Below are 57,671 nucleotides of genomic sequence, written 5' to 3'. Positions count from 1 at the left end.
CCGGTCATTTCCACCGGGTAAAAGAGGTCCGAATGGTAGCTGGAACAGGGAATGGATGGTCATCCCACCCGCGTTAATAGCTGCCACACCGGTTGGCGCCGCTACGGCCAGTTTCTTTTTTGAGCTGAGTTTTAAATTTTGCAGAAAAGTGGTTTTACCGGTGCCCGCCTTACCTGTAAGGAAAACAACCGTATTGGTTAATTCCAGGTAATCGGCGGCCAGTTGCATCGCGGGGTTAAGTTCAGTCATTCGTTTACAATAATAACATTAGCTTCTGATATATTAAATCATAGATGGTAAAGTTAATACTAAAAATATTAGTATTTTATTTATCTTTGAAAAAATTAGAACCGTTAAAAATGATCACGCACAGCTATCTGACCAGGGAGGCTAAAGCTTTTGTAAAGCGTATCAATGGCCCCGACGAAATTATACGGGTAGTGCCAGACCAGCCGCCCGGCAAAGTAGCCCAATGCTACCAGCTGTATACTGCTTTTGAAGAAAGGCCCGACAATCTGGGTCGCATTTTATTTGATAAGCAGGGGTATTGGATATATGACGGCGACTTGTTAACCGTTGAGGAGCAGGAACAACTGGCCAATTTTATCATCAATTATATAGAAAGGTTATGAAAAAAACGATTAACTATAAATTGACTCTGGCAGAAAAGCAATTACTTAAAGCTAAAAAGATAAGCCAAAAGCTATTGCAGGATTATGCGCCTGATGAGATTGCCACCTTGTTGGAAGCTTCGCCTCAACGCGCCAGGGAATTAAGTGCGCTTGCAGAATTTCAAAGCATACCCTCGCTGGGTATTAACTTTGCCGAAGAGCTCATCAGCCAGGGATATTATGCACTGGAGCAACTCAAAGGGAGATCGGCTGTAGAACTTTTTGATGCCTTTGAACAGCATTGCGGTACCTGGGCCGATCCTTGTGTGGAAGATTCTTATCGTTTGCTGGTGCATTATATCGAAAACCGCGACGGCAGTAAACGCTGGTGGGATTTTACCGCTGAACGAAAAGCTTACCGCGAAAAACATGGATTCCCCGCAAACCGCCCGCAGAAACCCTGGTACCAGGGTGGAAAGAATATATGATAAATTTACTACATCTGGATTAAGCTTATTGGTGGTTACTCAGTGCTTTTATGAAGGCAATCAGGTCCTTTTTTTCTTTTGAGGTAAGCTGTAAATGATCCGGAGAGAGTGTTTGGTTTGGGATCTTTAAACCCATGCCCGCACCGCCGCCCTGGTCATAAAAATCAATTACATCCTCAAGCGTTTTGTAGGTACCGTTGTGCATGTATGGCGCGGTTTCGGTTGTGTTGCGAACCGTAGTAACCTTAAAGGCGTACCGGTTAAATTCCATTGGCTGTATGTTGAACAGCCCACGGTCAGGGTCGATGATTTTGCTTGTTTTGGTTTTGGGCACGCCGATAACCTCAGCATCCATCTGCATATATCTTGGTGGGAGGGTACCGTTAAATAAGGGCAGGTAATGACAGGTAGAACAGCGGGCTTTCCCCATAAACAGGTTAAATCCATTGATCTCCGTTTGATCAAGCATTTTTTGATTGCCCCGCATATATTCATCAAAACGGCTGTTCAACGCCGTGAGGCTGCGGATATAACTGGCCAGCGCGTTCATAATTTCAGCGGTATCAATAGCAGTTCTGCTTTTAGCCGGGAAAGCATTGGTAAATAAATCGCGATAGGTTTTATCCCGCCAAATATTTTGACTTAAAAGCTGGATGTCGCCGTGCATTTCATCGCGGTTATTGATCACATCCTTCACCTGGGTTTCAAGTGAGGCAGCACGCAGATCATAAAACTGTGCTGGCTGTAGCGCGGCGTTGATAAGCGTTGGTGTGTTCCTTAAAATTGTTTTTTTGCCGCTGATATCCAGGTTTTTGGCCAGCCCATCCGTAAAAGCTTTATCCGGCTGGTGGCAGGAGGCGCAGCTGCGGGTCATGGTACCCGAGAGCCGGGTATCAAAGAACAGCTTTTTGCCTAACGCGATTTTTTGTTCAGTTGCCGAGTCTTCAGGCGCATTGATATAGGCGTTGCGATTAAAAGCATTGCTGTTAAATAAGGTTGCCGCATCCTGGTTCAGCAGGCGGTTATAGCGGATATCTGGCAGCTTTAGTTGTTGATGTAAAGAAGTAAGTTCCCGAGTCAAAGGATTTGCATAAGCGGTAAGAAATGCTGCCCGGTCAAAACGATCAAAAGTCACCGGGTTGGTAAGATAGCGGATTGCCCGTGTAAAACATCCCTGCAAATGGCTATCATCTTCCTGCACATAATGCAGGGTGACTTCTTGGGCACTGTTCAGGGCAGCGGCCGATTCCTTAAAACATTGCCGGGCAAAGGGATCATCAAAATCATTCAACCCTAATGCTTCCACCCGGAAAACTTCCAGCTTTATAGCATCCATAATCTGCCAGTCCTGCAAATGAGCATGTATAAAGTAGTGCCGGTACTCATCGGCATTAACCATAAGCTTGGCCAGCAATATAGTTAGCTGCTTTTGGCTGGAAACGCTGGGTCGCGTGAACAGTAACTGCTCTATTAGCTGCAAACCTTCGGGTAGAATAATTTGGCCGTTGAGCTCTGTTTCGGGCATGGGTGGTCCATTAACCTGCCTTGAGGTTAAGGGGGAAAAATATTCTGCCGCCCATTCCAACCGTTTATAGGCCAGGCGTGCTTCCCTTAAACGCTGTTGCCGGGCAAGACTATTGCCGGGCCTGACTACTGTAGTTTGCAGCCGGCGTACTGTTGTTAAAAAGCTATCAGCCTGTGTGAACAGCTTTTTGCGGATAAGCTCAGCTGTAGTATCCGGAGGGTTATGAAAAGCCAGCAGGCCGCATCCCATAATGAATAGCAGGCCTGCTGTGATAACTTTAAAAGTTGAACGCATGACTTAACGGATCGGCATGCTGATCGCGGCTGGTAAGCGGCTTTAGTCCCCATCGTTTTTCAATAAAAGCCAGAACACTCACTGTTTCATAAGGCGTATGATCTACATAGCCCTTTTTGGCAAAAGGCGAAATGATCAATGCCGGGATGCGGGAGCCAGGGCCCCATCTGTCGATCACCGGAGGAGCCACGTGATCCCAGAATCCGCCATTCTCATCGTAAGTTAAAATGATCACCGTGTTTTTGGCATTGGGCCCATTAAGTACCGCGTTGATCAATTCTACCGCGTGGCTTTCACCACCCTTAACAGTTGATTCGCCTGGGTGCTCATTTTCCAACCCGATTGGTTTTACAAAGGATACCGCCGGTAGGGTACCTTTTTTAGCTGCTGCTATAAATTCGGTTTCATCCCTCAAATGTTTTTTTCTTGCCGCTGTGCCTACCGCGTACCGGGTAAAATAGGCAAAGGGCTGGTGGTGGTAAGTGAATGTAGGATCGGGTTTTCCGGCTACGGCATTATCCCATCCCCCGGAATACCAGGCCCAGGAAATACCTTTGTCTGATAATCGGTCGCCAATAGTAGGCCCGTTCTGGTTGGGTACCAAATATGCCGGGTTAGATCCTTTGGGATGAAGATTTACCGAATTGGCCGTGTTAACCGCATAGCCATCGGGCGTCACTATGCCATCCTTAATCAGTTTACCTGATTTATCCAACTGGGCCGTAATATCCTCCGGAGCATGTGTAAATACCGGCGAAGCAGCCGCGATAAGCCACTGATGATTGAGGAAAGATCCGCCGAAGGCACTGTGGAAGAAATGATCGCAAAGCGTATATTTTTTTGCCAGATCATATAGCGGCAGATCTGCTGTGTTATAATAGCCCATCGTAAGACCTTTGGTATTATTATACTGCGCAAACTTATCCATTTTACCGCCATTGATCTGCATTTGTTCGTGGTAAAAAGCATGGGTTACATCGGGGGTAACCTGGTCTGAGGCTACATACTGATCGATATTAAAATAAGTATTGGGCAGGTTTGTAGGGAAAGCGCTGCTGCGTGGTATAGGCGGTAGTACCGGATAAGGCTTGTTATCTGCATCTAATTGAATGATGTTTTCCTGTTTAGCCTCTGCTAAACCATCTGCCCCCTTAAATTGTCCGTATAGGTTGTCAAAACTATGGTTCTCCATATAAATAACAACCACATGCTGCACCTTTTTAATACCTGGTGCTTCAGGATGACGATAAGCCGAAACGCCGAAGAAGGTGACAACTGCCAAAGCCGCCGGGATAAATAGGTATTTGTTATTTGGGAATATCTTTTTCATGATTTGTAAATAATGTATTGATTTTAAAGTTTTTGTGCTTTTAAAGGGATGCGTTTATTGATGTAATCCATGGCCTGCTGGAAAGTAGTGATCCATGTTTCTTTTTGTTGTGTTTGAAGGTATCGCATCAGTTGCCGGTGGGCTTCAGCCGAGATGGTGATATAATCGCCGCCTACGCCATGGATCATCAGGATACCTAATCCGCCGCCTCGTTGTACCTTTTTTACAAAAGCGATCAATTGCGCGCCGCTTTCGCCGCCTTCCAAGCCATATGACGGAACCCGGAAAGGATCCAATCGTTTAAAGTCGGTAATAAAGGCTGTGGAATCGCCTCCGGCCCGGGCATATTTAACCAAAGTATACTTTCTCAAAGAATCTACATAGTCCTTTCCGCCCAAAGTAGTTTCGGCACAGGGGTAGGCGAATGTCCTTTTGGTTTTCCCGTCCACGGCATATAAAAAGCGGTCCATAACCTCAATTTCGCGGATGATCTGGTATGCAGTATAATGATCTGATGGCACCGGATTATCGTCGGTGCCTGCGCATGGATGAAAAACCGTATGATTACCCAGTTCAAAACCATTTTTGCTTAAGTTTCGCCATTGGGGTATCGATAAGCTGTCAATATCACTGGTGAGAAAAAATGTGGCTGTTAAACCTGCTGTTTTGAGTTGCGGTACAGCAAATTTTAATTGCGAAGGCAGGGCATCATCATAAGTGAGAATTATAGCCGACTTTTTACCGCCGGGCCATTTGATCTGTTCCTGTGCCCGTACCATGAGGCTTCCGGTCAACAAAAAAATAAAGAAAATAATTTTCATATAGTACAGAAAGTTAAAATAGTTTAACAACGATAGCATAAAAGCAATACAGGCTCAATAATGCTCATTGTTTAGGCTCTTCGCGCTTACCCGACCAGTTAATTTACCTGGCGAATAAACGAATACTGGCTAAGTTAAATTTTAGTGATCATTCAGATCCGCAGACAGGATAAAAGACCATATCGCTGATTTCCATACCGGTTGCCTAATATGACGGATGTTAAGCCGGTGAAGATCACCAGGTAAAAGCCGGAAACTGGCAGTGCGTTTTTTACTTGAAAAAAAGATAAGGGATTTACAGGAATCCGGAAGCTGAACTTTTTGTGGTGGGTTTCCGCTGCAGCAATTTCCCTGTATTCATAATGCTCTTCCTTTTTCTTGATAAGGCGCTGAAGCAAACTGGTTTTAACAGGGTTTTTATCCTTAATGCTGTGCCCGGTTAGGTGGTAGACCAGGTAGGGCCGGATCAGGAGCATGAGCACCGATAGACTGAAGAATATGATATTTATCGATTTTCTGCTCATTTAAATAGCTATCGTCAAGGAGTACAATATTAAGGTATGTTGCTGAAAAAACAAATTGTATTGATATAACAATGAGAATTGGCAGCGTATCTGCAGGTAGCTAAAAGTAGCGGAGGTTAATTTAATAATGTATACTATGTATATAGATTTAATAGATTTTTATATATTTACAGATATGTTTGTTCTTACCATTTGATTTTATAATTCGGAGAAGAATAAGATAGCTGAACTGGTAAGTTACGCGCTGTATAACTGTTCTTGCTAAATTATATAATTTATTTAACGTATTTTTTGACTTTAAATTAAATTACATATAATTTTTATTGTGATAATGGATAAATTTTTCATTTATATATGATTTTAGTATAAAAATTACTAATTTATGCATTGATTTTTAATGAATTTTTATTTTGATATAAAAATTGTGATTTATATTTAATCATACTGGTTTAATTTTAGTCTTAAACTTGGTATGGCGTAATATTTTGTATGATATGTTACCATAATTTAATCATAACACATCTTTTTAATACTATCATCTATGATGCCTTGTCTTTTACAATCCCCGCAATCTTCTGCTATCTGCCACAGCTATACCTCCTATAAAAAAATAGCTCATCGCCGGTGTTGTTATATCTAACTCCACGGATACGTTTCTAAAGATCTTTAATTCACTTATTATCAATCCCATAAATCCCTATACTATGAGGTAATTAATTAGCCAGATTCAAATCTGATCAGATCAGCCTTGTTTCAATTCCCGAAACATTTTAACTATTAACTATTAACGACAATTAACGATGAACAAAAGAATACTATACTTAGTATGGGTTATGGCATTGGTATGCACCCAAGCGTACGCGCAAACCCGTAAGATCACCGGTACGGTTAAGGATGCCGGCGATGGCTCCGCGCTACCGGGCGTTTCAGTTTCCATAAAAGGTACTTCCATCGGTACCCAAACTGATGGAAACGGTAATTTTAGCATTAACGTTCCTGCTGGGAAACAAATCCTCACCCTTAATTCTATAGGTTACACTTCACAAACGGTTGCCATAACTTCAAATAAGCTTAACGTGGCTTTAGTGGCAACAGCCAGTCAGCTTTCTGAAGTGGTCATATCAGGCTATTCCAAAATAAGCAAGAAGGATTATACAGGCTCTGCCGTTAAAGTTACTGCTGCACAAATTGCCGATAAACCGGTTCAAAGTTTTGATCAGGCTTTGGCGGGGCAGGCAGCGGGGGTAAATATTATACAGCCAAACGGTGTATTAAACAATCCGCCGGTTTTCAGGATCAGGGGTTTTAACTCTATATCTTTAAGTTCCTATCCTTTAATCATTATTGATAACGTACCTGTTTTTACCAGCACCAATACGGTGGCCAATAGTGCCTCCAGCAACCCGCTGGGTGATATTAATCCTAATGATATCGAATCGGTTTTTGTTCTGAAAGATGCTTCGGCCACAGCTATTTATGGATCAAGGGCCGCTAACGGTGTGGTGGTTATCACAACAAAAAAAGGAAAATTAGGCAAAACACAGGTTAATTATGATGGTTGGGTGGGTATAAACAAGGCCTTTAACCTGCCTAAATTACTTAATGCCGATCAATACGTTGAATTGAAGAACGAAGCCCGCGCCAATGCCGGCTTGGCTCCGGGCTTCGCTATTCAAAAAGATGCTGATGGCAACGAAATTAATACGGATTGGTATAAGGTTGTTTATCAAACAGGCTTATCGCACAATCATAACCTTAATTTTTCTGGGGCTACAGAAAAAACCTCTTATTTCGTATCTACAGGCTACAGCAACCAGGAGAGTTTTATCAAAACCAATTCGTTTGAACGGAAGATATTCAGGGGCAACCTAGATCATCATTTGTCGAAATCCATTACTATAGGAACCAATTTTAGCTATAGTAACTCCTTAGGTAAAGGCCCAAACAGCGGTTCATTACCCGGACAGGCTTATAATACTGGTGGATTGGCCCGTTTGCCTTTGGTGCTAAACCCAAATGTGGCTCCGCGCAACCCGGATGGCTCTTATAACATCACCAGCACAGGAACCCTGGGCTTGGGTGCCAATACCATTGCTAATAATTACCCCAACGCGCTGGTATTGCTTGATCTGGATAAGTATACCTCGGGTAATACCAACGTAATTGGCGATTTATATGGTGAATGGGAATTAGTAAAGGGCCTGAAATTTAGAACCCAGTACAGCATTAACAAACTTAATATTGCCAATACCACTTTTCAAAACCCGATAGCTGGTGACGGCCAAAGTTCAAACGGCTTGGCGTTAAATACCTTCCAGGAGTATAATCGCAGAGATTTGACCAATAAGCTGGAGTACATTGTGGATTTAGGAAAAAATAACATTGATACTTATATAGGTTATGAAGAGTATCATACCACCAACGTAGGTACCGGTACACAGCGAACAAATTTAGCCGATTCATATTTTAATAATTTTCAAGGAAATTTTTTGAATGTATTGAGCGACGCCACCACGGGGAATTTTCAATCTGAAAATGGCTTTAGGTCTTATTTTGCAAATCTTAATTATAGCTATGACAAAAAATATCTGTTAAGCGGAAGTTTCAGACGTGATGGTTTTTCCGGATTATCGGCCAATAACAAGTATGGTAATTTTGGCGGAGGTTCTGTTGGTTGGAATATAGCCGAAGAGGACTTTTTTAAACAATCGCGCCTGGGCAGCATCTTCGAGGACCTTAAACTTAAAGGCAGTTATGGTGTAGTAGGCAACGTTGGCGTGGGCGATTTTGCATCTTTATCCTTATATAACTCGGGCTTGTACGGCAGCGCCGGAACGGTTTATTTTAACCAGGCAGGTAACTCTAATCTGAAATGGGAAACCAGTAAAAAAACAGATATAGGTATCAGCTTTGGCTTGTTTAAAGGACGCATACAGGCAGAGCTTGATTATTATAACAACAGTATCAATAACCTGATCCTGAATGCACCGCAATCGCCGTCGCGGGGTATACCTGGTAATACTATTGCAGCCAACGTAGGCTCGATGTACAATCGTGGGTTTGAATTGAATTTCACCTCCAGAAACATAGTCAAAAACAACTTCAGCTGGACTACGAACTTTAACATCAGCACACTTAGCAATAAAGTTACCGCTTTGGCGCAGGGCAATTCAGATATCTATGGCGTAACCTCGGGCCTGGAAACAGCGAGCGTTACCCGTGTGGGCTATACACTGGGTTCAATTTTTGTGGTGCCGGTTGATGGGGTAAACCCAGCTAATGGTCAGCGCATCTTCATTAACCGATTTGGTCAGAAAGTGCAGTATAACCAGGTGGGTACGCCATCAAAATGGACCTATCTTGATGGTACAGTAGCCCCGGCCATTGATGGTACGCTGGATGGCCGCATAGCAGGAAGAGCCATCCCAACCTATTATGGCGGTTTAAACAACACTTTTACTTATAAGAGTTTTGATTTAAACATTGGTATTACCTTTTCGGGAGGTAATAAAATATACAACGGAACACAGGCCACCCTCCGCGACCAGCGGTTCTGGAACAATGAAACCGGTATTTTAAGACGCTGGACTACACCTGGCCAGGTTACCGATATTCCTAAAGTGGTGTATGGTGATAACTACTCTAACGGATCGGCCATACCAAACTCTTCCAATGTGCAGAACGGATCCTACGCAAAACTTAAAAACGTTGCCCTGGGATATAAGCTACCCACAAGGTTGGTTAACCGCGCTGGCATTTCTTCTTTGAGGGTATACGTACAGGCTACCAATCTGGCGGTGGTTACTGGTTACAAAGGTTCTGATCCCGAAGTATCATCCAACGGTAACTCAAACCTGGCACCCGGTATCGACCGCAATACAGTGCCTTCCAGCAGGATATTTACATTCGGTTTAAATGTGGGATTTTAATTTTTACGATCATGATAACAATAAAGAAATATAAATATACCGTCAATGCCGCAGTACTGGCATTGACCATGGTGATGGGCAATTCCTGCAAAAAGGATCTATTAACGCCATCGCCAACCACAAGTATCATTGATTCTAAAGCATTTGATACACCGGCCAGGATTTTAAGCCAGGTGAACGGCTTATATTCGGGTGTTAAAAGCGGGCAGTTTTACGGAGGCCGCTATGTGATCTATAACGAGATAAGAGGGGAGGAGTTTATCGTAAATAAACCCAATGGCGTTACCGGTTTAGATACATGGAATCAAAATGTAAACTCCAATACCAACGAGGTGGTTAATCTCTGGAGTGCAGGCTACACAGCTATTAACCGGGTTAATGTTTTCCTGGTAGGGCTTAATGCTAACCTGTCAAAAGTTGATGCGGCAACTGCTAACCAATATATTGGCGAGGCCGAGTTTTTAAGAGCACTATCTTATTTTGCGTTAGTGCAAACCTATGCTAAGCCTTACGTTTTTGACGGAGGGGCAAGTCCTGGTTTGCCGCTGCGCCTGTTGGCAGAAACAGATTTGACCGGTGCAGGGAAAAATGATCTGGCCAGGAGTACAGTTGCACAAGTATACACGCAAATATTAAAAGACCTGGACGATGCGGAAACCAAACTGCCAGCAACTCAAGCGACTGCTACCGGTGCAACACGGGCGTTTAAAAATACGGCCATAGCTTTAAAAGCAAGGGTGTATTTGGCACAAGCAAATTATGCTAAAGTGCTCACAGAAACCGCTAAACTGATCAGCACGACCGCTCCATATCAATCTCCAACTGGTGGCAGCAAATTGGAAAGTAGCATCGTAACTGTTTTTAATGGCTCATATACAGGGGCTGAGGGTTTATTGTTTTTGCCATTTAGCACCAGCGATGCCCCAGGTACGCAAAATCAACTGGCCTATTACTTTACTTCGAGCCCAGGTAACGGCGAGTATTACTTAAACACAGCCGGTATATATGCCAATGTCGCATTAAGTGGAGCTGCCTCTACCGACGCACGCAAAGGATTTATTACCAAAGTGGGCACGGTTAATTACCTGACCAAATACAAAACGCCGTCTCCCTTTACAGATTATGTACCTGTATTAAGATATAGCGAGGTGTTATTGAATGCGGCAGAGGCTTATGCCAGGACAGGCGATCTGGCCAACGCAAGCGCTCTATTGAATGCAGTAAGGCATCGCTCTGATCCTGCTTTTACTTTCGATCCGGCGGATATCGGTTCACAGGCCAATTTGATCAGTACGATACTGACCGAACGTAGGATAGAGCTGTTAGGAGAGGGTTTCAGACTTACCGATCTGTTCCGTACCGGGCAGGCGCTTCCTGCCAAATCGGGGCCGCAGGGTAGTTCACCTGCCGTTGCCGTAACGGCATCTAATTACATCTGGCCCATATCTGGCGTAGAACTTCAGACCAACAAACTGATGCAGCCTAATCCTTAATAAAAGGAAGAACCAACAAAAAACGGCCGGTCATTTGATCGGCCGTTTTTTGTTGGTCGGTATTTGACCGCAGTGTAATTGAATGAGGGCTATGGCGTAACCACAACGTTATAGTAGTTGTTTTGTCGGGTTGAAATTTTACTTTTATTATAAATGAGGATATATTTAAAAAAACAATTTAAACTATTTTACAACAGGTACGGAAGACTATTGACAGCATCGATATCCTGCAATTGAAAAGCGGAAGCGAAGACGCCTTATTGCTTAGCTATCTTATATAATTTACCTGCGTCGGTCGCGGCGTAAATGGCACCATCCTTACCGGTAGCCATGCAGCGCCAGCGCTCATTTTTATCAGCCAGTAAACGTTCTTCACCTACAACTTTGTTGTCTTTAATTACCAGGCGAATGATGTGTTGTCCGCTCAGTCCGCCTACAAATAAGTTGTTTTTCCACTCAGCAATATTGCCGGTATAAAACATCATGCAGCCGGGCGAAATAACCGGGTCCCAGTAATAAACTGGTTGTATGGTGCCCTTTTTTTGCTGAATGCCATCATATACTTTTTGTCCGCTATATTCTATACCATAAGTAACGTACGGCCATCCATAATTACCACCTGGTTTAATCAGGTTGATCTCGTCGCCACCGCGAGGGCCAAACTCAGCCTCCCAAAGGTTGCCGGTAACAGGGTTTATAGAAAAGCCATCAGGATTACGAAAACCCAGAGCATATATTTCGGGTTTAGCGCCGGCTTTACCAATAAATGGGTTATCGGCAACGGGTTTACCGTCTTTAGTAATGTGGATGACCTTACCGGTAGTTGCGCTTAGGTCTTGGGCTTTCACACGTATATCATCAGCCATTCGGTCGCCGGTACTTACAAAAATATTTCCTTTTTTATCAAATAAAAGACGAGAGCCAAACTGACCGGCCCCCTTGTAACGTGGGGTGGCTTCAAATATCACACGGACGTTTTCGAGTTTGGTTTCATCAGCCGATAATTTACCCTTGGCTACTGCCAGCGTGGCTCCGTCGCCGGGCTGGGCATAGGTCCAGTAAATCATCCGGTTTTTGATAAAATCCGGATCGATGTTTACATCCAGTAAACCGCCCTGACCAGCAAATTGTACCTCGGGGAAACCGGTAATGGTTTTATCAATTTTACCGTCGGTTTTTACTATTTGCATAGTTCCGGGTTTACTGCTGATCAGCAGGCGGCCGTCGGGTAAAACATGAATACCCCATGGACCTTTCAACTCGGTGCTGATCACTGTGGCCGTATAGGGAGTTTTAGTTTTAACGCTTCCAATGCGCGTTTGTCCGGCAAAGGCCGGTTTATAATTGCTATTGGCTTTGTTTTTTTCTACTGGCTCACCGGTTTGCCCCATACAGGCTGTAGTTAGTGATAAAAGACTGGCGCCTAAGACTAACGATGTATAAAATTTTGAAAACATAACTATCGAGTGGGTTAATGTCAGGTAAGCTACAATATTATTAGCTATATGTTTAATTACAACATGTTTTTTACATTGATAAGTCCGATCAAGTGCCATTTTTCTATTAGTAGGAATTTTATATGTTTGTGTAGCCCCTTTGTTCCAGGTAAACCATTATAGATTCTTATAGTAAGATTTATTTAAACAATAAGGTATTTTAATTTAAATTGCAATCGATTGTAGCACATTTTAGCATAACATCAATCAATCAAATGTTAAACGGTAAATCACTTTTCTTATTTGGCTGTACTGTAGGGCTTGCTTTGGCAGCCAACGCCCAAATCTATAAAAATCCGAAAGCGCCGGTAGCGCAACGCGTAACTGATCTTTTAAAGCGGATGACACTTGAAGAGAAAGTGGGCCAGATGTGTATGTCGTCATTATCTGAAGCGAAAAACAGCAAAATAGCTTTTGGCGTTTTGGAAAGCCCTTTTACCAATGTGAGGGATGTAGCCTTAAAATCGGCGGCGGCAAAAAAATATAGCCGCGAGCAAACCCGCCTGGGTATTCCGCCAATACAAATTGGTGAATGTTTACACGGGCAATTGGCGGCAGGGGCAACTACCTTTCCTCAGGCTATAGCACAAGGTAGCACCTGGAATCCGGCCCTCATTGAGCAAATGGGGCAGGCTATCTCCCGTGAAGCCTCTACTTCCGGAGTTGATGAAGCGCTGTCTCCATTGTTTGATCTCATCCGGGATGCCCGTTACGGCAGGGTAGAGGAGTGTTTTGCTGAAGATCCTTACTTGGTTGGTCAGCTTGGCTCGGCATTCGTAAGGGGTATGCAAGGCGATCCGAAAGATACCCGCAATAGTTTTGCTTTTGATAAGATCATGTGTACGGGCAAGCATTTTGCCGCGTATAGTAAACCCATAGCCGGTATTAACCTTGCACCCGCCGAAATTGGCGAACGCGAATTGCGCTCCATGTTTTTGGCACCTTTCAGGGATGTGGTACAGGACGCAAATATCGCGGCTATTATGCCTTCGTATAATGAAATTGACGGTATCCCTGCACACAGCAACGAGTTTTTGTTGAAACAGGTGTTAAGAAAAGAGTGGGGTTTTAAAGGTTATGTTTTCTCTGATTACGGCGGCCTTAGCCAATTATATGATTTTCATAAAATAGCCAAAGACGCGACAGAAGCTGCTTTGTTGGGCATGAAGGCGGGGGTCGACCTGGAGGCAGCGCGTCCTGATGTATACCCTCATCTGATTGAATTGGTTAAAGCCGGCAAGATCAAAGAATCGCAAATTGATACAGCTGTGGCCCGTATTCTCACCCTTAAATTTAAAGCAGGTTTATTTGAAAAGCCACTGGCCGATACCGCGCTTATTAAAGATAGGGTACATACGCCCGACCATATTAGATTGTCGCAGCAAATAGCCGAAGAGTCTATAGTATTATTGAAAAATGATAATAACCTGTTGCCCCTGAATATCAGCAAACTGAAATCAATAGCAGTTATTGGCCCTAATGCCAATAAAGTTCAATACGGCGATTATAGTTTCACCCGCGATAATCTATCCGGTGTTAATGTATTGGAAGGTATTAAACAATTTGCGGGTAATAGTATTAAGGTAAATTATGCCAAAGGTTGTGAACTCACTGGTTTAGATAAGAGTGGTTTTGACGAAGCAGTGAAAACCGCCCAGGAAAGCGACGCAGTAGTAGTAGTTTTGGGTACAACCAGCGTTGTATTTCAAGGGGTTGGTTGGAATGGACAAGCACCAGGCAATGAGCCAAAAGATCCTTTTACCTGCGGCGAGGGATATGATGTTACGGATATTAGTCCGCAAGGTGTTCAGCGCGAACTGTTGCAGGCTGTATATAAAACCGGTAAACCGGTTATACTGGTATTGGAAAATGGCCGCCCATGGAGCATTAGCTGGGAAAAGGAAAACGTTCCGGCTATTTTGGAGGCCTGGTATCCCGGCGAAAGAGGGGGCACCGCTCTTGCCAATATTTTGTTTGGCAAAGTAAATCCATCTGGCAGGCTTAACATGAGTATCCCACAATCTACTGGACATATTCCGGTATTTTACAATTATGTAGCTTCATCCAGAGGGAATAATCGTGAACCTGGAACTGTTGAAAAACCAGGACGTGATTATGTGTTTTCATCGACAGACCCCTTGTTTGCCTTCGGTTTTGGGTTAAGTTATACTTCATTTGATTATAGCAACCTTAAGGTATCAAAGGCCAGGTTCGGCAAAAATGAGCAGGTAACTATTTCTGTCGATGTAAAAAATACAGGTAATCTGGCTGGTAAGGAGGTGGTGCAATTATACCTGGGCAACAAGGTTAATTCAGTGAGCACACCGGTGATGTCATTGAAACGTTTCAGCAAAGTAGCTATCGAACCGGGAGAAGTAAAAACGGTTAGTTTTACTATTAGTGCTAAGGATATCGCTATCTGGAACCATCAAATGAAACAAGTTACCGAACCCGGGTCATTTGATGTAATGATTGCTAAAGCCGCTAACAACATAGTGCTTAAAAAGCAATTGGAATACAAGGACTGATAAGATCCGGGATAACACTACATGAGCTTTCAAGCTACCTGAGTTGGCCAATGTATACCGCTATATGATCACAGAAATGCCGGTGTTTTTGCATCGGCATTTTTTGGATATGTTTCTCTGTTTGGGGATTGATGGAAAAATCTCATAATTGCCTGGTTTATGTCTTTTAATTCAACGCTTGTTTTTAATGATTTTATCTGTTTTTTGATGAAAAAACTAAACAAGTAGTTAATTATAACCTTCATTTAATGCTATGAAAGTATGAGGAGGGCTTTTTAACCAAATTTTACTGCAAATATCTAATTGTGAAAATTTGACAATCACTTTGTAATAATCACTTAATTATTAATTAAAGAGTATTTTTATTGCGAATATCAAACCTGTTCAGGCATGTTAAAATGATTAATTCGTAATTCTAAAGAGACGGCTTGTGTAAATGGTACACTATTATTACTTTAGCTCCAAACCAATATTGTCTATACAGAAAAAGATAATTATTACCTAAGATTATATATAAAGAATATTGTAAATTTAATGATGATTAACACAAAGGTTTGAGGTATTCTATTGTTATCTATTCGTTTAGATAGCATCATGTACCTGTTTTATCGGATTATTGCCGCAAGGCTTATCTCACAATCAATCCGCTAAATCGTCAAATTTTTATAAGTAATTGATCATATTTAAAAATGTCAGTGTATTGATATCGTTTCTGGTTATTGCCGCAAGGCTTATCTCACAATCAACCAGGGATAGATAGATTAACCACCATTGCCTACACAATAGTTGGTGTTTCATATTTTCGGTCGTTACCGGGTTACTGCCTACACGTTAGCCTTGTAATATTGTTATTGGTTATTGCTTTTAAAAGCATGTTAACCGGCAATGTCTCTACCATTGCTTTAAAGCCGAAAGAAATAATAATTAAAATATGCCAGCAGTGTCTCTACCATTGCTTTTGTAGGCTCTGATTTTCAGTGCTTTAAATGAGTTCTTAATCCAATATATTAACTAAATTAATTAAAATCATGCTTAAAAGTTTACTTCTCAAAGGGAGATTTATGGGGGTGCTATTATGTTTCCTCGTATCCTCATTAGTGGCTACGGCTCAAACAAAGTACAAGGGCAAGGTTATCGGCAGCGATGACAAACTACCCGTAGTTGGTGCCTCTGTGCGAGTCAAAGGAACCTCGACAGGTGCCGTAACAGATGTGAATGGTGATTTTACGCTTTCGCTTAAAGCGGGCGATGTTATCTCCATTTCATATATCGGTTACCAAACTACCGATATTACAGTTGGCGCCAATACAAATCTGAATATTACACTTAAAGCGGGTAACAACTCCTTAAATGAGGTTGTTGTTACGGGGTATGGCTCACAGCGTAAAAAGGACCTCGTTGGTGCAGTTGCTGTAGTGAGTGTTGCCGCCTTAAACCGGCAGCCAACAGGATCTGTAGAAAACCAACTACAAGGTCAGGCAGCGGGTGTTACCGTTGTGGCATCCGGACAGCCGGGTGAAACTCCAGCAGTAAAAATACGCGGTGTTAATACCTTTGGTAATAACCAACCATTATACATTGTTGATGGAGTGCCTACTACCAACGTAAATGACTTTAACCCGAATGACATTGAAACCATGCAGGTTTTAAAGGATGCAAGCTCTGCTTCTATTTACGGTGCGCGTGCTTCAAACGGTGTAATTATCATTACTACCAGAAAAGGTAAAGGCAAAACCAACATTTCTTATGATGCATACTATGGTACCCAGCAGCCAAAGGGCGGTAACGTTTATGACTTGCTGAACCCTACCGAAATGATGAGTCTGAGAACATTGGCTATTCAAAATACCGCCAAGCTAAAGGGCATTCCTGTGGACTTGAGCAGTAACCTGTATGGTCCTAATGGCAACGTACTGCCCGATTATATCAACGCAGGTGGAGCCGGTCCGTTCGGTATTCATGATGGCGATCCGGCTGTTGATCCGGCAAAATATAGCGTTAAACCGTTTTATACATCTGGAGATCCGTCTGGTTTTTACCGCATAACTAAGGCTAACAAAGCAGGTACCGATTGGTATCACCAAATCTTTAGTTCGGCACCGATCCAGAGCCATAACCTGAACGTTAATGGATCTACAGATAAGGCTGCATACTTGTTCTCTATGAACTATTTTAACCAACAAGGGACCTTGCTAAATACTTATCTTAAACGTTATACAATAAGGGCAAATACCAGTTATAATCTTACTGATCATATCCGTGTAGGCGAAAACATTTCTTACGCGATATCAGAGAATCCGCAGATCAATCAAAATGACGAGGGTTCCTCTATCGGTATGTCATTCCGCGAGCAACCTATCATCCCGGTATATGATATTAAGGGTAACTACGCCGGATCAAACACAGCCAACTTAGGTAATGCGCGTAACCCACGTGCTATTGCCGATCGTACCAAAAACAATTATGGTATTACCAACCGTTTATTTGGTAACGTGTTTGCCGAGGTTGACTTCCTGAAACACTTTACTATTCGTACGCAATTTGGTGGTGAATACTATTCAAACTATAACCACTCATTCACTTATCCGGAATATGAAAACTCTGAAAATAATACAACAAATTCGTATTCAGAGAACTCTTATAACGGTTATAGCTACACCTGGACCAACACTTTAACCTATCATCAGGTTATTGGTAAGCACGATATCAAGTTACTGGTAGGTAATGAGGCGGTAAAAAATCGTTACCAGGCCTTAGGCGCAACCAATACCGGTTATTTTGTGTTTGATCCAAACTATACCTCCATATCCAGCGGTACAGGTTCTCCAACTGCCTATAGCTTTTTACAAAGAGATAGATTATACTCGCCGCTTATAGCCCGCCTGGATTATACCTTTAATGATAAATATCTATTAAATGCCACTATCCGTCGTGATGGTTCAACCCGGTTTTTAAACCAGGTGTATGGCTGGTTCCCTGCAGTAAGCGCTGGCTGGCGTATTTCACAGGAAGATTTTATGAAAGGCGTAAGCTGGATTAATGACTTAAAAATCAGGGCCGGTTATGGTGTAATGGGTAACCAGAACAACGTTAACCCGTCTAATGCATTCACTACCTTTGCCGGTAACAGAACCAACTCTTATTATGATATTGGCGGTACTTCAACCAGCACAGTTTCTGGTTTTACACAAAACAGTATTGGTAACCCGGATGCAAAATGGGAATCAGACAAAAACTTTAACGTAGGTTTTGATGGTACCTTCTTTAATCAGAAGTTAGAGATATCTGCTGATTACTATAAAAAATCGATTAGCGGCTTGTTATTCAACCCAAGCTTACCTGGTACGCAAGGTACTGCCCGTACTCCATATGCCAACGTAGGTGCTATGGATAACACCGGTGTTGACGTGGCTATTACTACTCATCAAAGCTTTTCATCAGATTTTAAGATGAACGCAACTTTGAGCTTTACCACATATCATAACGAAATCAAAAAAGTTACTTTAGGGCAAAATTACTTTGATCTAAACAGTGGCCGTTTCAATGGTAGCTCTATTATCAGAAACCAGGTAGGTGGCCCTGTTGGTGGTTTCTTCGGTTATAAAGTAGCTGGTTTTTGGAATTCACAGGCAGAAATTGATGCTGCAAACCAAAAAGCCGGTGGCACATATCAAAATGATGCTGCTGTTGGCCGGTTCAAATATGCCGACGTTAATGGCGATGGTAAGGTTGATGCCAGTGATCGTACTTTGTTGGGTAACCCTAACCCTAAATTCACAGGTGGTTTAAATCTTGATTTTTCATATAAACAATTTGACTTGAACATGTTCTGGTATGGTTCTTACGGCAACAAAATATGGAATGATACCAAATGGTGGACAGATTTTTACACCAATTTCCTGGGCGTAAAAAGCAAAACCGCGCTGTATGATTCATGGACACCAACACACACCAATGCTAAAGCGCCAATACAGGAGATCGACGGCTCATTCAGTACCAGTACTGTGCCTAACTCTTATTACGTAGAGAACGGTTCATACCTGCGTTTGCGTAACGTGCAAATAGGTTATACCATTGATCCACAGATATTAAAAAGCATAGGAATCCAAAAGCTAAGAGTTTACGTATCTGGAGCTAACCTGATCACCATAACCAAATACAGTGGTGTTGATCCAGAAATTGTGGGCGGTGGTTCAGGTAATCAATCGGTTGATGTTAACAATGGAGTTATTAATAATGCCGGAACCAACAGCAGCACTAACTTTGGTGTAGATCGTGGTAACTACTCACCGGTACGTACTTACTTATTAGGTTTACAGGTTAAGTTTTAATTATTAAACATAAAAGAAAATGAAAAATATTCAACGTTTATCGGTTTATGCTTTAATAGCCGCCGGTATCATACAAGGTTCATGTAAAAAGTCATACTTGCAGCAACCGGTGCTGGGTGCATTGCCATCTGCGGCCATCAATACCGCTGCGGGTGTGGATGGGTTGCTGATTGGTGCTTATTCGGCATTAGATGGTCAACAAGGTACAAACGCAGCTTTTGGCGGCGGCGGACCGTGGGAAGCTGCAGCTGATAATTGGATTTACGGTGCAGTAGCTGGTGGTGACGCCCACAAAGGCAGTTCAGGTACCGACCAACCAGCGATCAACTCTATAGCACGCTTCACTGTTGATGCGAGCAACGGATTTTTGAACAGTAAATGGAGGGCCGATTATGAAGGTATCACGCGCTGTAATAATGTGATAAAGGCAAGTGCAGCAGCTACGGATATGACTGCTGCGGCTAAAACCCAGGCCGTAGCACAGGCCAGGTTTTTACGCGGACATTATTATTTTGATCTGAAAAAGATGTTTAACAATGTACCTTATGTTGATGAATCCACCACAAACTTTGTGCAGCCAAATACAGCAGATATATGGCCAAAAATTGAAGATGATTTTAAGTTTGCCTACGCCAATTTGCCCGAAACGCAAGCGCAAGTTGGTCGCGTAAATAAATGGGCTGCTGCGGCTTACTTAGCTAAAGCCTATTTATATGAAAAAAAGTATACCGATGCTGATGGCTTATTTACTACGGTAATAACAACCGGTAAAAACTCCGCCGGTGTGGCATATGATCTTACAGCCAATTACTTTGACAATTTTAACGCGGCAACCAAAAATAATAAGGAAACTGTATTTGCGGTACAGCAAGCTGCCAATGATGGTACTAATACCATTAGCGAGGCTAATAACGGTGATATGCTGAATTATCCATACAATAGTCCATTCGGTTGCTGCGGTTTCTTCCAGCCAACACTGGATTTGGCTAATTCATTCCGCACAGATGCTGGTGGTTTGCCTTATTTGGATGATTATAATTCGCATCCTGTTGCCAACGATCAAGGCATCGCATCTACTGCAGCATTCACATTGGATGCCGGTAATCTTGATCCTCGTTTGGATTGGACGGTTGGTCGTCGTGGAATTCCATTTTTAGACTGGGGTAATCACCCAGGTCAAGGCTGGATTCGTGAGCAAAGCTCTGCTGGCCCTTACTCAGCCAAAAAGAATGTCTACTTCCAGGCTACTAAAGGTACCTATGGCGATGCTCATTCTTGGGCTCCGGGTAACGCCAACCAGATTAATATTATCCGCTTTGCCGATGTGTTACTGATGGCAGCTGAAGTAAAGGCCCAGTTAGGTAGCGGCGATTTGGGTGAGGCTTATGTGAACCGGGTAAGGACAAGAGCATCCAATCCTGCAGGCTTTGTTTATACTTATAAAAATCCGGCCAGTCCAATGGGAGGATATACCACTACTCCTGCTGCAAATTATATAATTAAAGCATACCCAGCAGGCTATTTCTCAGGCAAGACTCTGGCATTAAAGGCTATTTATTTCGAACGCAAATTGGAATTAGCAATGGAAGGCCACCGTTTCTTTGATATTTCCCGTTGGGGCATTGCTCAGCAAGCATTGGCAACATACTTTAACTTTGATGGTAAAGTAATAACAGACGTATCGGGAGCCAGCTTCACACCTAATAAAAATGAGTATTATCCAATCCCTCAGGCTCAGATCGATCTGGAATCTAACGGAACTACCTCTGCTTTAAAACAAAATCAGGGTTATTGATAAATATCATTTCATCTTTAGTAATTAATAAAAGGGACAGCATTGCTGTCCCTTTTATTAATTACTAAATTATACCTTTAAGTTCATCAACATTCCGTACTCAATGGCATTCAGAAAATATCACATTATCCTTACTCCTATTGTTTTATTTGCCGTTGTTGTTTGTTCGTTAACTTTAGGTTGCAATAATGATCAGCCGGTAGCTGTTGTTGCCCTCGATGGTAAAGGGCTATCAAAAAAATATTGCCAAAGTTGTCACCAATATCCTGATGCTGGTCTGCTTGATCAGGAAACTTGGGGCAAACATGTATTGCCTGCCATGGCCAGGCGCTTAGGTATAGGTGTTTATGCTGATGATCAGTATGTGAATGACCCTTCCGCAAAATCGACACTGGGTTATGAAGACTGGCTGAAAATTGTTAATTATTATAAAACAGCAGCACCCAAATCGCTGAAGCCCGCCAAACCAACGGTTGCGCCTGTTAAAGATATGGGCGTTTTTTCGCTACTCAAACCGTCATCAGGCAAAACTATCGCCACAACTTGCCTGGTTGCTTTTGACTCTATAAGTCACCATATTTTTACCAGCGATGGATTAACCCGAAGCATTAACCAATGGTCGCCGGGGTTAAAATTATTGTCATCCCAAAAGTATAGCTCACCTGTAGTTGACGTCAGTTTTAACAATGATGATTCAGGGGTAGAACAAGGCATGTTCACATTTATTGGTTCTATGGATGCTATTGATGTGTCGAATGGTTTTGTAATGAATTTACCAGTTAAGGATCAAGTTCAGAATAGTAATAAACCATTGGTTGATAAGCTACCCCGTCCGGTAAAAGCGCGTCAGGCAGATATTAATAAAGACGGCCTTGCAGATCTCGTTGTTTGCGGATTCGGTCACAATGCCGGGGGATTGTATTGGTATAAACAACTACCAGGAAAGCAATATGAAAAACATATCATCAGCGCTTTGCCCGGAGCGGAATATGTAGAGGTGGGCGACTATGATCATGACGGATGGCCGGATATCATGTGTTTGTTTGCCCAAGGAGAAGAGGGAGTTTGGCTTTTTTTAAATAATCACAAAGGTGGGTTTACTACGCGTAATTTATTGCGGTTTCCACCGGTTTATGGCTCCAGCAGTTTCCAGTTGGTTGATTTTAATCATGATGGACGGCCCGATATTTTATATACCAGCGGGGATAATAGCGACTATTCCAGAATATTAAAACCTTATCACGGCGTTTACATTTTTATTAACCAGGGCAATTTTAAATATAAGCAGGCCTATTTTTATCCGGTTAACGGAGCTACTAAAGCCATTGCTGCTGATTTTAATGGCGATGGGAAATTAGATATTGCCCTCATCGCTTTTTTTTCTGACTTAAAAAACAATCCAGAGGAAGGGTTTATTTATTTTGAGCAAGATAGCCCACTGCATTTTATCCCTCATAATTTACCCATAGCTAAACACGGCAGGTGGATATGCATGGACGTTGCCGATTATAATGCTGACGGAAAGCCGGATATTATACTTGGTAATTATTCTTTTGGTTTTATTAATCAACCCGATCTGAAACCTGACTGGGATGATTATACATCTTTTGTTGTGCTTAAAAACATCAGGCATTAAAACTAAAACCGTGCATTAAACATAAGTACTTAAACTGCTTGAGAATTGAGGAAAAGTATTTTTATTTTATGTATTTGCGAATATTACTGCATAGTTGTGTGGTGTATTTTGTTATGTAATTAATATTTATAATATTAATTACATATAATTGTGTGTTGTTTGATGATTGCGTGGGGATATAGTTTGAAGTAAAGCTTATGACTAATATGGCTTAGAATCATGAAAATACAGAACATGTATTTAAAATAATAACTCTATGCAATAGTAAAGATCTTAGATTGTAGAGATCTGAGTTTAGTTGATCGATGTTTGTAGGAACATTGAATGGCGCTCTGGGGTGAGATACAGAGCGCTTTTTGTTGCTTAGTTGTTTGTTAAAATATGTCTTTTACTCAGTAAATATAACATAAAGTATTATTCCAAAACAATCGCCACCCGGCGTAACAATACGGCTTAACCACTAAAACAACTTGATGATGGCTAATATGATTATAGCAGTATTTTTCAGTATAGATCTGAGAAATTTCAAAGCTGTTGTAATTTGATTCTCTACCGTACGTTTTGAGATACCCAGCTGCTGAGCAATCTCATCATTTGTTAAATTACCCCTCCTGCTCAAAAGAAAAATTTCGCGACAACGTTTAGGCAAATTATTCAACGAGATTTCTACAGATTTCTCTAACTCTAAATAAGTTATATTTTCGTCAACACAATCAGTAACATTGTTTACTGTGGAAACATGATCGTAGTTTTCAATATATAATATGGCAGTGGATCTTTTTACTTTTAACTTTTTGTATACATGATACCGTGCAGCAGATGTAAGATAATTTTTTAAACAGCTTATTTTAAACTCATTCCTTTTTTGCCATATGTTTAAAAAGATATCCTGTACTATTTCCGAACAAGTTTCTCTATCCCTTAAATATGAAAATGCAGTACTGTAAATAACGCTCCAATAACGCTCAAAAAGTGTTTCAAACGCTTTGGGGTTATCGCGTGTTACTTCCTCCCACAATTCAGAATCGGAGCAATTGTTTAAATGCATAATTGGTAAAATAAAAGTAGGGAATTAATTCAATAATAAATTGTACGTATTACAATTAATATTGACATTTTACCACTCCAGAAAAAATATTTTTTATTTTATGTGTGTCCGGTGCCAAAAAAGTCTCTATACCCCAATAACCGGATAAACTTTTTTATGAGCCCGCAAGAATTTATTGAACTTTATGAGAAATATCAGTCTGGCAATTGTACTCCGGAAGAGATAAATCAACTTGGAGCATATCGTGATAATTTTGAATTGAAGGATTTGCCATGGACTGAGGCGATGGGAAATAAAGAGGCAATTAAACTTGATATATTATACAAGCTCAATCATCAAATTAATGCGCCAAAAAAAGGGTTTAAAAAATATTGGATAGCCGTAGCCGCCAGTTTGATTTTTGCCTTAGGTTTAATATGGCTTGTTAGTTACAAAGTCCATAATGCATCAATTGAATTGGTCCAAAATTCATCAGCGGATGCGAAAAGACCAGTGATGCCAGGAAATAACAAAGCTACCTTAACACTCGCCGATGGCTCCAATATTGATCTCACCGATTCCAGGAAAGGATTATTATCAAAGCAAGGAAGTGTTGTTATAGGCAAATCCGGAGAAGGGAAAATTGTTTATAACGCCAAAGAAGGTGAAGCGCGGAGCACGGCAGCTCTATTTAATATGATCAGTACACCCCGTGGAGGGCAATATCAGGTTGTTTTATCCGATGGTACCAAAGTATGGCTCAACGCTGCCTCTTCTATAAAATTCCCAACCGTTTTTACTGGTCATGAAAGAAAAGTAGAATTAACAGGCGAAGCCTACTTTGAAGTGGCAAAAAATAAAGATAGGCCCTTTAAAATCGCCGTTGAGCAAATGAGTATCGAAGTATTGGGAACACATTTTAATGTCGACGCATATAAAGACGAAGGAGTTATTAAAACTACCCTTTTAGAGGGGGCTGTAAAGTTAGTAACCGGCAATCATCAGGCATACCTGAAGCCCGGACAGCAAGCTACACTAAATCAGCAGCAATCATTTAATATCGGTTCTGTGAATACAGAGGAAGCCGTAGCGTGGAAAAACGGATATTTCATATTTAACAATGAAAACATTCAGAGTATCATGAAAAAGATTTCGCGATGGTACGATGTTGAAGTTGTGTATAACGGTAAAGTTGATGAACGGGATTTTGGTGGAACAGTGTCTCGTTTCGATAGTGTTGCCGAGGTGCTAAAATCATTAGAATTAACCGGTACAGTTCACTTTAAAATAGAAGGGAGGAAGATTATCGTAATGCCATAAACTTACTTATTACTACTATAAATAAGTTACCATAAAACCAGGAGCGATTGCAGCGCCCCCGGTTAAATAGGCTTGCTTTTTAAGCAGCTAAAAGGGTAACAATCAATTGCTTCTACAACCAATTTAATTAAACCTTTTTTCAAATGTATAAAGATAATATTGCATTTCCATGCAGGAGGGTCTCCTGTATGCCATTTAAAATTTTTAGGGTGATGAAACTTGTGTTAATTTTATTAATTACCACTATTATTCAGGCCAATGCCAGCTCTTATGCCCAAACTGTAAACCTGAATTTGAAAAATGCTTCCCTGAAAGAAGTTATTGAGGAATTAAGACAGCAAACGGGTTATCATTTTTTGTATAAGATCGAGGTATTGGATGAAACAAAGAGGGTTAGCCTTTCGGCGAATAATGAACCATTTTTACAGGCACTTGAAAAATGTTTTGCCAATCAGCCTGTAACTTATACCATTAATCACAATACTGTTGTTCTACGAAGAAAGGCTTTAGTAACCGATGAAGTGCAGACAGTAAAAGTAACAGGTACGGTTACGGATGAGAAGGGCTTACCATTGCCGGGCGTTAGTGTTAAAGTAAAGGGTACCAATAACGGTATAGTTACAGATGGTAACGGTAAATACTCCATTACTGTTAATGATAATAAGGCTGTATTGGAGTTTACTTTTTTAGGATTCACCAAACAGGAAGTTAGCATTAATGGTCGTACCGAAATAAACGTAAAGTTACAGGAAGCCCAAACCGCTTTAAATGAGGTTGTGGTGATCGGGTACGGAACGGTTAGACGGTCTGATCTTACCGGTGCCACAGCTTCGGTTAAAGGTTCAGATATCAAGGCTCAGGGTGTAAGTGACGTTACAAGGTCATTACAGGGTAAAATGCCCGGCGTTACCATAGAAGCATCTGGTGGTGATCCTGGTGCCGGAACACGAATTATGATCCGGGGGGTTGGTACATTAGGAAACGGAGCCCCGTTATATATTGTTGATGGTGTACCAACAGCAAGTATCAACTACCTGAACCAGGTTGATATTGAATCAATTGATGTATTGAAAGACGCTTCTGCCGCGGCCATATACGGTTCAAGGGCTGCAAATGGTGTGGTATTGGTTACCACTAAAGCGGGTAAGAATGGCGCTCCTGTGGTACAATTTACCGCGAATTATGGTCAGCAAAAAATAGCGCATGGAATTGATGTTTTGAATGCCCAGGAGTGGGCCACTGTGAGTAACATGGCGCATGATAACGCTGGTTTGCCCAGACTTGATATTGCCAAAAATCCAAGTCAGTTGGGTGTTGGTACCAATTGGCAGGATGCTATATACCGAACAGCCCCGGTTCAACAGTATAATATGCTGGTAAGTGGTGGAAGCGAATCAACCAAATACAGTGTATCAGGTGGATATAATGATCAGCAGGGTATTGTGGATGTAACCGGTTATAAGCGTTATAATTTACGCGTTAAAACAGAAACAACCAAAGGGCGATTGAAGTTTGGCGAAACGGTATTGCTATCAAGAGAAAAATTCATCACCATGCCCGGTGGCTGGGGTGGTCAGGGTGGTAACCCGGTAGGATCAGCAGCAAAAATGATCCCTGTTTTTAATATTTATGATCCAACTGCTGTAGGTGGTTACGCCGGGGCTTATGGCCCGGTGGTTAACGTGGCCAATCCGGTTGCCCAGCTAAATCTGGAAAATATTAACCGGGAGTTTACTAATATCATAACTAATGCTTATGCCCAGGTAAACCTTTTACCTGGTTTAAACTATAAATTAAATCTGGGATATACCAATGGCTTTAACAGCAATTATGATTACTCTAAAAGATATGTAGTGGGCACCCTGTTTTCACATCCAACTAATGATATTAGTTTGAGCAAAGATCAGACAGTAATGACTTTGTTAGAAAATACCCTGAACTATGATAAGCATATTGGCAAACACAGTATACAGGCATTGGCCGGTTACGCTTATCAAAGCACTAAATATAATTACACCGCAGCAGGTAGAACAGATTTGCCTGATGGTATTGACCAGATAGATGCCGGAGCCGGTATATCAACCACCGGTGGCAACAAAACTGAAAGTAACCTGGTATCGATATTCGGACGTGCTATTTATTCGTATGATAACCGTTATCTTTTGACCGCCAGTTTCAGGCATGATGGCTCATCGAGATTTGGAAGCGCTCACCGGTACGGTGATTATCCTTCTATTGCATTGGGGTGGAATATTTCAAATGAAAGCTTTTTTGGATCTTTAAAAAATACATTTTCAACTTTAAAATTAAGGACCAGTTATGGTGTGCTGGGTAACCAGGAAATTGGGGATTATCAGTACAGTGCGGCTATCTCGTCAAATATAAACTATGTTGTTGGTGCCGATCAACAAAAATGGTTCGGGGCCATTCAAACAGCATTTGCTTCTCCCAACATTAAATGGGAAAGTACCAAAACTTCAAACATTGGTTTAGATATAGGTTTTTTACAGGACAGACTGAATATAACTGCTGATTATTTTATTAAAAAAACCACCGATCTCCTTTTAAACGTTCCCATACCAGGCTCTGCTGGATCAATTTCAAATCCGGTAGTAAATGCCGGAGATCTGCGTAATAAAGGTATTGAGGTTGGTGTTAATTTTAATGATCATATAGGCAAATTAAACTATGGCGTTTATGGTACAATAAGCGCGGTGAAAAATAAGGTAATAGCACTTGGTACGGGTACACAGCAAATTTTTGGTGGCCAGCCTACCCACCACGGTGCTTCAAGTACTTTAACCGAAGCTGGCGGCTCAATAGGCTCTTTTTACCTGATAAAGGATATCGGCGTATTTAATTCACAAGCCGAAATTGATAGTTATACCAAAAATGGCAAGCCGATTCAGCCTAACGCTGCCCCTGGTGATGTTAAATTCCAGGACACCAATGGCGACGGACAGATCAATGATAATGATAAAGTTAACGCAGGCAGCCCATTCCCTAATTTTGAATATGGCTTTGGCATAAATGCATCCATGTATGGTTTTGATATCAATATGTTTTTCCAGGGTTCTCAGGGCAATAAGATATATAATGGCTTAAGGCAGGATTTGGAAAGTACCAACCTCGATTTTAATTATGCCAAATCAATGCTTAACGCCTGGACACCTACTAATCATTCTAATATTCCCAGAGCGGTTACCAGCGATCCGAATTTTAATAACCGCACATCAACCCGCTTTCTGGAAGATGGCTCTTATTTAAGAATGAAAACTTTGCAAATTGGATACACCTTAAATAGTGCATTGGTAAAAAAAATGAGGATAACTTCTTTACGTGTTTATGCAAGTGCTGATAATCTTTTTACAATAACAAACTATACTGGTTTTAACCCCGATTTGGGTAGAGCAACGAGTGCTCAACTGAGTATTCTTGATCGGGGTGTTGATTTTGGGCATGTGGCTTATCCGCTGGCCAGAACCATCTCTCTGGGTGTTCAACTATCATTGTAATCAATAAGCGCTATAAAAATTAAAATTATGAAAAATTTAATAATCATATTTTGTATAGCTGTTATAGTTTGCAGCTGTAAGAAAAGTACATTAGAACTTCAAAACCCCAATAAAATAACCACCGAAACTTTCTGGAAAACCGAAGCCGATGTGCAAAGCGCATTCGCGGCTACCTATGGGCTGTTAAGGGATGTAAATGGTGGTTTTTATGGAGTAAGGGGTATTGAGCTTGCTAATGGTCGTGGTGACGACTTTTTTATCCGTAACGATGTGGCCGATCTGTACAAACTATCAACATTTACCAACACACCAGACAATGGCCCTGCCAATGATCTGTGGAACATATCATACCGGGCTATTTTTAGGGCAAATCAAATATTAGCTAACATTGATAAAGTGCCTTTGGATGCTAACGCGAAAAAAGCCTATATAGCCGAAGCTAAATTTCTGCGAGGCATAAATTATTTTATCCTGGCCATTAACTTTGGAGATGTGCCATTGATATTGACCGTCCCGGCTACAACAGAGAACTATTTTACAGCCAAATCTCCCGAAGCCGCTATTTGGCAGCAGGTGATTGCTGATTTTACTGCAGCTGGGGCCGATCTGCCCGCATCCTATTCTTCGCAATGGGTAGGCAGGGCAACCAAAGGCGCGGCCCTGGCTTACCTGGGTAAAGCTTATGTATACACCAAAGCCTGGGCTAATGCGGAAACTGCTTTGAAGCAGGTAACAGGTTTATCATATCAGTTGATGCCTAACTATGGTGATAACTTTATCGCCTCGAAAAAGAACAATCAGGAATCGGTGTTTGAGATCCAACTGGCTGATGTTGGCGGCACTAACCCATGGGCCGGCGAAAATGCACAGCAATCATTAGGAGTTACTACTGCACAGGAGTTTGCGCCATCAGAAGTAAGCGGATGGTTTGAAGTGAGCCCTACTGACAAGCTTTTTAATGAGTTTAAAAAAGAAAAAACTACAAGTAATGATTTCGATCCAAGGATGTACGCTACACTGGTTTGGGATTATCCTGGTTGTACTTTTTATAACAAGCCTTTTAGTAGTTTCACGCTGGTGTTCGGCTATCACTCCATGTTCAAAAAGTATCAGAATTATACCCAAAATAATGAGCTAACAGGAGCAAGCGGCGCTTCGGATTATACCTCAAGTAACAATGAGCGGGCTTTCCGTTACGCCGATGTGCTGTTGTTACTTGCAGAGTCTTTAACTATGCAGGGAAAAGTGCAGGATGCTTATCCTTACATGAAACAGATCAGGGATAGGGCACAACTCGCCGCTTTACCGGGGGGGTATAGCCAGGATCAGATGATGACCGAAATAGTGCACCAGCGGATGATTGAATTTGCGAGAGAGAACCAACGCTTTTATGATCTGAAACGCTGGGGAAAACTATCGCAGGAAATCTCCAATAGCGATAAAGTAGGGAAGCAATTTTACGTAGCTGGTAAATATGATTATTTCCCGATCCCTCAAAACGAGATCAATAGTAATCCATTAATGAAACAAAACTCCAATTGGTAAAAATCAATTGGTTATAACCTAAATTGCCTTTTCACCTTTTTGATCTGGTTGCTTCCATAAAACAGAAGTAACCAGATCATTCTGTTAAATTATAAATACCAATTATAAACAGATGAGAAAACTAATCTTGCTTTTGTTAATTGCCTTTTTACAATTAACGCTTATAAACGTTGTTAAAGGCCAGTCTAAAAAAAAATCTGTAGTAATAGATTACAAAATAGATCTTGCCGGTAAGTGGGCTTTCCAGATCGATTCACTCGATCAGGGAATAACGCAAAAATGGTATGCAAATAGTCTGGCTGGTAATATCACGCTTCCGGGCTCCATGACTACAAATGGATTGGGGAGTGATATCACCATAAATACTCCATGGACTGGGAGTATTGAGGATTCTACCTGGTTTCAGAGCCCAGCGTATGCGCAATATCGCAAGCCAGGTAATATCAAAGTGCCATTCTGGCTTCAGCCCGCTAAATATTATAAAGGTGCCGCATGGTATCAAAAAACAGTAACTATCCCTACAACGTGGTCTAAAAAGCATGTTGAACTATATATTGAAAGAAGCCATTGGGAAACAACTGTTTGGGTTGATGATAAGCAAATTGGCATGCAAAACAGCCTGTCCACTGCTCAGGTTTTTGATCTTTCTAATGAATTATCTCCCGGTAATCATCAAATAACCATTCGTGTAGATAACAGGGTAAAGGAGTTTAATGTAGGTCAAAATTCGCATAGTATTTCTGATCATACACAAACCAACTGGAATGGGATGATTGGGCAATTATTTCTGAAAGCCAAGCCTTTAGTATACATTGATGATATACAGCTATATCCGGATATTAAAAACAAGCTGGTTAAGGCACATGTACAGATCATTAATCATACCGGGAAAACAGTTAGCACCACCATTAATTTGTTGGCTACATGCGCAAAAGCGCCTGCACTAAGGCCAATGGCAAAAGCAATAGCTGTTACAAAGGATACTGTTGTTATAGAAATAACTTACCCAATGGGCGAAAAGCCACTATTATGGAGCGAATTTACCCCCGATGTTTATAAAATGCAGGTTCAGCTGGTTACTGCCCCGAATGAAAAAGATGAAAGATCGGTTACATTTGGCATGAGGAGTTTTTCAAGCAGGGGCACACAATTTACCATTAATGGTAAGCCTACATTTCTGCGTGGAACTTTAGAATGCGCGGCTTATCCTAAAACCGGTTTCCCGCCAACAGATCTGCAATCATGGGTGCGAATTTTAACCGTTTGCAAATCTTATGGACTAAATCATTTGCGTTTTCATTCCTGGTGTCCGCCAGATGCTGCTTTTGAAGCCGCCGACCGGTTAGGTTTTTATTTTCAAATTGAGTGCGCATCCTGGGCAAATCAGGGCGCTTCAATTGGAGATGGAAACCCTTTGGATCAATATATCTATGATGAAAGTAACCGGATAGTAAAGGTTTACGGCAACCATCCATCTTTTTGTATGATGAACTATGGTAACGAACCAAATGGTAAAAACCTGGTTAAATACCTGACTGATTTTGTAAGTTATTGGAAACAGAAAGATCCCCGTCGTTTGTATTCTACAGGTTCGGGTTGGCCTATCATCAATAGTAGTGATTATAACAGTACACCCGATCCCCGAATCCAGGGATGGGGGCAAGGGCTTAAAAGCATTATCAACGGTCAAGCACCACGGGCAGATTATGACTGGACCGGTATTATTAAAAATTGGCAACACCCAACCGTAAGCCACGAAATTGGGCAATGGTGCGTTTATCCTGATTTTAAGGAGATAAGCCAATATGATGGTGTATTGAAAGCAAGGAATTTTGAGATATTCCATGATCAGCTAAAAAAGAATGGTTTAGAAAATCTGGCCGAAGATTTCCTTTTCGCGTCTGGAAAATTGCAGGTTTTATGCTATAAGGCGGATATTGAAGCTGCGTTACGTACGCCTGGTTTTGGCGGTTTTCAACTACTGGGATTAAATGATTTCCCAGGGCAGGGAACTGCTTTGGTTGGTGTGCTTAATCCATTTTGGAGAGATAAAGGATATATCACCGGAAAAGAATATAGCCAGTTTTGCAATGCTGTTGTACCATTGGCCCGTTTGCCTAAAATGATCTACCTTAATAATGAAACATTTACGGTACCCGTGGAAGTTGCGCAGTTTGGCCAAAGAGTATTAAACCATGTAACCCCCCAATGGAGTATAAAGAATGATGCCGGTAATGTATTATTTAAAGGAGGGCTTGCCACAACAATCATACCTTTAGGAAATAATATAAAGCTGGGTGTAATTAAGCAAACACTAAATTCCATAACTAAACCAAGTAAACTTACACTTACCGTATCTGTTGCCGGCTATGAAAACTCCTGGGAGATATTTGTCTATCCACCGGTACTGTCTAAAGTTAACCAAAATATCATGGTTGTAAATACTATTGACAACAAGGTGGTTGAAACTCTAAATAAAGGCGGCAACGTATTGTTGACGTTAAAAAAAGGAGCCCTTAAAGGGAGTAAGGGGGGGAATATAGCCATTGGTTTTTCAAGCATATTCTGGAATACCGCTTGGACTCATAGTCAGCCTCCGGTTACTTTAGGCATTTTATGCGATCCTAAACACCCTGCATTAAAAGAGTTCCCAACGCAGCGTTACAGTAATTGGCAATGGTGGGATGCTATGTCTCACTCCAGCGCAATTCGCCTGGACTCAGTGGCAACAGGCTTACAGCCTATTGTTAGGGTTATTGATGACTGGGTGACCGCGCAGTCGCTTGGATTGGTGTTTGAATGTCGCGCAGGTAACGGGAAACTGATCATATCAGGTATCGACTTGTTATCGGATGCGGATAAACGGCCGGAAGCAAAACAGTTACTGTACAGTTTAAAAAGTTATATGGACTCTGCAGATTTTAATCCCAAACAAACGGTCGATCTGGGGAAAATTATCGACTTATACCGATAAGTAAAATGTACATAATTGGATAAATCGGTTTGATCTTATAAAATCTCCTTTAATTATTGATGAAATAAAAGGGCCTAAACTATGTTGTTTAGGCCCTTTTTTACCTTGCAGCCGGTTATAACACGAGCATAAATAATTATCACGATATTAAAGTCACTTCTATCATTAAGCTAACGTTAATACACAGGAATCGCCTTTTTACAGCTATACTTTCAAAAATGCAGATCTCCTTTGATTTGAAGCTTACCATGTTAAATAAATTACTAAAATGTATTAATTTTTGTATAGTATTTGTAAACTTAATGTTTAGTATTTATATTTGAAATCGACAGCGCCAATTCTAATTACAAACTATATGTATGAAAAGACGGGACCTAATTAAACAAATCGGCTTGGTTAGCGGAGCAGCAGTATTAAGTAACACAGTTACCGCATCGCCAATAAATTATGAGCAAAAGAAAAAAAGGGTTTTAAAGATAGCGCACATTACCGATGTGCACATCAGGCCCGAGTATAATGCAGTAGCCCGTTTCAAGAAGTGCTTGGAAATGATCAAAAAAGATAAGGTTGACCTGATATTGAATGGTGGTGATTCTATATACGCGGCAGATTATGATAATATTAAAAAAGAGAGGGTAATTGAATTATGGAACTGTTGGAAGGATAGTATTGAATTAGTAAAAGATATCCCGATGTACAGTGTGCTTGGCAATCATGATATGTGGTGGCAGGGGAAAGGTGATGAACTTTTTGGTAAACCCGGTGTGATAAAAATGCTGGGTTTAAAAAATAACTATTACAGTTTTGATAAAAATGGATGGCACTTTATTATGCTGGATAGCAATCATCCAAAAAGTCCGGGTATGCTGGATGAAGATCAATGGAATTGGTTTGTGCAAGATGTACAATCCAGCAATGGGAAGCCAACATTGATCATGTCACATTATCCTCTTCTGAGCTGCACGGGCATTATTGATAATAAACCTGATTTTATAGGCCCTTTTAAAGTAAGCGGTAGCTATAACCACCTGGATATTATGAAGTTTATTGAAGTGTTCAATAAAAACAAAAATATCAAAGTTTGTCTGAGCGGGCACATTCACTTGTTAGATAAAGTTTGGTATAACGATGTAAGTTACTTGTGTAACGGTGCAGCCAGTGGCTTTTGGTGGGAACCGGGCGACGATGGCAAAAGCTCTTATAAACAAACGGTGCCGGGATACTCTATATTGAACTTGTATAGCAATGGCAGTTTTGATGACCAGTATATCAAATATGAAGCTTAGCCAATAGAACTTTTAATCCTAATTGAAATGAAAAAAACATCCTTCTCCTTATTGTTTCTACTGTTGATCAGTGTAACGGTTTCGGCCCAAAAAGTTCCTGCTGACAAAGCAGAAAATATCCTCATCGTATCTATAGATGGTTTGCGGTGGCACGAAGTTTTTCAGGGCGCCGAGAAAGCATTGATACTGAATAAAAAATACAACTCCCAGGACTCTGTTCAGCGAATAAAAAAGTACTGGTCTGATGATCAGCGGGAGCGAAGAGCTAAGCTAATGCCTTTTGTGTGGAGTGTTTTTGCAAAAGATGGACAATTGTATGGCAACCGTGATTTGGGCAGCCTGGTAAATGTGAAAAATCCATACTGGTTCTCATACCCTGGTCGGAATGAAAACTTAACCGGATATGCCGATCCTAAAGTAAACTCTAACGATTATCCGGATAACCCTAATAAAAATGTATTAGAGTTTATTGATCAGCAAAAAGGATATAAGGGTAAGGTGGTGGCTTTTGCCTCCTGGGATGCTGTAGCCAGAATCATCAACCGTAACCGGAATGGCTTAATGGTCAACAACCCGTTTGAAGATATCAAAGGGAATGACCTTACGGAAGCTGAAAAATTGGCCAATGAAATTCAACACTATGAACCTCAGATTTGGGGTGATGGTGAGCGTTTAGATGCCACTACGTACGCGCTTGCCAAATCATACATCGCTGCTAAACATCCCAAAGTAGTTTACCTTGACCTGGCCGATACCGACGATCACGCTCACGGGGGCACTTATGATCTGTATTTAGATGCCATTCACAATATCGATGCAATGATCAGCAGTTTATGGAACTACATACAAAAGGATACCTTTTATAAGAACAATACCACCATTATAGTGATGCCCGATCATGGGCGGGGAGAAGGAAAGCAATGGACAAGCCATGGCGCCAGTATTCCGCACGCCAACGATACCTGGTTAATGGCTATCGGACCTAAAATAAAATCATTGGGCGAAGTGAAAAACAGCGGACAGATTTATCAGGACCAGTATGCAAAAACTATAGCCAAATTATTAGACTTTAATTTCACATCGGTAAATCCTATTGGCGAGGCTATAGATAGCGTAATAAAATAAACTTGGTTTATATAATAGCATGAAAAATCAAAATCGAAGGGCTTTTATTCAAAAACTAACGATTGGTGCATTAGCTATTACCCCTGTTCAAAAGCTGATAGCTTCACCCGTTGCTTTGCAATTACAGCCGCAAGATAAAAAGATCAGGTTTGGTGTTATTGCCGATTTGCACCATGATCTGATATATGATGGGATGGATCGTTTATCGGCGTTTATTGATAATATGAATACCGAAAAACCGGATTTTATTATCCAGATGGGAGACCTTTGCTTTCCCAAAAAGGAGAACCTTCCTTTAATGGATGTTTGGAATAAGTTTAACGGCCCCAAATATCATGTAATTGGCAACCATGACACTGATGGTGGATTCACACGCGATCAGGTGGTTGAATTCTGGAAAGCGAAGGCAAAATTTTATTCTTTTGATATCAACGGTTTTCACTTTGTGGTTTTGGATGGAAATGAACACAATCCCTCGCCTGACAGCCCCCCAGGATATGCTCGCTTTATTTCTCCGGCCCAAGTGGAATGGCTAAAGAAAGATCTTGATGGAGCAACCTTACCCACCATAATATGCTGTCATCAGGGTTTGGATAATGATGCCGGCGGACTGGAGAATGGTACGCTAATGCGCTATACGCTTGAACAAGCCAATCAAAAGAATAAGCACAAAGTGATATTAGTACTAAGCGGGCATCATCATCAGGATTATTATAACCAGATCAACGGTATACACTACGTGCAGATCAATAGCGCCTCCTACCAATGGCTGGGTGATAAATATAAAGAGATTCGCTATTCGGAAGCTGTTGACAAGGCCAAGCCTGCGGTAAAATATACAGTGCCTTATAAAGATCCACTATGGGCTATGGTCGAAATCGATCAGGAGGGAACGATCAGTATACGAGGCAGGCGATCGGTTTTTATTGGGTCGTCGCCTGAGAAATTAGGCGTTAACCCGATTGACTATATCTACCCCATAGTGCCTTATATATCCGACAGGAAGATCAAAATTAATTCATAAATATTAACGCGTAACACTAAATGAAAAGATTACTGACAGTTATTTGCCTCTTTAGCCTGGCATTACAATTAAGCGCGCAAGTTAAACACGTAAAACACGTAGTATTAATAGGCTGCGATGGTTTTGGCGCTTATGCTGTACCCGGTGCCAAAATGCCCAATTTAAAACATTTGATGGAGACAGGTTCATGGTCGTTAAAGGCAAGGTGTGTGATGCCATCTTCAAGCGCCGATAATTGGGCATCTATGTTAATGGGTGCGGGGATAACAGAGCACGGCTATACAGAATGGAATAGCAAAGTTCCGGAAATTCCGTCGGTAACAATAACTAAGTACGGTATTTTTCCAAGCATCTTCAGTGTTATCCGTGATCAAAAGCCAGGCGCGAAAACCGCGGCCATTTATAGCTGGGACGGTATTGCGCCGCTGATTGAAAAAGATGCTATTGATATGGTAATACCAGGTGGCGATGCAGGCGATGATTTCTGTGTAGACACGGCTGCAAGCGTCATCAAAAAGCAAAAGCCGTTATTTACATTCATCCACGTTAGTCAGCCAGATGGAGTAGGGCATAATATCGGGCACCGCACTCCGGCATATTATGAAGAACTGCAAAAGGTTGATGCTCGGATAGGGAAGATTGTTCAAGCTGTAAAAGATGCGGGTATCGAAAACGAGACCATTATTATGGTGACTGCCGATCATGGCGGTATTAACAAGGGGCACGGCGGCAAATCATTGGATGAGATACAGATACCCTGGATCATAAACGGTGCAGGTGTTAAAAAGAATCACGAAATAAAAGATGTGATCATTACTTATGATACAGCTGCTACTATAGCCTGGATATTTGGACTGAAAATGCCACAAAGCTGGCGCGGGAAACCCGTAACTGATGGGTTTGATTAAATGGATCCTATCATAGTTTATACTGTTTAAATAGGGCTATTTTGCTAAAAAGTGGGTTTGCATGGTTTGTATTTTTTATGGATTTTATGTAGTTAAATTATTGATAATTAGTTATTTATTAGTTTTTTCCTTGAAATAGTGTAAGCCATCATTTTATAGGCTCGTTACTGATTGTTTTCTGATTCCGCCGGAGTGTCCAGTGTGGCCATTCGAATAAATTATAGGATTAAATCGGTCAAAATAAATTTGAATGCGTTTGCCCTTATTCATTGCATAGCGTAACGGGTACCATTGTGAAATTTTAATTACTTTTGAGCGAAAGTAACTATTATGCAAGACGATATTATCCTGAAGATCAGCTACCGTTTAAAAGAAATAAGAAAAGACAAACGCATAACCATTCAGGAACTGGCAGATAAAGCAGGTGTTAGTAAAGGATTAATATCCCAGATTGAAAATAACCGTACTATACCCTCACTTCCAGTATTGATGAATATCGTTCAATCGTTAAATCTCGACCTGACGGAATTTTTTAAGGACCTTTCATCCGGTGGTCACCAGGAAAAAGTATTCGTTATCCGCTCATCAGAATACAGTCCTATTCAAAAAGAAGCCTCCAAAGGTTTTAGCTACCAAAGAATGCTTACGCGCAATATAAAGGGAGGCCCTGTTGATTTTGTGTTGTTAGAACTTAAGAAAGGTGCTCGCCGCAATAAAATGGTGGTTACCGATGCTTTTGAATACAAATATCTGATTAAAGGTAAAATTGAATACCTGATAGAAGATAAAAGCTATGTTTTGGAAGAAGGGGATTCCATTTTCTTTGACGGACGCTTGGGGCACAATTTATCTAACATTGGCGATTCTGAAGCCATCATGCTGGTAGTTTATTATTTCATCTCGAACGATTGATAGTACCTAACCCACGTCAAATAGCATTAGAAAAAGGTCCGTATTTAAATACGGACCTTTTTTATACCTCCATCCCAAATTTTGAGAGAAGCCGCCTTTGTCGGCTATTTTAATAGGTATTCTGCTCACGCTACATCTCTGATATCTTCAACGTCTGCTCTTTTTTTCGAAAAAAAGTACTCCTCAAGCCTATAATTTGCTGTATTTATCATGATGTATTTTATCTAAAAAATGGTGTAAATTTCTTTGTTTTGTTGATTTTATTTTTCTTTAGTATTTATAAACAATTAAACAGTTGTTTCGTGTGAGTTAAATGATCTTCTTTCTCTTGTGTTTATAATTTACACAAACGTTTGTGTAATTAATTTACTTGTAAATTGTTAATTACAGTTATCTATACTTTATTTTAAAAATCATCCTTAACTGTATTTGCAAAACGATTTAGTTTATAGATAAATGATATTTCATTTAAAAAGTTTAATATTACTTTACTTTTTGTTTACAAATAATGTCTATAATTGTATAAATACTAAACAAAACTTAAAATTTAAACTGTTAAAAAATGAAGACTTTTTACTTGTTCAAGTATGGCCTGATCACGGTAGTGGTATGGCTGCTGGCTTTGGATGTTGCCTATGCCCAAAGTAAGGTTACCGGTACGGTAACCGATGATAGTAATAAACCCTTACCTGGTGTTATCATCAAATCAAAGCTGGGTAAATCAACTGGTACAGTTACCGACTCGCAGGGTAATTTTCATATCACGACTCCCAATAAAGAGGATGTTCTGATTTTTAGCTTTGTTGGGTACGTTACGCAGGAGGTGTCGGTAAACGGTGCCAATCTGAATGTAGTGATGAAAGCTTCATCAAGCAGTTTAAATGAAGTTGTTGTAGTTGGATATGGCAGTCAGAAAAAGGCTAACCTAACAGGGGCCGTAAATACCATCAGTGGTGCTGTGTTGGAAGATCGGCCCATACCCAATGTTGGAAGAGGGTTGCAGGGGATGTTGCCAGGTTTAACGGTAACTTCTCCGAGCGGCCAACCCGGCGCTGCACCATCCTTTAATATATGGGGATTTACTTCTATTAATGGAGGCGGGCCGCTGATATTGGTTGATAATATTGTAACCAGTGATGTTAGCAATATTAATCCTGATGATGTAGCCAGTGTAAGCGTACTTAAGGATGCTGCCTCCTCGGCTGTTTACGGTTCCAGAGCTGCATTTGGAGTGGTATTGATCACAACAAAGTCGGGGAAAACGGGAACTCCAAAGGTTACCTATAGTATGAATTATTCGCTGCATAAGATAACTAATCTGCCAGATGTGGTAACCGACCCGGCCACTGTAGTTGATTATAAGAACCAGGCTTACTATTCATACTATGGCGTGAACTTATTTAATAGCGCAACCGTGGCTTATGCCAACGCGCGGTCAAAAGATCCCAGCCTCCCAGCGGCAACTGCCGATCCTGCCGACCCGGCTAATTATATTTATGCAGCCGGCAATAATTGGTTCACTGACCTATATAAACCCATTAACACAAGCCAGCTCCATAATGTAACGGTGAGTGGCGGAGGCGATCGGATCACTTATTATTTTTCAGCTGGTTATAGTAACCAGAATGGGGTGTTTCGTGATAATGCCGACTATTATAACAGGTTCAATATTCGTGCGAAACTGGATATGAAGGTTACAAGCTGGCTGAGTGTTTATACGAACACAGCATACAATCGTATCATTTATAATCAGCCTTCTTTATGGACATCTGATTGGACGTCAGGCGATCTTTATCACTCCATTGGCCGCGCTAATACATTAGTTCCTGTTACCAACCCAGATGGGTCATATACCTCTGCGGGAGCTTATATAGGTTTTTTAAAAAATGGAGCTCGTAGCAATACGGTGACTAATCAACCACAAAACACTATTGGTTTTACAACTTCGTTTTTTAATAATGCCTGGAGAATTAAAGGTGATTATACCTTCAGAGCCACCAATGATTACAATCAGGCATCTCAATTAGTTGTTCCGTATGAAAACGGGCCAAATCAACAGGTGTTCTATGCAGGTCACTCCAATGCATCAGCATATGCCGACGATAATTCTTATCAGATCATCAATATTTATACAGAATATGAAAAAACTTTTGGTAAGCATTACTTTAAGGGGATGATTGGTTTCAATCAGGAGAAGAATAGCTTTAATACCTTTTCTGCGCTTAACAATAATTTGATTACCAATAGCGTAGGCTATCTTGGGGGAACAACAGGAGCAACACCCCAGGTTGGTGGATCTGGTTATCAATGGGCTACCAGGGGAGCTTTCTCACGTTTGAATTATAGCAATGACAATAAATATCTGTTGGAGTTAGATGGACGCTATGACGGATCTTCCCGTTTTCCGATCACCCAACAGTATACATTTCTTCCTTCCGTTTCCCTGGGATGGAGGGTATCGGAAGAGCCATTCTTTAAAAGCCTCACTGGTGTAGTTGATAATTTGAAGCTTCGTGCCTCTTATGGCACCTTGGGAAATGACCAGAATTTAGGGAATTACCAGTTTATTCCGCTGCTTGGACATGGCACAACCACCAATCTATTAGGTGGTGCTCAACCCGTGACCGTTACTCCACCTAATTTAGTATCTCCGTCACTTACCTGGGAGAAAATTTATAATTCTGTTGCAGGTGTAGATTTTAGCCTGTTTCACAAACTGGATGTTTCCTTTAACATATATCAGCGCGATACCAAAAATATGATAACGGCGGGATTTCAACTCCCGGCCGTCTTAGGAGCAAGCCAGCCTAAAGAGAATGCTGCCGATCAAAGAACGCGGGGATGGGACCTGAGCCTTACCTATAACGATAAATTTGACTTAGCAGGAAGACCATTTAACTATAGTTTGCGGGCGAATGTTTGGGACTCTCAGTCAATAATTACCCGGTATAACAATCCTACAAAATACTGGCAAGGAGGTGGTTATTATGTTGGGCAACACGTGGGTGATATATGGGGGCTAACAGACTTAGGGATATTTCAAACAGATGCCGCCGCGAAAGCAGCGCCAGATCAATCCGCGCTTATGGGATATTATAATTTGAACAAAGCAGGAGAGCTGCAATATGCCGACCTCAACCATGATGGAAAAATTACGTTAGGCGATGGTACGGTAGCAAATCCGGGTGATGCCAAAGTAATTGGTAATACCACTCCCCGGTATAATTTTGGCGCGGGAGGTAATTTTTCCTGGAATAATTTTGATTTAAGCTTCTATTTCCAAGGGGTAGGGAAGGCGAGTTTTTACCCTACTGAGGGCTATTATTGGAGTATGTTTTTTGCACCCTGGGAAAATGTTACTAAGAATATCGTGAATAACACCTGGACCCCGCAAAACCCGAATGCTTTCTATCCTGCTCTGAAGGGCTGGCGGGAGGGTGATGCCGGAGCATGGTATGATCTTGCAGTTCCTCAAACCAGGTACCTCTACAGCGCTGCTTATGTCCGTCTTAAAAATTTAACCGTTGGGTATTCGTTCTCCCTCCCTCAATTAAAAAAAATAGGTGTTGACCGCTTGCGGGTATATTTTAGCGGAGAGGACCTTTGGGAATCAGATCATCTACCGCAAGGTTTTGACCCGGAAGGATTGGGTGGTAGCTGGGGCTCAGGGAAAGTGTATCCCTTCCAACGCCAATATTCATTTGGTATAAGTGCAAAGTTTTAATGTTTAGTTCAAACTCACAACAATGAAAAAGTTTCATATAATTGCGATAACCGGTATGGTGCTAAGTATCTTATCATTATACTCCTGTAAAAAAGATAGTTTTTTGACCCGATACCCGGTATCGGACATAACAGAACAAAACTTTTTTAATAATGCTTCTGATTTAGATACCTATAGTAACGGTTTTTATTCTTATGTCCCCACTCTTCCCTCACAATTATTAGGTGATTCCTATAGAGCGGGAGATGTGCAAAGTGATAATACCGAGAACTTTCCTTTTAATAAAGTAGTGGCTGGTCAGCTGGTATTGCCAAGCACTGCCAGTCAGGCAGGCTGGACGTGGACTTATTTAAAAACTGTGAACTATTTTTTACAGAATTATCAAAAAGCAAACGCACCACAGACTGTAAAAAATCATTATGTAGGGGTGGCCAGATTTTTTAGGGCCTGGTTTTATTTTGATAAAGTAAAGCGCTTTGGTGCTGTGCCCTGGTATGGAAGGGCTATAGCGCCAAATGACATTGCTGATTTATATAAAGCGAGAGATTCCAGGCAACTGGTTATGGATTCGGTAATGGCTGACCTGAGGTTTGCCGTAAATAATGTCAATCCTACCGGGCCTTCTGGCACTATTACCAAGTGGGTAGCACTGTCACTGATGGCCAGAGTAGGGTTGCACGAGGGGACATTTAGAAAGTATCAGGGAATAGATGGTAGTCAGTCGTTTTTAAAAACAGCAGATAGCGCGGCCCTTGCAGTGATGCAAAGTGGTAATTTTAAATTATATACTACCGGAAAGCCTGGTCAGGACTATCAGAACTTATTTTTATTTTATAATCCGGGAGATCCGCAAGGGGCTGAAGTAATATTAGGTACATATTACAGTAGTACTCTTCATGTTTATTCAGCAACCGATGCGGCTATCAGGTCTGACGGTATGGGTATGACAAAGGATTGTATGAATACTTATCTTACCAGCAATGGCACTCCCTTTACTCAAGTGCCAGGTTACGATACCATGATGGTTAAAGGGGAGTTTAAAAATCGCGATCCCAGATTACCGCAAACCGTTTTGCCTCCAACTACGCTGGCATATGGTGATATGTTTGGGCCAAATACATTAGGTAAGTCTAAAACTGGTTATTATCTGTTTAAGTATTTTGATCCCACTGCTCTTGCATACAATAGCAATACCAATGCAGGAATAGATTTTCGGTATGGGGAGATTCTGTTGATCTATGCAGAAGCAAAAGCAGAATTGGCGAATGCCGGAACGGGTACGCTTTCACAAGCCGACCTTGATATGTCCATTAACTTACTTCGGGACAGAGTGGGGATGCCTCATTTATTGATGAATGTGCCTGTTGACCCTGTATTGGCAATAGCTTATCCCAATGTGTCGGGTGCCTTACAAAATGTGTTGTTGGAGATCCGCCGGGAGCGAAGAGTAGAGTTGGCAGGTGAAGGATTTCGTTATGATGATCTCATGCGGTGGAAAAATGGTGCATTGTTAGCCAAGACCTTTTATGGCATGTACTTCCCATCTACAGGTATTTTTGATATGAATGGCGATGGGGTGCCTGATGTTGGCCTGGTATCGAGTAAACCTGCGAATCCCATACCAAACGTAGCTTACTTTGTAGTTGGAACAGATGTTTTTTTAAGCAACGGTAACTATGGAAACGTAGTGGTGAACCCTGCCTTGGTCAAAACATTTGCCGATCCTAAAAATTACTATTTCCCTTTGCCTACCCAGGAGTTGCAGCTTAACTCAAAGTTAACACAAAATCCGGGCTGGTAAAACAGTATAAATATCAAAAGAGCTTTGTTGGTTAGTTAATTTTTAACTAAGGGCCGCAGGGATGTGGCCCTTTTTATATTTCATAAAACAGAATATTAAAAATCACATCATGAAAAAGATTATCACTGCGTTTTCCATAATGCTTGTTTTTTCAATGGCGGGCTTTGCGCAATCATCATATATTCCTTCTAAAAGCAATCTCGAAAACCGGGAATGGTTTAATAACGCCAAATTAGGTTTGTTTATCCATTATGGTATTTATTCGCAGTTAGATGATGTGGATGAAGCCTGGGCCATGCGTAAATATACCGTCCCTCAGTATGAAAAAATTGCTGACCAGTTTGATCCCAGAGATTTTAATGCTAAAGAATGGGTAGCTGCTGCAAAAAAATTAGGGTTTAAATATATTACTGTAACCACCAAACATCACGATGGCTTTTGTTTGTTCGATTCTAAATATACAGATTGGACAATCATGCATCACGGAAAAAAGCGATTAGACATTATTAAAGCCCTGGCCGATGAGTGTCATAAACAGGGGATAAAATTATGGTTGTATTATTCCTTATTGGACTGGCATCATCCAGATTTTGTGTTTCGTAAAGACGAAGGGGGAACCTATAAGCATCAATTACCTAATCCAAATAGGGATGAGCAAAAGTATATTCAGTATATGAAAAATCAGCTCACTGAGTTACTTACCAAATACGGAACGGTTGCCGGGATATGGTTTGATGGATATTGGTCAAAAGATGTAGGCAGATATCCCTTTGGAGAAATTTACAAGTTGATTCATCAATTGCAGCCAGCTTGTATGATCATCAATAATCATGATATGTTTTACATTCCGGGTGAAGATGCTATGGTATATGCTTTATATGATCCTTTTCCGCAGTCTGCGTACGATAGTGATATTCGTTTAAAGCAAATGCCATTGCAAGCCATGGATATGAGCAGTAATAAATGGGGATACTACTCTAAACAAATATATAAACCGGTTGATACCCTTATACATAATATGGAAAAAGTGGCAGGCAAACATGCGTCTTTTGTGTTAAATACAGGCCCATTGCCTAACGGAAAGCTGGATGAGCATTTTATCGATACCATCAAAGTTGTAAATAAGCGAATGAGCATCCACAAATAATTTCCTTTTTAAGGGATGCATTAATGTTCTAGTATATATAGTGTTAGTAAACAATTGGATGCCGGTTTTTTAGTTTTTCATGAGATACGTATTAAGCGCATGTAGAAAAATATTTTCAAAAAGTTTAGTATTTATTTACTTTTTTACAAAAAATAATTACATTTGAATATAAATACTAAACAATGATTGTAAGCAGAATTTGGCTTCAGTTGTGGTTTTAAAAGTACTGGTAAAGTTGATTAATGTGTTTGTTTAAGGGGCGTAGCGGTTACGGCCCTTTTACCATTGCAACTGATAAAGTTAGAACTTGATTATATAAAAATAGATAATGAATACCATCTCAACAACGTCTTTCTCGGCCAACGGTAAATTATATACGCCACCTGCAAAGCCCATTGTAGTTATCTGCATGGATGGCTCGGCCGATGAATATCTTGATACTACATTGGCTCATGATCGCATGCCTAATCTTAAAAAAATGGCATTACAAGGCTATCGTGGTATGGTGCGCGGAGCTTTACCATCTTTTACCAATGTCAATAACTCATCTATTGTAACGGGTGTTAGTCCGGCGGTGCATGGCATTTGTGGTAATTTCTTTTACGATGTCCAAAAAGATCAGGAAGTGATGATGAACTCATCAGAATATCTCCGGGCGGATACTTTGCTGGCTGCCGCGGCAAATGCAGGGCGTAAAGTAGCCGTGGTAACCGCAAAAGAAAAATTACGGGATATTCTTTCTTATAAATTGAACGGTATCGCTTTTTCTGCCGAAAAGGCCGATCAGGCAAAACTGGAAACACATGGCATTGAAAATGCCGAAGAAGTTATCGGGCATAAAACACCGGCCATTTATAGTGCCGAAGCCAGTCTGTTTGTTTTACGGGCAGGCGTTGCACTGATAGAAAAAGGCCTGGCCGATTTTCTATACCTATCGTTAACCGATTATATGCAACATACTTATGCACCTGATACCGAAGAGTCACTGGCATTCTATGAGGCTCAGGATATTGAATTGGGCAAAATGCTTGCATTAGGGGCCGTTATTGGCGCAACGGCAGATCATGGCATGAACGCCAAAGTAAAAGCCGACGGTTCGCCAAATGTATTGTTTATCGAAACCATGCTCACAGAAAAATTTGGTACAGGTTTCAGGGTTATTTGCCCTATAACCGACCCTTATGTAAAACATCATGGTGCGTTAGGATCCTATGTGGCTGTGCACGTGGAAAATGGTTCGAATATCAATGACGTGAAAAACTGGCTGGCACAGCAGCCCGGTATTACCGAGGTGTATGATAAAGAAACGGGCTGCCGTATCCTGGAGCAACCGGCAGATAGGACAGGCGACCTGTTTGTATTGTCGGCACGTGATGTAGTAGTTGGAAAAACAGCTGCCGATCATGATCTGAAAGCACTGGACGGAACCCTGCGCTCACACGGCGGCAGGTATGAGGAAATGGTGCCATTAGTGGTTTCGCACCCATTAAACAGTTTATATAAAATGAAGGCGCAGGGCGATCCACGGAATTTTGATGTGTTCGATTTTGCAGTTAACGGTACCCATTAATTGGGTGTCATAGAGGAATTTTAAGAGGACGATGAAAGAGGAAACATTGTTAAGTACTGATAATATGTTCAAACTGGCCTCATTAATAGCCGGTGAACCTGTATCATCCGGGAAGATATTAGCTGTTAATAACCCCTATAACGGGCAGCTTGTAGGCACAGTGGAAATGGCGGGCGGTAACGATACCCAGGCTGCTATTGACATAGCCTTAAAAGGTGGTCAAATATTAACCCGTTACGAGAGATATAGCATTTTGGATAAAGCCAAAACTATGCTGTTGGACAGAAAAGAGGAATTTGCTAAATTGATCACCGCCGAATCGGGTTTATGTATTTCTGAAGCGCGGTATGAGATCGGTCGCGCGCATGATGTGTTACTGTTTGCCTCCATAGAATGTTTAAAAGATGACGGGCAGGTATTTTCCTGCGATATATCACCAAACGGCAAACAGCGAAAAATATTTACGCTGCGTGAGCCTTTAAAACTGGCTGTTGCTATTACACCGTTTAATCACCCGCTAAACCAGGTGGCGCATAAAATTGCTCCGGCTTTAGCAGCCGGAACGCCGGTTATACTAAAACCTTCGGAAAAAACACCCTTAACGGCTATCCGGTTTGTAGAACTACTGTACCAGGCGGGTTTGCCGGCATATATGCTGAGCGTACTTTTAGGAGATACCAAAGATGTTGCCGAGGCATTGGTGCAGGATCCGCGGGTAGATCTGGTATCATTTACCGGCAGTGTTGCTGTAGGGAAAAAGATAGCGCAAACGGCGGGGTATAAAAAGGTGATCCTGGAGCTTGGCGGCAATGATCCATTGATTGTATTGGAAGATGCCAACCTTGATCTGGCTGTTACATTGGCAGCAGAAGGTGCTTTTCGGAATTCAGGTCAGCGTTGTACTGCTGTAAAGCGCATCCTGGTACAGGAAAATATAGCCAAAGAGTTTACCGAACGCTTTGTTGAAAAGGCAAAAGAATATACCTGCGGAGATCCGGCAGATCCTGAAACCAGGGTAGGGACGGTAATTGACGAACAATCGGCCATATACCTAGAAAGCGTGGTGGACAAAGCGGTTGCCCGCGGGGCCAGGATTTTGTTGGGAGGTAAACGCACGGGTGCTTTATTACAACCAACGGTGATTATAGATGTTCCGCGGGATGCGCAAATGGTTGTTCAGGAATCTTTTGGACCTCTGGCACCCATTTTAACTTTTAAAGATATTAATGATGCCATAGCTCTTTCCAATTCTACCGCTTTTGGTTTATCATCAGGTGTGGTCACTACCAATATGGATCATGCCATCCGTTTTGTGAAGGAGCTAAAAGTAGGTACTGTAAATATTAATGAAGTGCCGGGCTATAGGATAGAGAGTTCGCCTTTTGGTGGTGTTAAAGACTCCGGCCTAGGAATAAAAGAAGGCGTGATCGAGGCGATTAAGTGCTTCACTACTGTAAAAACATTTTCAATGCCCTGGTAAAAAATCATTATGAATAATTCATCAACATACGATTTAATTGTAATTGGCTCTGGCATATTGGGTACGTTTCATGCCTTGCATGCTGCACGTTTGGGCAAAAAAGTACTGCTGACCGAAAAAGATCAGTATCCTATAAGCGCGACGGTCAGAAACTTTGGCCAGGTAGTAACCTCCGGTATGTCTTCCGATTGGCTTCCTTACGCCATCAAAACAGCAGAATTGTATCAGGAGATCCAGCGCGAATTTGACATCAGTGTGCGTAATAATGGTAGCGTTTACCTGGCGTCTGACCCTGAAGAATTGCAGTTGGCTCACGAATTAAAAGAGCGTATGGATTCCTTTGGTTACCAGGCTTCGCTGCTATCGGCAAAAGATTGCCTGGTTAAATGGCCGGCGCTAAATGATCAGTATTGTAAGGGCGGGATTTTCTTTCCGCAGGAATTAAGTGTGGAACCAGATAGGCTCATCTATCGCCTCATCAAATATGCTATCACCAAATATCCACAACTCACCTATAAGCCGGCTACAGCTATTATTGACTGTGAAGTTATTGGCGATCATGTGGAAGTGACGAGTTCAACAAAAGAGAAATTTATAGCCGATAAAGTAATTGTGTGTAATGGAGGCGAATACAAATTGTTATTTGCCGATCATTTTAAAGATAGCGGTATCATCTTATGTAAATTACAAATGATGCGGACAGTTCCGATGCCCGAGGTGCAGTTAGAGGGGAATATACTAACCGGGCTTTCTATCCGCCGGTATGAATCATTCCAGGAATGCCCTTCATATACCAAACTTACAACACCCGAGCATTATGCCGAATTAAAAAAATGGGGTGTACACATCCTGTTTAAAAAAGCCGTGGATGGATCAATCATCATTGGTGATTCGCATGAATATGCAGATGTAAATCATTCCGACGATCTGAATTTTGACATCGACAATCATATCAATGAACTGATGTTGAAAGAAGCGCAAAATATTGTAGGTTTTGATGTAAGTAAAATTGCATCAACTTGGGCTGGCGTTTATCCGCAGCACAACAGCAAGCACGTGGTGGAGCTGGATATAGAAAACCGGATACATATCCGCACAGCTATCGGAGGCAAAGGCATGACCTGCGCCGGTGGATACGCGGAGGCCAGTATACAGGGAATATATAACTGATCATTACTCAGTTCATCGCCATCATATGAAGCAAATAAATAAGTTGCTTGTTCAATCAAAAGTTTTCTTCATATGCTGGTGCATGCTGGCGGCTTTTGGTACCTATTTCTGTATGTACGCCTTCCGAAAGCCATTCACCAGTGGTACCTATGCAGGTCTGGCGCTTTGGGGGATGGACTATAAGGCTATCCTTATCATTGCCCAGGTGCTGGGCTATATGGTGTCAAAATTCATTGGCATAAAGGTTATTTCAGAACTAAAGGCATCGGGTAGGGTAAAGCTCATTATTTCGCTCATTCTTTTTGCCGAAGTTTCACTTTTATTATTTGGCCTTGTACCACGCCCGTACAATTTTTTCTTTTTATTTCTGAATGGTTTGCCCCTGGGTATGGTTTGGGGTATTGTTTTTAGTTACCTGGAAGGCAGGCGTTTTACCGAAATGCTGGCCATGGGATTGAGTATCAGTTTGATTGTATCGTCGGGGATATTGAAAACCGTTTATTTCATAGTTCATGAATGGTTTCCGATGATCTCGGAGTTTTGGATGCCGGGGGTTATTGGCCTGTTTTTTTTGCCGCTGTTTCTCACCTTTGTCTGGATGCTTTCTGTAATACCAGAACCAACGGAAACTGATAAATTACTACGGGTAGAACGGGTAGCCATGACCCCGGCCGACAGGCAAATTGCTTTAAAGGAGTATGGTTTTGGTATATTCTTAATTGGGTTAATTTATACCATATTGGCCACCATGCGCGACTTTAGGGATAACTTTTCGGTAGAAATATGGAATGAAATATCCCCCAACTGGAATAAGTCGGTTTTTTCCATAACTGAGGCTATCTCCGGGATTATAGTGTTAGCAGCTATTGCATGCCTTTCGCTTATCCGTAATAATATTAAAGGTTTTTGGGGTACACAATATTTAATTGGTCTTGGTTTATTAATGAGCGGCGGCAGTACCCTGCTTTTTCATCTGCATATATTAAGTCCGTTGTGGTGGATGTTGCTGGTAGGCATGGGGATGTTTCTGGCCTATACACCCATACAGGTGGTTTTATTTGACCGCATGATAGCCTTATTTAAAATAAAGGCCAATGCCGGTTTCTTTGTTTATATCTGTGATTCTTTTGGTTATTTAGGTAGCGTTGGCCTGCTGCTTTACAAAGAGTTTTTTATGAAAAATTTAAGTTGGGCCAATATGTTGATGCAATTTAGTTACCTGCTTGCCATTATTTGTTTGCTGTTATTGGTACTTACCGCTGTTTTTTTTAACCGCAAAATAGGGAGCAAGGGGCATTTTACAGAAACGCTGAACAGGAATGTTTAATCAGGAATGATCATGATAACACAATTTTTATGGATATAAAAAAGGAAACATTACCTAATGAATGTTTCCTGTACTGACCTTACAACTTGACAATTGAAAATTTAACGGTTTATTTATTTGTTGAAGTTAACATGAATAGTTTTGGGCACCTGGTTATGCATTATAATAAGTTCGGCTTTTCCCATCCATTTGATTTTCTGATATATCCTGAGTAATTCTTCTACAGAATTAACACTGTCTTCATTGATCTTAATTACTACATCGCCTTTTTCTAAACCGTTTTTTGCTGCAAGTGATGACGGTGGGATATCCGTAAGCAACGCACCATTATCATCATGCAAACCGGCAGCTGATCTTTCTCCCAGGCTCTCAATGTTTTTGAAACGCGCACCCAGCCATTCCACCTGGTTTTGTTTACCCTGGTTTGTGGAAGTAACCAAAGGATTGATCGCAGGTTTTTGGGCCAACTTTTTTAAAACTATGGAAGTTACCCCGAAATGCATATCAAAATCTTTAAAACCTGATTTTAAAGCCGGAGAGCCAGGTTTTAAATGATAATCTCCGCCTTTCGCGTCGATAAACTGGGCATCACCATAATTACTGTTTTTATCTAAACCTAAGCTCTGGGCTGCTGCCAGGGCATCTTTTGTCAGGAAATAATTATGATCGATGTTTTTACCCCAGTTATTCATCAGGATAGGGGCATATGGCAGGCTCACGATGTTATGTTCAAATATGTCATTACTGTTTTTTAACCACACATGCGGATGAAAGGTATTATTGATGATGATGTTATTGGTAACGGTACGGCTGTAACCTTCGCGTAGTTTTAAACCACCGCTCAAACAAACATTGTTATATATTAAGTAATTGCTGCTGCCGTCGTCCAGGTCAATGTCCCAGCCATGATCGCACTGAAAACGGTTATTACGGATGGTGATGGGATCAATCACATCCAAAAACTGAATACCTGGCCTGGCCGCCACTATGCTATCGATCACGTTACGCTCAGGCAACCAGTACCTGTCTCTGCCCCAGGAATTATAAGCCCCGTTATCGCCGGTTTCCAGTACGGTATTGAACACATCATTAAACTCAATAATATGCCCGCCCCATGTACCTTCGCTCATATTGAGCCCGGCCCTTGGCGTATGGTAAATGGTATTATGACTTATTGTGATATGCGACGACATAGAGACCTGCACACCAGCCACCTGTTTTTCTATAGTACCAATGTGATGTATCAAATTACCTGTGGCTACACAGTATTGAGGGTAATCCGAATTTTTAGGACCCGGTTGGTAGTCCATTTTATCCCAGGGAACAAAAGTTTCATAACTAAAAGCAGGTGATCGTGCTGCATTAGGACTACCAACAAAAGCAATAGCATTACCACCAATAGTATGTATATAGTTTTCGCGGATGGTATCGTTCTTACTATAATTACTTACAAACACCGCGTTACCGCCCAATTCATAAAAGCTACAATTGCTGATGGTTATATGCTCCGTTCTGTCAAGCAGGATCGCTCCGCCGCGGTACATTCTCCAGTCGCTGCGGAGTAAAGGTTCTTTGGCCAGCATAAATGATCGTGCTGTTTGCGTAAAGTTAATGCCTTTAATCGTGATGTTACTTAGCGGCTTCTCTTTACTACCGCTGATATGGATCAGATCGGTTAAGCCGCTCATGGTAAATACAGCTTTTTTTAGATCAGTTACTGTGGGTGGGTATAGATAAAGTGTTTGGGTTGTTTTATTGTAGAACCATTCGCCAGGGGCATCCAGTTCCTCAAAAATATTCTCTACAAACCGGTATTGTTTGTTCATGGCAGAAGGGCGGTTATTTTGCCAGCCACCTTCGTAAGTCAATATACCTTTATCGTCTTTCCCGGTGATCAGATAATCAAAACTACCCCATTCGCCCGAGTGCAGTGCATGAATGTAGCCTCCGGCTGGAGCCTGCCAGGTTTTTACCCTGCTTTCACTTATCGCATCTTTAGCCGTTCCATTATAAACCCGTACTGTAGAATCAAAATTAGGGTAACGGGCCATTGGAAGGCTTTTGCCATTGATGAATAACTGATCGGGAGCAAAGTCGATAGCCACTTTTGCTTTAATAATATTTTCTTTGTAAGGCTGCCATACCGGGTTTACTTTAGCTGAGCCCGTAATGGTCGCTTTTTCTTTTGGATATGAAGTGATAGTCAGGGAGCGTTCTTTAAAATTACCCTGGTTGAGCTCCATTGTTTTTTGCTGAGGATAGACTCCTCCCCGTAGTATGACAACTACATTGTTGTTAACATATCCGCTTGCTTTTGACAATGCTGTTGCCAGGTGTTGAACTGGGTATTTAAAAGTACCGTCGTTCTCATCGCTCCCGCTATTGGAAACATAAATTTTATTCTGCCCAAAGCAAGGCTGCATAAATATACCTGCCGTGATAAATGAGATAGTCAGGATAGTTGATTTTAAAAACTGCATTAGCATGGAATATTAAAGAGAATAAAATTAATTGTACTTCCAGCGCGATAATGTTCGCCCAGAAGTACAATTTAACGATTAATAAAGTGGATTTTGAGGGATATTGTTAGCCGTGATCTCAATATCAGGAATAAGCCATGTTTGATTGTATGGGCCTATGGGGTTAATGAGCTGGCTTCCTCTTTGGGCCTGAATAAGCTGGAAGGTGTTGGTTCGTTTCATATCAAACCAGGTATTTCCTTCTAAAGCAAACTCCCATTTTCTTTCTTTTAAAACGGCCTGTCTGAAACCATCCTGTGTGAGACCGGCCAGATCAGGAACGTTTGTGGGGTCCGACTTATCTACCCGGGCACGCCTGCGAATGGTATTGATATATGGATAGGCATTGGCTGGCCCGTTGATCTCGTTCTCAGCTTCTGCTGCTATTAGGTACATATCGGCATAACGGATATAAATAAAATTCCAGGGATTAATTACTGTAGAGGAAGTAGCACCTTTTGAAACCCCTGTAGTATCAAAGTATTTCTGAAAAAAGGGTGCCAATACACCGCCTTTTACTTTAGGATCGGGATATTGATCCAGTATGCCCCATATCCGTCTGCGGTCGCCTTTCGGGAAACTGCTGATAAAGCTGGGAGCAGGCACCAGTAAAGGCCTGTAAGTATCGGCTGTGCCGGTTGATCCCTGTAAAGGGTTACCGCCCTTTGAAATCACATATGACTGCTCCCAGATAGTTTCTGTTGTATAACTGGTATGATGAAAAACATTGGCATAATCATCTACAAGAGTAAACAATCCCGAGTTGATCACTTTTAAAGCTTCATCTTTTGCGTTTTGGTAGTAGGCTGTCTGTTTCATAGGATTGCCAGCCATAGTGAGGTAAACTTTTGCCAAAAGCGCCGAAGCTACCGATTTGTACACCCTGCCTGCTGTGGCTGCCTTGTCGGGCAAATTTTGCTCGGCATAGGTCAGGTCGCTCAGTATCAGTTTGTATATATCTGCCTGTGGTGTGCGGGGTAGCTGTAAACTGGCGGGATTATTATCAACAATAACTTTTGTTGGCATTGGGATGTCGCCGTAAAGTTGTACCAGGTAAAAGTAGGCGTAGCCCCTCATAAATTGGGCTTCGGCGCTTAGCTTGTTTTTAGTTGCCGCGTCAAGCGGCGAGGTTGGCAGGGCGCCTAAAACAAAGTTGGCATCTTTAATAAGGCGGTAGCCACTTCGCCAACAGCCCTGGGTGTTGTAATAATATGGCTGAGGGGCATTTTGGTACATGGGTAAACCTTGCTCAACCGACGGGGCAGGTGCCCCGTAAATATCTGTAGGCATTTCCTGCATACTGCCATCATACAGCGGTATGTCGCCATATAAACCTATAATTGCTAATTGGTAACTGGCCGGATCGGAAAAAAATGTACCGGGGGTAATAGATGTTTGAGGATGTTCTTCCAGCGTTTTTTTGCATCCGCTTATGACTATGGTCATCCCAATAGCCATGCTTAAAAACAATTTTTTATATGATCTTTTCATGATTTGTTCAATTTAAAATTTCACCCTAACGCCTGCTGTGATTGATTTTGTTGATGGGTAATTACCGCGGTCCCACCCGTTTACTGTTGACGATGCCCAGGATACTTCCGGATCATAACCGGTGTATTTGGTGATGGTAAAGTAATTTTGCGCGCTTATGTAAATATTGATTGACGATATCTTAATACGACTAAGCTGCGCGGCATTAAAAGTATAGCCCAGTGTAACATCCTTTATCTTGAGGTAATTACCGTTTTCTTCCCATAAACTATTGGCATAATCACGTGTATACTGCATGCTGTTTGCCGATGGTTTGTCACCTGCATTGCTGGTGCCCGGCCCTTTCCAGCGTGCATCATAAGCTTCCTGGGTTGGTGTCCATTGTCCGTTAAGGGTAAGGCTGTACTTCCTGAGTTCATTTACCAGCGTAGCACCGTATGAACCGGTAATTAAAACACTTAGGTCCCAATGCTTATAGGTAAACGTATTGTTAAAGCCAGCGGTGAATTTAGGCTGCAGGGTTGTTAATACATGTTTGTCATCGTCATTTACTACTCCATCATGGTTATAGTCCAGGAATTTGTAATCACCGGCATGTTTGGTGGGTTCGCCATTGGCCTTTGCTTCTGCATCTGTCTGATAAACACCTGTTACCTGCTGCCCAAAAAAGGAGTTCATAGGTTGTCCAACAATCATCGGAAACCAGTTACCTCCTGTACCGATGTATTGGTAAGGTATTGGCTTCCCATCAGCCCCGATCCCGAGGCTTAATAACTTATTTTGATTATGGGTATAAGTTAAGGTAGAAGACCAGGTAAAGTCGCTGCCAACAATGTTCCGGGAGTTTATTGAGAACTCATAGCCTTTGTTTGAAGCTTTACCTACGTTTTGCAGCTGGGTACCAAAACCGGTTGATGACGGGAGGTTTACGTATAATAATAAATTGCTTGTTTTTTTATTGTAATAGTCGGCGGTAAGGCTTACCCTGTTTTTGATAATACCCACATCAATACCCAGGTCAAGCTCTTTGGTGGTTTCCCATTTCAGGTTATTGTTGGATACGGACGAATAATAATATCCGGTAGTGTTTGAATTATTCAGGATAGTGTTTATACTGGATACCGAAGCCAAAGTTTGGTATGGATTGATCGCCTGGTTTCCGGAGGTACCATAGCTGGCCCTCAGTTTAAGGTTACTCAGGGTTGGGTTCTCTTTCAGGAAATCTTCTTCGGATACTGTCCAGGCCAATGCTCCCGATGGGAAGAAAGCGTATTTATTGTTGGATCCAAATACCGAGCTGCCGTCTCTGCGGGCTGTGAAGGTAGCGTAATATTTACCGGCATAATTGTAATTCAATCTGCCCAGATACGAAATGAGCGTGTTACTTGAATTGCCTGTACTTGGATTGGCGAGTGTGGTAGCCGATTGCAAACTATTATCCACATACACCGTACTCACAAAACCCGAAGCGGTACCGCTATTCAAATAACGGCTATGGTTCTGCTGAAAAGTAAACCCGGCTAGCGCGTTCAGGTTATGTTTCCCCCAGTTATGGGTATAGGTAGCGGTGTTCTCGTTCACAAACGAATTGGAGTTTGAATAGTTCTGTGAAGCATTACCAGCAGGCTGACCAAAAGTAATTGATGGCGGATTGTAATTATCCTGGTGAACGTCCGCATTGTCAATACTCACACTTGACCGTAGTTTCAGTCCCGGAATTACCTCATAGGTCAAGGCGGCAGTTCCCAGTATCCGTAAGGTGCTAGATGGGTTATACTGTTCTTTAGCCATGCCTACGGGATTGGTTTGCCCGTAATTTAAACCTGTAAATACGGTGTAAGTACCATCAGGCTTATAAACCCCCTCTGTTGGCGGCATTACAAAGGTTTGAAATGGGACACCGCCATAATCGGCATTTTGGTAGTTATTTTTCCTATACGTGTCTTTGGTAAGAGCCAAACTGATGTTGAAATTTAATTGTTTATTAAGCTTCTGGTCGAGGTTAATTCTACCGGAAAGCCTGCGGTAACTGGAGTTGGTAATAATGCCCTCCTGGTTAAAATAGCCAAAGGAAGTATAATACCGGGTATTTTCGGTGTTGCCGCCCACAGATATGGTATGATTTTGCGTGGGCGCGGTATTGTAGACCAAATCCTGCCAATCGGTGCCTTTACCCAGACCTTTAATTTGATCTTGTGTCCATGGTAGTGGTTTTGCCGGTTTATTTAACCCTGAGGCATTGTCGTTTGCTATAACTTCATTTTGTAACTGGGCATATTCCGATGCATCAATCAGCTTTAATTTATGTCTCAGATCAGCTACTCCATAATAGCCGTCATAACTTACCTGTGGTTTTCCGGATGTCTTAGAAGTGCCTTTTTTGGTAGTGATCATGATAACGCCATTTGCGCCTCTGGAGCCATATATCGCGGTGGAGGAAGCATCTTTCAATACATCAATAGAGGCAATATCATCTACGTTCAGTTGGGCGCTGATCCCCTGGGTGATCTGCCCGTCAATCACGTACAATGGGTCATTGCCACCGTTAATGGAATTGGTACCCCTTATGGCAATTTTCATACCCTCGCCAGGTTGCCCGGAGGCCTGGTTTACCTGTACACCGGCCATCTGCCCTTGTAAGGTTTGTGCAACATTGGATATGCCTTTTACCTGTGTTACCTTGGCCGATGAAATGGTTGAAACTGACCCGGTAAGGTCGCTTTGCTTTACAGAGCCATAGCCCAATACAACTACCTCGTTCAGTTTTGATTGATCAAGCTGCATGTGAACGTTCATTGGTCGGTCTTGCAAAACAGGTACTTCCTGTGTCGCATAGCCTATAAATGAAAAAATAAGTACTGCATTAGCATTGGGTACATCTATATTGAATTTTCCGTCCTTATCTGCAATTACAACAGTTTGCGCGCCTTTCAGCCGTATGGTAACACCAGGCAGAGTATTGTTTTTTTCGTCAAAAACCTGACCGGTTATTTTTATAACGACTT

The 57,671-nt window shown here is 41.5% G+C and carries 34 protein-coding genes (2 of these 34 cut by a window edge); 24 read left to right on the top strand and 10 right to left on the bottom strand.

The features are described from left to right. A protein-coding gene (locus tag ACTJKG_RS15395; protein WP_440739735.1) for an HRDC domain-containing protein crosses the window boundary here: on the bottom strand, nucleotides 1-249 show its 5' end (the start). 1,743 nt of this gene lie to the left of the window's left edge; 249 of the gene's 1,992 nt are visible here — the first part of the coding sequence; it begins with the start codon at nucleotides 247-249; its stop codon lies off the left edge, out of view. 86 nt (nucleotides 250-335) lie between these two features. Between ACTJKG_RS15395 and ACTJKG_RS15390 the strand changes: the two genes are divergently transcribed. Together ACTJKG_RS15390 and ACTJKG_RS15385 are read left to right on the top strand one after the other, a co-directional pair. Continuing rightward, nucleotides 336-632, top strand: a complete 297-nt coding sequence (locus tag ACTJKG_RS15390) for a hypothetical protein (RefSeq protein ID WP_172337393.1) — start codon at nucleotides 336-338, stop codon at nucleotides 630-632. Next, nucleotides 629-1,099, top strand: a complete 471-nt coding sequence (locus ACTJKG_RS15385; protein WP_440739734.1) for a helix-hairpin-helix domain-containing protein — start codon at nucleotides 629-631, stop codon at nucleotides 1,097-1,099. The genes ACTJKG_RS15390 and ACTJKG_RS15385 overlap by 4 nt, the downstream gene beginning before the upstream one ends. 25 nt (nucleotides 1,100-1,124) lie before the next feature. On the opposite strand, the gene ACTJKG_RS15380 is transcribed toward ACTJKG_RS15385, so the two are convergent. From ACTJKG_RS15380 to ACTJKG_RS15365, 4 genes are all read right to left on the bottom strand, one after another. Beyond that, complete coding sequence (locus ACTJKG_RS15380) at nucleotides 1,125-2,918, bottom strand: cytochrome c peroxidase (RefSeq protein WP_440739733.1); 1,794 nt, start codon at nucleotides 2,916-2,918, stop codon at nucleotides 1,125-1,127. Further along, nucleotides 2,902-4,248 carry a phospholipase C gene (locus tag ACTJKG_RS15375; protein WP_440739732.1) on the bottom strand — a complete coding sequence of 449 codons (1,347 nt, stop codon included), beginning with the start codon at nucleotides 4,246-4,248 and terminating at the stop codon, nucleotides 2,902-2,904. Before ACTJKG_RS15375 ends, ACTJKG_RS15380 begins: the two co-directional genes overlap by 17 nt. A gap of 23 nt (nucleotides 4,249-4,271) precedes the next feature. Beyond that, nucleotides 4,272-5,069 (bottom strand): polysaccharide deacetylase family protein, encoded by a 798-nt coding sequence (locus ACTJKG_RS15370; protein ID WP_440739731.1) that lies wholly within the window; start codon nucleotides 5,067-5,069, stop codon nucleotides 4,272-4,274. A 152-nt stretch (nucleotides 5,070-5,221) separates the two neighbouring features. After that, nucleotides 5,222-5,593, bottom strand: coding sequence for a hypothetical protein (locus ACTJKG_RS15365; protein ID WP_172337388.1), 372 nt, complete (start codon nucleotides 5,591-5,593; stop codon nucleotides 5,222-5,224). Between the two features lie 800 nt (nucleotides 5,594-6,393). Here ACTJKG_RS15365 and ACTJKG_RS15360 point away from each other — a divergent pair. Together ACTJKG_RS15360 and ACTJKG_RS15355 are read left to right on the top strand one after the other, a co-directional pair. After that, a complete protein-coding gene (locus ACTJKG_RS15360) occupies nucleotides 6,394-9,522 on the top strand; it encodes a SusC/RagA family TonB-linked outer membrane protein (RefSeq protein ID WP_440739730.1) in 3,129 nt (1,042 codons plus the stop codon). Nucleotides 9,523-9,533: 11 nt separating this feature from the next. After that, nucleotides 9,534-11,015 carry a RagB/SusD family nutrient uptake outer membrane protein gene (locus ACTJKG_RS15355; protein ID WP_440739729.1) on the top strand — a complete coding sequence of 494 codons (1,482 nt, stop codon included), beginning with the start codon at nucleotides 9,534-9,536 and terminating at the stop codon, nucleotides 11,013-11,015. Between the two features lie 257 nt (nucleotides 11,016-11,272). Here ACTJKG_RS15355 and ACTJKG_RS15350 read toward each other — a convergent pair whose 3' ends face one another. Beyond that, the gene (locus ACTJKG_RS15350) at nucleotides 11,273-12,472 is read right to left on the bottom strand and encodes a PQQ-dependent sugar dehydrogenase (RefSeq protein ID WP_440739728.1); all 1,200 of its coding nucleotides are present in this window, start codon (nucleotides 12,470-12,472) and stop codon (nucleotides 11,273-11,275) included. A gap of 254 nt (nucleotides 12,473-12,726) precedes the next feature. On the opposite strand from ACTJKG_RS15350, the gene ACTJKG_RS15345 reads away from it, so the two are divergent. The 4 genes from ACTJKG_RS15345 to ACTJKG_RS15330 all read left to right on the top strand — a co-directional run bounded on the left by ACTJKG_RS15345 (nucleotide 12,727) and on the right by ACTJKG_RS15330 (nucleotide 22,801). Beyond that, entirely contained in the window at nucleotides 12,727-15,039 is a 2,313-nt protein-coding gene (locus ACTJKG_RS15345) for a glycoside hydrolase family 3 N-terminal domain-containing protein (protein ID WP_440739727.1), read from the top strand. Nucleotides 15,040-16,067: 1,028 nt separating this feature from the next. After that, nucleotides 16,068-19,370 carry a SusC/RagA family TonB-linked outer membrane protein gene (locus ACTJKG_RS15340; protein ID WP_216650673.1) on the top strand — a complete coding sequence of 1,101 codons (3,303 nt, stop codon included), beginning with the start codon at nucleotides 16,068-16,070 and terminating at the stop codon, nucleotides 19,368-19,370. Nucleotides 19,371-19,389: 19 nt separating this feature from the next. Further along, on the top strand, nucleotides 19,390-21,165 hold the full coding sequence (locus ACTJKG_RS15335) for a RagB/SusD family nutrient uptake outer membrane protein (protein ID WP_440739726.1): 1,776 nt from the start codon (nucleotides 19,390-19,392) through the stop codon (nucleotides 21,163-21,165). 103 nt (nucleotides 21,166-21,268) lie between these two features. Then, nucleotides 21,269-22,801 (top strand): FG-GAP repeat domain-containing protein, encoded by a 1,533-nt coding sequence (locus ACTJKG_RS15330; RefSeq protein WP_440739725.1) that lies wholly within the window; start codon nucleotides 21,269-21,271, stop codon nucleotides 22,799-22,801. Nucleotides 22,802-23,261: 460 nt separating this feature from the next. Here ACTJKG_RS15330 and ACTJKG_RS15325 read toward each other — a convergent pair whose 3' ends face one another. Then, nucleotides 23,262-23,849, bottom strand: a complete 588-nt coding sequence (locus tag ACTJKG_RS15325; RefSeq protein WP_172337382.1) for an RNA polymerase sigma factor — start codon at nucleotides 23,847-23,849, stop codon at nucleotides 23,262-23,264. A gap of 156 nt (nucleotides 23,850-24,005) precedes the next feature. Here ACTJKG_RS15325 and ACTJKG_RS15320 point away from each other — a divergent pair, with 156 nt between their 5' ends. The 16 genes from ACTJKG_RS15320 (at nucleotide 24,006) to ACTJKG_RS15245 (ending at nucleotide 50,656) form a co-directional block, all read left to right on the top strand. After that, nucleotides 24,006-25,148: a FecR family protein gene (locus tag ACTJKG_RS15320; RefSeq protein ID WP_440739724.1), complete on the top strand. Its 1,143-nt coding sequence runs from the start codon at nucleotides 24,006-24,008 to the stop codon at nucleotides 25,146-25,148. 212 nt (nucleotides 25,149-25,360) lie between these two features. Further along, the gene (locus ACTJKG_RS15315; protein WP_440739723.1) at nucleotides 25,361-28,663 is read left to right on the top strand and encodes a TonB-dependent receptor; all 3,303 of its coding nucleotides are present in this window, start codon (nucleotides 25,361-25,363) and stop codon (nucleotides 28,661-28,663) included. 27 nt (nucleotides 28,664-28,690) lie between these two features. Beyond that, nucleotides 28,691-30,208 carry a RagB/SusD family nutrient uptake outer membrane protein gene (locus ACTJKG_RS15310; RefSeq protein ID WP_440739722.1) on the top strand — a complete coding sequence of 506 codons (1,518 nt, stop codon included), beginning with the start codon at nucleotides 28,691-28,693 and terminating at the stop codon, nucleotides 30,206-30,208. Between the two features lie 112 nt (nucleotides 30,209-30,320). Next, nucleotides 30,321-33,182, top strand: coding sequence for a sugar-binding domain-containing protein (locus ACTJKG_RS15305; RefSeq protein WP_440739721.1), 2,862 nt, complete (start codon nucleotides 30,321-30,323; stop codon nucleotides 33,180-33,182). Between the two features lie 359 nt (nucleotides 33,183-33,541). Further along, nucleotides 33,542-34,468, top strand: a complete 927-nt coding sequence (locus tag ACTJKG_RS15300; RefSeq protein ID WP_440739720.1) for a metallophosphoesterase family protein — start codon at nucleotides 33,542-33,544, stop codon at nucleotides 34,466-34,468. Nucleotides 34,469-34,495: 27 nt separating this feature from the next. Continuing rightward, complete coding sequence (locus ACTJKG_RS15295; protein WP_440739719.1) at nucleotides 34,496-35,593, top strand: alkaline phosphatase family protein; 1,098 nt, start codon at nucleotides 34,496-34,498, stop codon at nucleotides 35,591-35,593. 19 nt (nucleotides 35,594-35,612) lie between these two features. Next, nucleotides 35,613-36,617: a metallophosphoesterase family protein gene (locus ACTJKG_RS15290; protein ID WP_440739718.1), complete on the top strand. Its 1,005-nt coding sequence runs from the start codon at nucleotides 35,613-35,615 to the stop codon at nucleotides 36,615-36,617. 20 nt (nucleotides 36,618-36,637) lie between these two features. Next, the gene (locus tag ACTJKG_RS15285; RefSeq protein ID WP_172337374.1) at nucleotides 36,638-37,525 is read left to right on the top strand and encodes an alkaline phosphatase; all 888 of its coding nucleotides are present in this window, start codon (nucleotides 36,638-36,640) and stop codon (nucleotides 37,523-37,525) included. A 330-nt stretch (nucleotides 37,526-37,855) separates the two neighbouring features. Beyond that, entirely contained in the window at nucleotides 37,856-38,437 is a 582-nt protein-coding gene (locus tag ACTJKG_RS15280; protein ID WP_172337373.1) for a helix-turn-helix domain-containing protein, read from the top strand. A 562-nt stretch (nucleotides 38,438-38,999) separates the two neighbouring features. Beyond that, nucleotides 39,000-42,161, top strand: a complete 3,162-nt coding sequence (locus ACTJKG_RS15275) for a SusC/RagA family TonB-linked outer membrane protein (RefSeq protein ID WP_440739717.1) — start codon at nucleotides 39,000-39,002, stop codon at nucleotides 42,159-42,161. 22 nt (nucleotides 42,162-42,183) lie between these two features. Continuing rightward, a complete protein-coding gene (locus tag ACTJKG_RS15270; RefSeq protein WP_440739716.1) occupies nucleotides 42,184-43,962 on the top strand; it encodes a RagB/SusD family nutrient uptake outer membrane protein in 1,779 nt (592 codons plus the stop codon). Nucleotides 43,963-44,071: 109 nt separating this feature from the next. Continuing rightward, on the top strand, nucleotides 44,072-45,109 hold the full coding sequence (locus ACTJKG_RS15265; protein ID WP_172337370.1) for an alpha-L-fucosidase: 1,038 nt from the start codon (nucleotides 44,072-44,074) through the stop codon (nucleotides 45,107-45,109). 328 nt (nucleotides 45,110-45,437) lie between these two features. Further along, nucleotides 45,438-46,679, top strand: coding sequence for a phosphonoacetate hydrolase (gene phnA / locus ACTJKG_RS15260; RefSeq protein ID WP_440739715.1), 1,242 nt, complete (start codon nucleotides 45,438-45,440; stop codon nucleotides 46,677-46,679). A gap of 31 nt (nucleotides 46,680-46,710) precedes the next feature. Further along, complete coding sequence (gene phnY / locus ACTJKG_RS15255; RefSeq protein ID WP_440739714.1) at nucleotides 46,711-48,159, top strand: phosphonoacetaldehyde dehydrogenase; 1,449 nt, start codon at nucleotides 46,711-46,713, stop codon at nucleotides 48,157-48,159. Between the two features lie 9 nt (nucleotides 48,160-48,168). Continuing rightward, a complete protein-coding gene (locus tag ACTJKG_RS15250) occupies nucleotides 48,169-49,329 on the top strand; it encodes a TIGR03364 family FAD-dependent oxidoreductase (RefSeq protein WP_440739713.1) in 1,161 nt (386 codons plus the stop codon). Nucleotides 49,330-49,354: 25 nt separating this feature from the next. Further along, nucleotides 49,355-50,656, top strand: coding sequence for a DUF5690 family protein (locus tag ACTJKG_RS15245; RefSeq protein ID WP_440739712.1), 1,302 nt, complete (start codon nucleotides 49,355-49,357; stop codon nucleotides 50,654-50,656). A gap of 113 nt (nucleotides 50,657-50,769) precedes the next feature. Here the strand turns inward: ACTJKG_RS15245 and ACTJKG_RS15240 are convergent, their stop codons facing one another. From ACTJKG_RS15240 to ACTJKG_RS15230, 3 genes are all read right to left on the bottom strand, one after another. Continuing rightward, nucleotides 50,770-53,136 carry a right-handed parallel beta-helix repeat-containing protein gene (locus ACTJKG_RS15240; protein WP_440739711.1) on the bottom strand — a complete coding sequence of 789 codons (2,367 nt, stop codon included), beginning with the start codon at nucleotides 53,134-53,136 and terminating at the stop codon, nucleotides 50,770-50,772. 78 nt (nucleotides 53,137-53,214) lie between these two features. Continuing rightward, complete coding sequence (locus ACTJKG_RS15235; RefSeq protein ID WP_440739710.1) at nucleotides 53,215-54,666, bottom strand: RagB/SusD family nutrient uptake outer membrane protein; 1,452 nt, start codon at nucleotides 54,664-54,666, stop codon at nucleotides 53,215-53,217. A gap of 12 nt (nucleotides 54,667-54,678) precedes the next feature. Then, a protein-coding gene (locus ACTJKG_RS15230) for a TonB-dependent receptor (protein WP_440739709.1) crosses the window boundary here: on the bottom strand, nucleotides 54,679-57,671 show its 3' portion. It continues 328 nt past the right edge of the window; the window shows 2,993 of its 3,321 coding nt (coding positions 329-3,321); its start codon lies beyond the right edge, outside the window; it ends in the stop codon at nucleotides 54,679-54,681.

The sequence above is a fragment of the Mucilaginibacter sp. 22184 genome (assembly GCF_052045695.1).
Taxonomy (GTDB): domain Bacteria; phylum Bacteroidota; class Bacteroidia; order Sphingobacteriales; family Sphingobacteriaceae; genus Mucilaginibacter.
The sequence above is the reverse complement of the archived record's forward strand: the minus strand, read 5'-3'. Positions and strand labels throughout refer to the sequence as shown.

Bases quoted from the DNA above. Each gene is read 5' to 3' on its own strand.
- ACTJKG_RS15345 (WP_440739727.1), top strand. From the start codon at position 12,727: ATGTTAAACGGTAAATCACTTTTCTTATTTGGCTGTACTGTAGGGCTT.
- ACTJKG_RS15275 (WP_440739717.1), top strand. From the start codon at position 39,000: ATGAAGACTTTTTACTTGTTCAAGTATGGCCTGATCACGGTAGTGGTA.
- ACTJKG_RS15270 (WP_440739716.1), top strand. From the start codon at position 42,184: ATGAAAAAGTTTCATATAATTGCGATAACCGGTATGGTGCTAAGTATC.
- ACTJKG_RS15290 (WP_440739718.1), top strand. From the start codon at position 35,613: ATGAAAAATCAAAATCGAAGGGCTTTTATTCAAAAACTAACGATTGGT.
- ACTJKG_RS15340 (WP_216650673.1), top strand. From the start codon at position 16,068: ATGCTTAAAAGTTTACTTCTCAAAGGGAGATTTATGGGGGTGCTATTA.
- ACTJKG_RS15280 (WP_172337373.1), top strand. From the start codon at position 37,856: ATGCAAGACGATATTATCCTGAAGATCAGCTACCGTTTAAAAGAAATA.
- ACTJKG_RS15360 (WP_440739730.1), top strand. From the start codon at position 6,394: ATGAACAAAAGAATACTATACTTAGTATGGGTTATGGCATTGGTATGC.
- ACTJKG_RS15385 (WP_440739734.1), top strand. From the start codon at position 629: ATGAAAAAAACGATTAACTATAAATTGACTCTGGCAGAAAAGCAATTA.
- ACTJKG_RS15310 (WP_440739722.1), top strand. From the start codon at position 28,691: ATGAAAAATTTAATAATCATATTTTGTATAGCTGTTATAGTTTGCAGC.
- ACTJKG_RS15350 (WP_440739728.1), bottom strand. From the start codon at position 12,472: ATGTTTTCAAAATTTTATACATCGTTAGTCTTAGGCGCCAGTCTTTTA.
- ACTJKG_RS15295 (WP_440739719.1), top strand. From the start codon at position 34,496: ATGAAAAAAACATCCTTCTCCTTATTGTTTCTACTGTTGATCAGTGTA.
- ACTJKG_RS15235 (WP_440739710.1), bottom strand. From the start codon at position 54,666: ATGAAAAGATCATATAAAAAATTGTTTTTAAGCATGGCTATTGGGATG.
- ACTJKG_RS15365 (WP_172337388.1), bottom strand. From the start codon at position 5,593: ATGAGCAGAAAATCGATAAATATCATATTCTTCAGTCTATCGGTGCTC.
- ACTJKG_RS15375 (WP_440739732.1), bottom strand. From the start codon at position 4,248: ATGAAAAAGATATTCCCAAATAACAAATACCTATTTATCCCGGCGGCT.
- ACTJKG_RS15285 (WP_172337374.1), top strand. From the start codon at position 36,638: ATGAAAAGATTACTGACAGTTATTTGCCTCTTTAGCCTGGCATTACAA.
- ACTJKG_RS15320 (WP_440739724.1), top strand. From the start codon at position 24,006: ATGAGCCCGCAAGAATTTATTGAACTTTATGAGAAATATCAGTCTGGC.
- ACTJKG_RS15265 (WP_172337370.1), top strand. From the start codon at position 44,072: ATGAAAAAGATTATCACTGCGTTTTCCATAATGCTTGTTTTTTCAATG.
- ACTJKG_RS15380 (WP_440739733.1), bottom strand. From the start codon at position 2,918: ATGCGTTCAACTTTTAAAGTTATCACAGCAGGCCTGCTATTCATTATG.
- ACTJKG_RS15370 (WP_440739731.1), bottom strand. From the start codon at position 5,069: ATGAAAATTATTTTCTTTATTTTTTTGTTGACCGGAAGCCTCATGGTA.
- ACTJKG_RS15325 (WP_172337382.1), bottom strand. From the start codon at position 23,849: ATGCATTTAAACAATTGCTCCGATTCTGAATTGTGGGAGGAAGTAACA.
- ACTJKG_RS15245 (WP_440739712.1), top strand. From the start codon at position 49,355: ATGAAGCAAATAAATAAGTTGCTTGTTCAATCAAAAGTTTTCTTCATA.
- phnY (WP_440739714.1), top strand. From the start codon at position 46,711: ATGAAAGAGGAAACATTGTTAAGTACTGATAATATGTTCAAACTGGCC.
- ACTJKG_RS15335 (WP_440739726.1), top strand. From the start codon at position 19,390: ATGAAAAATATTCAACGTTTATCGGTTTATGCTTTAATAGCCGCCGGT.
- ACTJKG_RS15305 (WP_440739721.1), top strand. From the start codon at position 30,321: ATGAGAAAACTAATCTTGCTTTTGTTAATTGCCTTTTTACAATTAACG.
- ACTJKG_RS15250 (WP_440739713.1), top strand. From the start codon at position 48,169: ATGAATAATTCATCAACATACGATTTAATTGTAATTGGCTCTGGCATA.
- ACTJKG_RS15240 (WP_440739711.1), bottom strand. From the start codon at position 53,136: ATGCAGTTTTTAAAATCAACTATCCTGACTATCTCATTTATCACGGCA.
- phnA (WP_440739715.1), top strand. From the start codon at position 45,438: ATGAATACCATCTCAACAACGTCTTTCTCGGCCAACGGTAAATTATAT.
- ACTJKG_RS15315 (WP_440739723.1), top strand. From the start codon at position 25,361: ATGAAACTTGTGTTAATTTTATTAATTACCACTATTATTCAGGCCAAT.
- ACTJKG_RS15330 (WP_440739725.1), top strand. From the start codon at position 21,269: ATGGCATTCAGAAAATATCACATTATCCTTACTCCTATTGTTTTATTT.
- ACTJKG_RS15355 (WP_440739729.1), top strand. From the start codon at position 9,534: ATGATAACAATAAAGAAATATAAATATACCGTCAATGCCGCAGTACTG.
- ACTJKG_RS15300 (WP_440739720.1), top strand. From the start codon at position 33,542: ATGAAAAGACGGGACCTAATTAAACAAATCGGCTTGGTTAGCGGAGCA.